This window comes from Leptospira fainei serovar Hurstbridge str. BUT 6, assembly GCF_000306235.2.
GTDB lineage: Bacteria > Spirochaetota > Leptospiria > Leptospirales > Leptospiraceae > Leptospira_B > Leptospira_B fainei.
This window is the reverse complement of record NZ_AKWZ02000002.1, coordinates 428,811-486,105: the sequence shown is the minus strand read 5'-3', so window position 1 is coordinate 486,105 and position 57,295 is coordinate 428,811. Positions and strand designations below refer to the sequence as shown.

The 57,295-nt window shown below is 43.7% G+C and carries 54 protein-coding genes (2 of these 54 only partly in view); 35 read left to right on the top strand and 19 right to left on the bottom strand.

Annotation, left to right across the window (positions count from 1 at the left end; all coding sequences use genetic code 11):
• Positions 1-1,016 carry the 3' portion of a dolichyl-phosphate-mannose--protein mannosyltransferase gene (locus LEP1GSC058_RS03665; protein ID WP_016547854.1) on the top strand. The gene continues 661 nt to the left of window position 1, outside the view, so the window shows 1,016 of its 1,677 coding nt (coding positions 662-1,677); its start codon lies beyond the left edge, outside the window; it ends in the stop codon at positions 1,014-1,016.
• Here LEP1GSC058_RS03665 and lepB read toward each other — a convergent pair.
• Positions 1,011-1,568: a signal peptidase I gene (gene lepB, locus LEP1GSC058_RS03660; RefSeq protein WP_016548143.1), complete on the bottom strand. Its 558-nt coding sequence runs from the start codon at positions 1,566-1,568 to the stop codon at positions 1,011-1,013. The two genes, LEP1GSC058_RS03665 and lepB, sit on opposite strands and share 6 nt — an antisense overlap.
• Before the next feature lie 110 nt (positions 1,569-1,678).
• Here lepB and LEP1GSC058_RS03655 point away from each other — a divergent pair, with 110 nt between their 5' ends.
• The 5 genes from LEP1GSC058_RS03655 to topA all read left to right on the top strand — a co-directional run bounded on the left by LEP1GSC058_RS03655 (position 1,679) and on the right by topA (position 7,545).
• Positions 1,679-2,248 carry a gamma carbonic anhydrase family protein gene (locus LEP1GSC058_RS03655; protein WP_016547857.1) on the top strand — a complete coding sequence of 190 codons (570 nt, stop codon included), beginning with the start codon at positions 1,679-1,681 and terminating at the stop codon, positions 2,246-2,248.
• Entirely contained in the window at positions 2,241-3,323 is a 1,083-nt protein-coding gene (locus LEP1GSC058_RS03650; protein ID WP_016547819.1) for a hypothetical protein, read from the top strand. The genes LEP1GSC058_RS03655 and LEP1GSC058_RS03650 overlap by 8 nt, the downstream gene beginning before the upstream one ends.
• Positions 3,324-3,549: 226 nt before the next feature.
• On the top strand, positions 3,550-4,479 hold the full coding sequence (gene cysK, locus LEP1GSC058_RS03645; RefSeq protein WP_016548010.1) for a cysteine synthase A: 930 nt from the start codon (positions 3,550-3,552) through the stop codon (positions 4,477-4,479).
• Between the two features lie 334 nt (positions 4,480-4,813).
• Positions 4,814-5,662 (top strand): oxygenase MpaB family protein, encoded by an 849-nt coding sequence (locus LEP1GSC058_RS03640; RefSeq protein WP_016548108.1) that lies wholly within the window; start codon positions 4,814-4,816, stop codon positions 5,660-5,662.
• Positions 5,663-5,700: 38 nt separating this feature from the next.
• Positions 5,701-7,545: a type I DNA topoisomerase gene (gene topA, locus LEP1GSC058_RS03635; RefSeq protein ID WP_016548180.1), complete on the top strand. Its 1,845-nt coding sequence runs from the start codon at positions 5,701-5,703 to the stop codon at positions 7,543-7,545.
• 10 nt (positions 7,546-7,555) lie between these two features.
• Here topA and LEP1GSC058_RS03630 read toward each other — a convergent pair whose 3' ends face one another.
• On the bottom strand, positions 7,556-8,353 hold the full coding sequence (locus LEP1GSC058_RS03630) for an ABC transporter ATP-binding protein (protein ID WP_016548256.1): 798 nt from the start codon (positions 8,351-8,353) through the stop codon (positions 7,556-7,558).
• The gene (locus LEP1GSC058_RS03625) at positions 8,340-9,821 is read right to left on the bottom strand and encodes an HDOD domain-containing protein (RefSeq protein WP_016547804.1); all 1,482 of its coding nucleotides are present in this window, start codon (positions 9,819-9,821) and stop codon (positions 8,340-8,342) included. Before LEP1GSC058_RS03625 ends, LEP1GSC058_RS03630 begins: the two co-directional genes overlap by 14 nt.
• A gap of 117 nt (positions 9,822-9,938) precedes the next feature.
• Between LEP1GSC058_RS03625 and LEP1GSC058_RS03620 the strand changes: the two genes are divergently transcribed.
• Positions 9,939-10,232: a hypothetical protein gene (locus tag LEP1GSC058_RS03620; RefSeq protein WP_016547878.1), complete on the top strand. Its 294-nt coding sequence runs from the start codon at positions 9,939-9,941 to the stop codon at positions 10,230-10,232.
• 94 nt (positions 10,233-10,326) lie between these two features.
• Complete coding sequence (locus tag LEP1GSC058_RS03615; RefSeq protein ID WP_010569410.1) at positions 10,327-10,572, top strand: hypothetical protein; 246 nt, start codon at positions 10,327-10,329, stop codon at positions 10,570-10,572.
• A 101-nt stretch (positions 10,573-10,673) separates the two neighbouring features.
• Here LEP1GSC058_RS03615 and LEP1GSC058_RS03610 read toward each other — a convergent pair whose 3' ends face one another.
• The 3 genes from LEP1GSC058_RS03610 to LEP1GSC058_RS03600 form a co-directional block, all read right to left on the bottom strand.
• Entirely contained in the window at positions 10,674-11,525 is an 852-nt protein-coding gene (locus tag LEP1GSC058_RS03610) for a hypothetical protein (RefSeq protein WP_016548030.1), read from the bottom strand.
• A 188-nt stretch (positions 11,526-11,713) separates the two neighbouring features.
• Complete coding sequence (gene panD, locus LEP1GSC058_RS03605; protein ID WP_010569412.1) at positions 11,714-12,070, bottom strand: aspartate 1-decarboxylase; 357 nt, start codon at positions 12,068-12,070, stop codon at positions 11,714-11,716.
• Between the two features lie 14 nt (positions 12,071-12,084).
• Positions 12,085-12,618: a type II toxin-antitoxin system antitoxin SocA domain-containing protein gene (locus LEP1GSC058_RS03600; protein WP_016548182.1), complete on the bottom strand. Its 534-nt coding sequence runs from the start codon at positions 12,616-12,618 to the stop codon at positions 12,085-12,087.
• A gap of 12 nt (positions 12,619-12,630) precedes the next feature.
• On the opposite strand from LEP1GSC058_RS03600, the gene lipB reads away from it, so the two are divergent.
• The 6 genes from lipB to LEP1GSC058_RS03570 all read left to right on the top strand — a co-directional run bounded on the left by lipB (position 12,631) and on the right by LEP1GSC058_RS03570 (position 22,034).
• On the top strand, positions 12,631-13,284 hold the full coding sequence (lipB, locus tag LEP1GSC058_RS03595; protein ID WP_016547827.1) for a lipoyl(octanoyl) transferase LipB: 654 nt from the start codon (positions 12,631-12,633) through the stop codon (positions 13,282-13,284).
• 107 nt (positions 13,285-13,391) lie between these two features.
• On the top strand, positions 13,392-14,417 hold the full coding sequence (locus tag LEP1GSC058_RS03590; protein WP_016547978.1) for an LIC_12071 family protein: 1,026 nt from the start codon (positions 13,392-13,394) through the stop codon (positions 14,415-14,417).
• A 6-nt stretch (positions 14,418-14,423) separates the two neighbouring features.
• Entirely contained in the window at positions 14,424-15,245 is an 822-nt protein-coding gene (locus LEP1GSC058_RS03585; protein WP_016548197.1) for an STAS domain-containing protein, read from the top strand.
• Positions 15,223-16,812, top strand: a complete 1,590-nt coding sequence (gene murJ, locus LEP1GSC058_RS03580) for a murein biosynthesis integral membrane protein MurJ (protein WP_016547886.1) — start codon at positions 15,223-15,225, stop codon at positions 16,810-16,812. The genes LEP1GSC058_RS03585 and murJ overlap by 23 nt, the downstream gene beginning before the upstream one ends.
• Positions 16,813-16,836: 24 nt before the next feature.
• Complete coding sequence (locus tag LEP1GSC058_RS03575) at positions 16,837-17,061, top strand: DUF167 domain-containing protein (protein WP_016548088.1); 225 nt, start codon at positions 16,837-16,839, stop codon at positions 17,059-17,061.
• Between the two features lie 5 nt (positions 17,062-17,066).
• Positions 17,067-22,034: an LA_1737 family protein gene (locus LEP1GSC058_RS03570; RefSeq protein WP_016548136.1), complete on the top strand. Its 4,968-nt coding sequence runs from the start codon at positions 17,067-17,069 to the stop codon at positions 22,032-22,034.
• A gap of 72 nt (positions 22,035-22,106) precedes the next feature.
• Here LEP1GSC058_RS03570 and groL read toward each other — a convergent pair whose 3' ends face one another.
• From groL to LEP1GSC058_RS20260, 3 genes are all read right to left on the bottom strand, one after another.
• Positions 22,107-23,747, bottom strand: coding sequence for a chaperonin GroEL (gene groL / locus LEP1GSC058_RS03565; RefSeq protein ID WP_016548075.1), 1,641 nt, complete (start codon positions 23,745-23,747; stop codon positions 22,107-22,109).
• Between the two features lie 20 nt (positions 23,748-23,767).
• The gene (gene groES / locus LEP1GSC058_RS03560) at positions 23,768-24,055 is read right to left on the bottom strand and encodes a co-chaperone GroES (RefSeq protein WP_010418648.1); all 288 of its coding nucleotides are present in this window, start codon (positions 24,053-24,055) and stop codon (positions 23,768-23,770) included.
• Between the two features lie 539 nt (positions 24,056-24,594).
• Entirely contained in the window at positions 24,595-24,753 is a 159-nt protein-coding gene (locus LEP1GSC058_RS20260) for a hypothetical protein (RefSeq protein ID WP_198014374.1), read from the bottom strand.
• Between the two features lie 105 nt (positions 24,754-24,858).
• Between LEP1GSC058_RS20260 and LEP1GSC058_RS03550 the strand changes: the two genes are divergently transcribed.
• Both LEP1GSC058_RS03550 and LEP1GSC058_RS03545 read left to right on the top strand, forming a co-directional pair.
• The gene (locus LEP1GSC058_RS03550; protein ID WP_016547801.1) at positions 24,859-25,194 is read left to right on the top strand and encodes a DUF962 domain-containing protein; all 336 of its coding nucleotides are present in this window, start codon (positions 24,859-24,861) and stop codon (positions 25,192-25,194) included.
• Positions 25,195-25,485: 291 nt separating this feature from the next.
• Positions 25,486-26,988: a transposase gene (locus LEP1GSC058_RS03545; protein ID WP_016548074.1), complete on the top strand. Its 1,503-nt coding sequence runs from the start codon at positions 25,486-25,488 to the stop codon at positions 26,986-26,988.
• Positions 26,989-27,193: 205 nt separating this feature from the next.
• Here LEP1GSC058_RS03545 and LEP1GSC058_RS03535 read toward each other — a convergent pair whose 3' ends face one another.
• A complete protein-coding gene (locus tag LEP1GSC058_RS03535; RefSeq protein WP_016548202.1) occupies positions 27,194-27,607 on the bottom strand; it encodes a DUF5360 family protein in 414 nt (137 codons plus the stop codon).
• Between the two features lie 3 nt (positions 27,608-27,610).
• Positions 27,611-28,888 carry an adenylate/guanylate cyclase domain-containing protein gene (locus tag LEP1GSC058_RS03530; protein ID WP_016548176.1) on the bottom strand — a complete coding sequence of 426 codons (1,278 nt, stop codon included), beginning with the start codon at positions 28,886-28,888 and terminating at the stop codon, positions 27,611-27,613.
• Between the two features lie 279 nt (positions 28,889-29,167).
• Here LEP1GSC058_RS03530 and LEP1GSC058_RS03525 point away from each other — a divergent pair, with 279 nt between their 5' ends.
• Positions 29,168-29,869, top strand: coding sequence for an oxidoreductase (locus LEP1GSC058_RS03525; RefSeq protein WP_016547903.1), 702 nt, complete (start codon positions 29,168-29,170; stop codon positions 29,867-29,869).
• Positions 29,870-30,081: 212 nt separating this feature from the next.
• Here the strand turns inward: LEP1GSC058_RS03525 and LEP1GSC058_RS03520 are convergent, their stop codons facing one another.
• The 3 genes from LEP1GSC058_RS03520 to LEP1GSC058_RS03510 form a co-directional block, all read right to left on the bottom strand.
• Positions 30,082-31,824 (bottom strand): acyl-CoA dehydrogenase family protein, encoded by a 1,743-nt coding sequence (locus LEP1GSC058_RS03520; RefSeq protein ID WP_016547983.1) that lies wholly within the window; start codon positions 31,822-31,824, stop codon positions 30,082-30,084.
• Between the two features lie 498 nt (positions 31,825-32,322).
• Complete coding sequence (lipL32, locus tag LEP1GSC058_RS03515; RefSeq protein WP_016548168.1) at positions 32,323-33,141, bottom strand: major surface lipoprotein LipL32; 819 nt, start codon at positions 33,139-33,141, stop codon at positions 32,323-32,325.
• A gap of 292 nt (positions 33,142-33,433) precedes the next feature.
• The gene (locus LEP1GSC058_RS03510; RefSeq protein ID WP_016548262.1) at positions 33,434-33,832 is read right to left on the bottom strand and encodes a ParB N-terminal domain-containing protein; all 399 of its coding nucleotides are present in this window, start codon (positions 33,830-33,832) and stop codon (positions 33,434-33,436) included.
• A gap of 194 nt (positions 33,833-34,026) precedes the next feature.
• Here LEP1GSC058_RS03510 and metK point away from each other — a divergent pair, with 194 nt between their 5' ends.
• The 3 genes from metK to LEP1GSC058_RS03495 all read left to right on the top strand — a co-directional run bounded on the left by metK (position 34,027) and on the right by LEP1GSC058_RS03495 (position 36,527).
• A complete protein-coding gene (gene metK / locus LEP1GSC058_RS03505; protein WP_016548091.1) occupies positions 34,027-35,187 on the top strand; it encodes a methionine adenosyltransferase in 1,161 nt (386 codons plus the stop codon).
• Positions 35,187-36,146, top strand: coding sequence for a transketolase family protein (locus LEP1GSC058_RS03500; protein ID WP_016547911.1), 960 nt, complete (start codon positions 35,187-35,189; stop codon positions 36,144-36,146). Before metK ends, LEP1GSC058_RS03500 begins: the two co-directional genes overlap by 1 nt.
• A 63-nt stretch (positions 36,147-36,209) precedes the next feature.
• Entirely contained in the window at positions 36,210-36,527 is a 318-nt protein-coding gene (locus LEP1GSC058_RS03495; RefSeq protein ID WP_010418671.1) for an ATP-dependent Clp protease adaptor ClpS, read from the top strand.
• Between the two features lie 160 nt (positions 36,528-36,687).
• Here LEP1GSC058_RS03495 and LEP1GSC058_RS03490 read toward each other — a convergent pair whose 3' ends face one another.
• On the bottom strand, positions 36,688-37,866 hold the full coding sequence (locus LEP1GSC058_RS03490; protein WP_016547902.1) for a MaoC family dehydratase: 1,179 nt from the start codon (positions 37,864-37,866) through the stop codon (positions 36,688-36,690).
• A 66-nt stretch (positions 37,867-37,932) separates the two neighbouring features.
• Positions 37,933-38,541, bottom strand: coding sequence for a surface adhesion protein Lsa23 (gene lsa23 / locus LEP1GSC058_RS03485; RefSeq protein ID WP_016547975.1), 609 nt, complete (start codon positions 38,539-38,541; stop codon positions 37,933-37,935).
• A gap of 103 nt (positions 38,542-38,644) precedes the next feature.
• Here lsa23 and LEP1GSC058_RS03480 point away from each other — a divergent pair, with 103 nt between their 5' ends.
• On the top strand, positions 38,645-40,609 hold the full coding sequence (locus tag LEP1GSC058_RS03480) for a M3 family metallopeptidase (RefSeq protein WP_051133758.1): 1,965 nt from the start codon (positions 38,645-38,647) through the stop codon (positions 40,607-40,609).
• An 89-nt stretch (positions 40,610-40,698) separates the two neighbouring features.
• On the opposite strand, the gene LEP1GSC058_RS03475 is transcribed toward LEP1GSC058_RS03480, so the two are convergent.
• Both LEP1GSC058_RS03475 and LEP1GSC058_RS03470 read right to left on the bottom strand, forming a co-directional pair.
• Complete coding sequence (locus tag LEP1GSC058_RS03475; RefSeq protein WP_016548133.1) at positions 40,699-40,935, bottom strand: hypothetical protein; 237 nt, start codon at positions 40,933-40,935, stop codon at positions 40,699-40,701.
• A gap of 160 nt (positions 40,936-41,095) precedes the next feature.
• Positions 41,096-41,749: a glutathione S-transferase family protein gene (locus LEP1GSC058_RS03470; RefSeq protein WP_016548199.1), complete on the bottom strand. Its 654-nt coding sequence runs from the start codon at positions 41,747-41,749 to the stop codon at positions 41,096-41,098.
• Positions 41,750-41,916: 167 nt separating this feature from the next.
• Here LEP1GSC058_RS03470 and LEP1GSC058_RS03465 point away from each other — a divergent pair, with 167 nt between their 5' ends.
• The 5 genes from LEP1GSC058_RS03465 to LEP1GSC058_RS03445 all read left to right on the top strand — a co-directional run bounded on the left by LEP1GSC058_RS03465 (position 41,917) and on the right by LEP1GSC058_RS03445 (position 48,279).
• A complete protein-coding gene (locus tag LEP1GSC058_RS03465; protein WP_016548287.1) occupies positions 41,917-42,699 on the top strand; it encodes an SDR family NAD(P)-dependent oxidoreductase in 783 nt (260 codons plus the stop codon).
• A gap of 24 nt (positions 42,700-42,723) precedes the next feature.
• Positions 42,724-43,923 (top strand): sterol desaturase family protein, encoded by a 1,200-nt coding sequence (locus tag LEP1GSC058_RS03460; protein ID WP_016547820.1) that lies wholly within the window; start codon positions 42,724-42,726, stop codon positions 43,921-43,923.
• 167 nt (positions 43,924-44,090) lie between these two features.
• On the top strand, positions 44,091-45,272 hold the full coding sequence (locus tag LEP1GSC058_RS03455; RefSeq protein WP_016547873.1) for an acyl-CoA dehydrogenase family protein: 1,182 nt from the start codon (positions 44,091-44,093) through the stop codon (positions 45,270-45,272).
• Positions 45,273-45,367: 95 nt separating this feature from the next.
• Positions 45,368-47,515: a 7TM diverse intracellular signaling domain-containing protein gene (locus LEP1GSC058_RS03450; RefSeq protein WP_016547956.1), complete on the top strand. Its 2,148-nt coding sequence runs from the start codon at positions 45,368-45,370 to the stop codon at positions 47,513-47,515.
• Positions 47,516-47,631: 116 nt separating this feature from the next.
• The gene (locus LEP1GSC058_RS03445; RefSeq protein ID WP_016547945.1) at positions 47,632-48,279 is read left to right on the top strand and encodes an START domain-containing protein; all 648 of its coding nucleotides are present in this window, start codon (positions 47,632-47,634) and stop codon (positions 48,277-48,279) included.
• A 7-nt stretch (positions 48,280-48,286) separates the two neighbouring features.
• Here the strand turns inward: LEP1GSC058_RS03445 and LEP1GSC058_RS03440 are convergent, their stop codons facing one another.
• Complete coding sequence (locus LEP1GSC058_RS03440; RefSeq protein WP_016548006.1) at positions 48,287-49,213, bottom strand: LIC_11366 family protein; 927 nt, start codon at positions 49,211-49,213, stop codon at positions 48,287-48,289.
• A gap of 65 nt (positions 49,214-49,278) precedes the next feature.
• On the opposite strand from LEP1GSC058_RS03440, the gene asd reads away from it, so the two are divergent.
• The 9 genes from asd to LEP1GSC058_RS03395 all read left to right on the top strand — a co-directional run.
• On the top strand, positions 49,279-51,501 hold the full coding sequence (asd, locus tag LEP1GSC058_RS03435) for an archaetidylserine decarboxylase (protein WP_016547818.1): 2,223 nt from the start codon (positions 49,279-49,281) through the stop codon (positions 51,499-51,501).
• A gap of 5 nt (positions 51,502-51,506) precedes the next feature.
• Positions 51,507-51,836 carry a DUF971 domain-containing protein gene (locus tag LEP1GSC058_RS03430; protein ID WP_016547888.1) on the top strand — a complete coding sequence of 110 codons (330 nt, stop codon included), beginning with the start codon at positions 51,507-51,509 and terminating at the stop codon, positions 51,834-51,836.
• Positions 51,837-52,217: 381 nt separating this feature from the next.
• On the top strand, positions 52,218-53,288 hold the full coding sequence (gene fliN, locus LEP1GSC058_RS03425; RefSeq protein ID WP_016547789.1) for a flagellar motor switch protein FliN: 1,071 nt from the start codon (positions 52,218-52,220) through the stop codon (positions 53,286-53,288).
• Positions 53,285-54,073, top strand: coding sequence for a FliO/MopB family protein (locus LEP1GSC058_RS03420; protein ID WP_016547862.1), 789 nt, complete (start codon positions 53,285-53,287; stop codon positions 54,071-54,073). The genes fliN and LEP1GSC058_RS03420 overlap by 4 nt, the downstream gene beginning before the upstream one ends.
• A gap of 74 nt (positions 54,074-54,147) precedes the next feature.
• Positions 54,148-54,924: a flagellar type III secretion system pore protein FliP gene (fliP, locus tag LEP1GSC058_RS03415; protein ID WP_039947995.1), complete on the top strand. Its 777-nt coding sequence runs from the start codon at positions 54,148-54,150 to the stop codon at positions 54,922-54,924.
• Positions 54,921-55,184 carry a flagellar biosynthesis protein FliQ gene (gene fliQ, locus LEP1GSC058_RS03410; protein ID WP_010569447.1) on the top strand — a complete coding sequence of 88 codons (264 nt, stop codon included), beginning with the start codon at positions 54,921-54,923 and terminating at the stop codon, positions 55,182-55,184. The genes fliP and fliQ overlap by 4 nt, the downstream gene beginning before the upstream one ends.
• A gap of 9 nt (positions 55,185-55,193) precedes the next feature.
• On the top strand, positions 55,194-55,976 hold the full coding sequence (gene fliR, locus LEP1GSC058_RS03405) for a flagellar biosynthetic protein FliR (RefSeq protein ID WP_016547993.1): 783 nt from the start codon (positions 55,194-55,196) through the stop codon (positions 55,974-55,976).
• Positions 55,973-57,163, top strand: a complete 1,191-nt coding sequence (flhB, locus tag LEP1GSC058_RS03400; RefSeq protein WP_016548138.1) for a flagellar biosynthesis protein FlhB — start codon at positions 55,973-55,975, stop codon at positions 57,161-57,163. Before fliR ends, flhB begins: the two co-directional genes overlap by 4 nt.
• A 17-nt stretch (positions 57,164-57,180) precedes the next feature.
• A protein-coding gene (locus LEP1GSC058_RS03395) for a flagellar biosynthesis protein FlhA (RefSeq protein ID WP_016547951.1) crosses the window boundary here: on the top strand, positions 57,181-57,295 show its beginning. Its footprint extends 2,003 nt past the window's final position; the window shows 115 of its 2,118 coding nt (coding positions 1-115); the start codon lies at positions 57,181-57,183; the stop codon falls past the right edge of the window.

Genomic DNA, 57,295 nt, shown 5'->3' with positions numbered 1-57,295 from the left:
TTTCCAGAAAGGAACATCTATCCATCGTAATCGCCTGTGTCGTCGGTGTATCGGTCCTCCTATTTCTTTTCTGGCCTATTTTGGCATCTGGAAAAACGACTTTGATTTTTGATGCGCTGGCTTCCAATATTCGATCTCACAATCAGCTGCTCCCGATGCCGTCTTGGGAATCCTCGGTTCTCTCCTTATTTTCGTTCTCAGGATCCGATTTTCTAATTCCACTTAGTAACGCGAGGAGCGGTAAGTTCGGCGGATATTTCCTGATCGTATTTTTTTTATTTATTTTTACGAAAAAATACCGAGATTCTCATTTACTCCTGCCTTCCTTGTTTGCGGGGCTTTTGACCTACTGGATTCAAATTCGGGGATTTCATTATTATCTGATTCCTACTTGGGTGATTTTGCAATGTATGGCGGCCGTTCTCGTTGGATCGGCATATTCCACTTTTATTAAATATCTTTCGGATAAGGAATCGACGCGGACTACGAATGCTTTTTTTTCGATTTTCTTATTCGGCGGAATTCTTTTCTGCAATTTCAAAAAACAAAATCTTTCGCTGCAGTTGTATAAGGGAAACGGTCTCGTCGGTCCTCGTCTTGCCCAAGGATGGCAGCCGTTTCGATTGTACGAAGAGTTGGATCGAATCGTTCCCGAATTACGAAGTGAAACGAAAAGGATCTCTTATGTTGCGCTGGATAGCGCAACGTTTTCCTTGGCTGCAATATTACGATATAACTTGGAGTTCGATTCCTATTTTACTTTGGATTACGGTCTTTGGGCGGACTCGTCTCAAAAGGAGGAGTTTCGTAAAAAATTTCTCTCGGAGATGGATCGGTTTCAGTTCGATCTTATAGTGATAGCGGAGGATCCGATCAATAAAAGAGACCTGGTTAAGAAAGACAGGTGGCCGGAATTCTCCGATCGTTTGAAATTAAATTACGATTCAATCTCCGCCTTTTCGGATGTCACGGGAGTCGCGTTCGAAATTTTCCGAAAGAAAAGAAAGGTCCTATAATACTTTACCGATGAGTTTTTCGAAAGGAATTGGGCCGAAATCTCTGGAATCCAGGCAATCGTCCCGATTATCGCAAAGTAGAAAGAAATTTCGATCCTCGACGAGGAGAGCCGAAAAATTGTCCCGATTCGAATGTAGCGATGGAAATGGATTTCTACCGTCTTGATGAGAAATCTTGTAGGGTAAACTGACTTCCGTTTCGGGTATGCTATTCCTAAATAGAACTTTTTCCTTCATGGAAAGAGTGTCACCCGGCTTACCCACGATTCTTCCTAAAACTACACTCCCGGCTTGAGTCGGATGTTCCGCTAAAACAATATCCCCTAAAAATAGCGAAGAGGGTTGAATCCAACGATAAATATAGATTCTTTTTCCTTTTGGAATCGCAGGATTCATTTCCGAGGTATTCGAAGTGAACGGAAAAAAAATCCAGGATCTGATAAGCAAGGCAGAGAGTAGACCGATCGTTAATGAGAATCCGAGCAACTTTGCGAATCGTTTTTTATCGAACTTCTTTTCCTTTTCTCCGAATCCTTTGCGAGGCGTAAACATTCATCCCATCCTTTGTCGTAGCGCCTACTCGGTCAAAAGGAATTTCGACTTGTGGATGAACTTAACGGGCCGGAAAATGGAACGGAAATGATCGGGGGAAGTTCTTCATTATGAGCGATGCGCGCGGGTACGGAATGGTTTTGGAATATTGGGGAAAGCGCCCGAATATCCATGATAGCGTTTTTTTGGCTCCCGGTTCTCAGGTAGTCGGAGACGTAACGATCGGAAAAAATTCATCCATTTGGTTCCAAACGCTCGTAAGAGGGGACGTAAATTATATTCGCATAGGAGAGAATGTGAATATCCAAGATATGACGGTCATACATGTCGCGAGAGACGTATATCCCGTCGAAATCGGCGATAATGTTTCCATCGGCCATCGAGCTACAATTCACGGATGTATTTTAAAGAACTTTTCCTTCGTCGGAATGGGGGCAACCGTTATGGACGGAGTCGAGTTGGGCGAATATTCGTTTGTCGCAGCAGGCGCATTGGTCACGCCCGGGAAAATTATTCCGCCTGGCGTGATGGTCATGGGATCTCCGGCTAAGATCATAAGAGATATTACGGAAAAGGAGCGCGAGATCATCACAAGAACAACGGGGAATTACGTGAAATACAAAACGAATTATATGAACGATCCTTATTATTCCCGGCCGAGTTTTTTCAAAAATGACTGATTCTTACGGAAGTGCGAGAAGTCTCGGAGTCTACCTGCGCGGTACCGGTGTGATCGGTTGGCCGTTGGCCTCGATTTTATTGCTGATAAAGGCTAAGTTCGGAGGATTTCGGGTCTTCGTAGAGCCTTATCAACTTAGGAAAGCCGAGATTCCTCAAATTCTTTCTCTTTTAGAAAAGGGAGCCGAGTTAGTCGACGACGGGGAAAATCATGTTAGAGATTTTTTTCCTCAATGGATACCGAAACAGGAAGCGCTCCAAAATTCTTGCGTCTTGTGCGATTCTTCTCCTCCTGGAATTGCCGAGAAGAGAATTCCTGAATATGAGTCCGCATCGTATAACGGGATCAGATTATTCGTTGCGCAGGGAAGTGAACACAAATTCGGCCCGCAGTTTCTTTATCCTGAGAATGCGGTTATTCTTGAAAAAGAAATTCCTAGGTTCGTACACGTCTCCACCTGCAATACTCATACGTTAGCCGGAATACTCCGTCCGCTTTACGAGGAAAAAGCGACCGAACTTCCTGCTGTTTTGGAAGACGCGGATTTCTTCGTGATTCGACGTGACGCGGATATGGCTAAAAATGATCCTCACGTGACCGGGCCTCTATTAGTCTTGCCTGAATCGGAAACAGGGACTCATCATGGGCGACTTCTCAACGAAGTTTATGCTACTCTCGGTTTCAAAATCAGTTTGAGTTCTTCTTCGATTACGATTAATTCTCCGTACATGCATTTGATTCGGTTTAGGCTCAAGTTGAAGCGAGAGGTGAAAATGGAGGAGGTCATGGATAAAATTCAGACCGATCCTTTTCTTTCCGTAACCGAGTTGATATCAACGAACTCGATTTTTTCATCCGGAAGGGATCGCGGATTGTACGGCAGAATTTTTTCCCACGCGGTTTTCCCTCTAGCGTCATTGGAAGTCAGAGGGAAAGAGATACGAGGATATGCTGCAACGCCCGGAGATTCTAACGTTCATATTTCCACTTTATATGCCGTTTTCAAAGGTTTAGGATTAGAATGGGGACCTAAGGTGGAAGCATTTTTGGCTGGAATTGTGCTGAAGACCGTTTAATCCTATGCGTTACTCGCAGTGAATTCTTGCAAATATTTTGGAACTGTATCGGCTAAACTCGATTTCTTTTGAGCTTAGCGAGGAAGTGTATTTTGTATTTCGGGCCTAGAGTCGAAAAATAGCCTTGCAAGCCCTTTTTTTTATTGAAATATTTGATATATTGAAAACTGTTTCCAATATAGTAGCAAATTGCCGGAATCAAAGTTAGAAAAGGTAGGAACAAGCAATGAAAGCAAATAATATCTTAGAGACTATAGGAAATACTCCTCATGTAAAGATCAATCGTCTCTTCGATTCCAAACACACTGTTTACGCTAAACTTGAGCGATCTAACCCCGGTGGTTCTATCAAAGATCGTATTGCTCTTTCTATGATTGAAGATGCGGAAAAAAGCGGAAAATTAACCAAAAATACAGTGATTATCGAACCTACTTCCGGAAACACAGGAATAGGACTGGCGCTGGTTGCGGCCGTGAAAGGTTATCGATTAATTCTCGTTATGCCTGAATCAATGAGTGTCGAGAGACGAAGAATCATGGCAGCCTATGGGGCCGAATTTGATCTTACTCCTCGCGAAAAAGGAATGCCCGGCGCAATAGAGCGTGCGAAGCAGCTTGTATCCGAAAATCAAAATTCTTGGATGCCGCAACAGTTTGAAAACGAATCGAATATTAAAGTTCATATCGAAACGACTGCCGCCGAAATCTTAAAAGATTTTCCGAACGGTGTAGATGTATTGATTACCGGAGTCGGAACAGGCGGTCACATTACCGGTGTTGCAAAAGTCCTCAAAGAGAAATTTCCAAAAACAAAAGTCTATGCGGTAGAACCGGAGGCTTCTCCAGTTATTTCCGGAGGAAAGCCGGGGCCCCACCCGATCCAAGGAATCGGCGCCGGATTTATTCCCAAAAACTTGCATGTGGATCTGTTAGACGGAGTTATCCAAGTATCCAAAGACGAAGCCTTTGCATATGCGTTACGCGCTGCGCGTGAAGAGGGAATCTTCTTGGGTGTTTCTTCCGGCGCTTCGTTAGCCGCAGTCGCTAAAAAACTGCCGGATATTCCCGAAGGATCTACGATTCTAACTTTCAATTATGATACCGGAGAGAGATATCTTTCTATTGAAGGTCTATTCCCCGTTCCTCTTAACGGTTGAGCTTAAGTTTGCCGCGATAAATAAGTCGGCGACGAGTTGCCCTAAAAAAGCCCTACGAAATCCCGGCATTAGCCGGGTTTTTTTTATATTCTTATATCTATGTCGGATGAGTAGGGCGCTTTTTGCGAAAAGTGAGAGCCCACCCTTCCTGGGTGGGGACAGAAAACTCCCGCTCATTACTTTTATATAAAAGCAATTATTTCCCAGCAAGATTCTGGTTTGTTATCCAACCTATCGCGTGCCATTAGAAAAAATCTTGTGCAATCAGTGTTCTATGTAGGATTAGCTTTTTGTAAATGAGTTCTCACCGTGATGAGAAGAGACAGGAATATATATGTTTGATAGATTACGAATTTTACGAGAAATTGAAAAGCTGGATCCCGAAAAAGATGCGCATAGAATCGCATTCCTTTCCGGCAGTTACGATTTCCCGCAGGACGTGGAAATTTCCTTAGCGTTGGCGTTTTTCCGGACATATGCCATTCCTTCTATCGCGAAGATCCTAGATGAAACCAAGCAATTCGAAAATTTCGGCCAAAAGAGATACGATGATACCACTCTTGTCTTAGGGGAATTTCTGGAAAACGGATTAGACAGTGAGAACGGTCGAAGAGCGATTCGACGAATGAATCAAATTCATAAACAATATAAGATTAAGAATGAAGACTTTCTCTATACACTTACTACTTTTATCTTCGAACCTTCTCGCTGGAATGCCAGGTTCGGTTGGAGAAAAAGTTCATCTCGGGAAAAATTAGCTAATTTCCATTTGTGGAGACGAATCGGTGAAATGATGAATATCAAAAATTTACCGAAGACATACGAACAGATGGAAGATTTCAATCTGACTTTCGAATCCAAAAATTTTAAACAAACTCCGGAAGGAATCAGATTGGGAGCGGCAACTTTGCGGATTGCAATAGGGAGATTGCCTAAAATTCCAGGACTTTCCTTTTTAGTCTCTCAGGCTCTTTTTTCCTTAATGGATACTCAATTGAGAAATGCAATGGGATTTCCTAATCCTAATTTTCTTATTAGAGGTGTAACGGTCGCAGCTTTTAAGTTAAGAGCTTTTGTCCTGAGATATTTTTGGCCGCCACGAAGGAAACCGTTCTTCGTTACGAAAAGAAAGAACCCGACATATCCGGACGGATATTTGATTGAAAGCTTAGGTCCCTTCTAAAAAGTACAGGCGGGTCGCCCTTTTCGACACGCCTTACGATGCCTCAACTTTTACTCGTCGAATCTCCCACGAAAGTTCGGACTTTATCCTCCTACTTGGGTAGTGATTTTCAAATTCTAGCGACTTTCGGCCATCTTGTGGATCTACCGTCTGATAGATTAGGCGTCGATATCTCTCAAGATTTTTTACCGGAGTACGAACTCTTACCCGGCAAGAAAAAAGTTTTGGCTCAGATCTTGAAAGCGGCGAAGAGCGCCGATCGGATTTTAATCGCTACCGATCCGGATCGAGAAGGAGAATTTATCGGATCCATCTTGTCTGACAGAATCGGCAAGCGCGCGTTAGTCAAGAGAGTCAAATTCAGGGAGATCAGTAAAGCTGCGGTTTTGGAAGCGATATCGCATCCGATCGAGATCGATCACCGCATGGTGGAATCTCAAGTCACTCGGAGGATACTTGATCGACTGATCGGATACAAAATTAGCCCTTTTTTATGGAAGGGGATCGCCTCCGGGTTGTCAGCGGGAAGGGTTCAGTCCGTCGCTTTGAAATGGATTTGCGAGCGTGAGACTGAGATCAGGACGTTTCTTCCTGAAGACTCCTGGGAAGTAATTGCAACGGTTCATTTTTCGCCGGAGAAGGAAGATTTTATTTTATTTCGCCGGAAGAACGGAGCCTTTGAAACTGAACAAGAAGGCATCGCCGTTCTACGGAATCTCATAAAGCAAAATGCAAATTTAACGATTATTGATCGTTCCGAAAGAAAAGGAAAAACTCTACCGCCTGCACCCTTTACGACGGCAAGTCTTCAACAAGAAGCGTTCCGTTTTTTTAAATTTCCCGCATCTAAAACGTTGAAACTGGCACAATCTCTATACGAAGGGATCGATTTAGGACAAGGAAAGCGTCAAGGTTTAATTACCTATATGAGAACCGATTCGGTTCGAATCTCCGCGCAAGCCCGATTTGAACTCAAAAAGGAGGCAATACATTCCTTCGGCGCGGAATTCGTATCGGCGGAAGACTTTTCTTACAGGGAAAAAAAAGGGAAAGGAAAGACTCAAGACGCTCATGAAGCCATACGTCCCGTCGATCCCACTTTAACTCCTAAAGATATCCAAGATATTAATGAACGATCTTTGAATAAAGACGCAAAGAAATTATATGAATTGATTTGGAAACGATCTATTGCCTCTCAAATGAAACCGGAAACCTGGATTAGAATCCGGTTTCAGGCCGAAGCGGGCTCCGAAGCATGGATTGGAGAAACTAAACGGACTGAATTTCCGGGATACAGAGTCGTTTACGGAGATGTTCAGGAATTCCGACCGCCTTGGAAGGTCGGAGAAATACTATCTCCTACAAAATGGGAGATACAAAAAAGAACTACCGAACCTCCTCCTCGCTATTCCGAAGCGACTTTAGTTGCCAAGATGGAAAAGGAAGGAATTGGCCGACCCTCCACTTACGCGAATATATTAGAAACTCTTTATAAACGAAACTACGCGATTCGGGATAAGATCGGGATTTTAGCGACCAACCTCGGGGAAAAAGTGAATTCGTTCCTGCAAAAAGCGTTTCCGGATTTATTTCGAGACGGGTTTACGGCTGATATGGAGATGAAATTAGATCAAATTGCGGAAGGATCGGTTTCTCGATCTCTTTTACTGACCGATTTTTACTCGAAATTAGAGACGGTTCTGAAGAATGCCGATGTAAAATCCGCCTCCTCGGAATGGAAAAAAACATCCAAGGCCGTTCTCGGCTACGGCATCTGTCCGGTATGCGGGAAAGGACAAAGAATTCGAAAGAGATCCTCCAAAAAAAAGGAATACTTTATTTGTTCGAGGTTTCCTGAATGCGATTATGCGGAATATCTATGATTAAATTCTCTTAAGATCGATCGGCAATGGTTACCCAAGTTCCGTTTCGATTTTCCGCAAGCACTTTGCGATCGTAGAGATTCGTTAATCTTTCCGAGGTGAAAGCGTCGCCTATCATGCCGGAATACAAAATTTTGCCGGATTTTAATAGCGCCGCGTGCTCGTAAAACGGAGGAATTTCGTCCAACCGATGCGTAATATAGATTGAAGTGAAATTTCGGTTCTTCTTATAACCGTCCAAAAAATCGATGAACTCTTCTCTCGCCGTTAAATCCAATCCCGAGCAAGGCTCGTCTAGTATGACGAAATCCGGAGATGTCGACATCGCTCTCAAAAACAGTACTTTCTTTTTCTCACCGGATGAAAGAGTTCGGAATAGTTGTTTGCGTTTTGCTCCCATTCCATGTTCTTCTAAAATACGATCGGCTTCCTTTTCTTCCCAAGCATCCGGGTCTCGATAATATCCGATCGTATGGAAGAAACCGGTAAGAAGTACGTCGAATACGGTTAAGCTTCTTTGCAGAGCGCTTTCTTGTTGGGATGAATCTAAAATGCCGATTTTGTTCCTCAATTCTTGAATGGGAACTTCTCCGAATGCCTCTCCGAATAGTTCGATCCGTCCGGCTGTCGGCCAGTCCGTTCCATAGATCAAATTTACAAGAGTCGTTTTACCGGCGCCGTTTCTACCTAATAAAACCCAATGTTCATTAGCGTTGATTCTTAGATCGATTCCTTCTAAAATCGGCGTTCCGGAACGAAAGAAACGAATTCCTTTCAGATTTAAGAGTGATTGCTCAGTTTTCTTCATTCGCGATCTCGTAAGCCTTAGTCAATCTTTCGCAAGTCTCTTCGAACTTCTGTTTATCGTCCAGTTCGAACTTACGTAGGATATTAGAGTCGACGGCATAATAAGTGACTTTCCTTTCCACAAAGTCGCTCATCATATTTGCAAGATATACTGTTTCCACTAGGTCGGCGTAAATCGTTCCGTAAGCCATGAAAGGGCGGTGATGGAACTCTATCATATTGACGAGGTCCGGTGGAAAATCCCATTTTCGAGCTAACATTCCTCCGAGCGTGGGATGAGATATCCCGATCGAGATTTCTTCAAAAATCGTGGAATTGTTTAAGTCTCGATGTTTTTGGAAGGCGCTTAGTTTTCTGAATAGATTCGGATCAAGGGCAAGTAAGACAAACTTTCCTAAATCATGCAGCAAGGCTCCTGCAGCGGCTATATCCGCGAGCTTAACTAGGCCGGCTCTTTGCGAAACTTGTCGAGCTAAAAAGCTGGTTAAATTGGAATGATTCCAAACCTCTTGAAGCTTGGTATAACGACCTTCCATAATTTTTCGGACGCCTGAAACATAGAGAAGATTCCTTACGTTTTTGAGCCCTACGACTTTGACAGCTTGAACGATCGTATTTACTTTGTTTCGGCTAGCAAACCCTGCGGAGTTTGAAAGTTTCAGAAGATCGGCGCTGAGCGCGGGATTTCTTTCTATTTCGCTTGCAATCACTCCCATATCCGAGTCGGCGTTATTGCATAGGCTGATGATTTTCGTAAGCGTATTGGGTAAAGGAGGAAGGCCTTCGACTTCCGTGAAAATTCGATCTTTCAATTTCGTCGTTACTTCCAACGGAACGATCTGTTTCGGAATTACTAAAGTCGCACGCGTGATTTTTCCGTCGGATTCGATTTTGAACTTATCAATTCCAATTCCGGAATTTTTTAAAAGTAGTTGGATGAGTACGATTCCGAGCCCGGCGCTTTCCTGACTATCGGCCATGGTAAGAAACGCTTCCGATAAATCGTTGAATTTGCTGGCAGATTCCAGCCTAGCTTTAATTCGGTCGGATTCCTGAGGGAGAAGAGGGGAATCATTTTCTATCAGAAAAATCAGATTTTGATTCAGAATTTTAGCGCGCAGACGGACAGAAAAATTAGAACCCTTCAAGACCGGCTCTTGCTCGTCCCATTTGTGAATGATTTCCTCCTGAAATCGCTTCATTCCACGTTGGTATTGAGTTGTATCGGAAATATTCAATCCTTCCGACAAAAAGAAGATTCTCTTTGCATTGGCCTTATTGGCATTCATAAGAAGTTCTTTGAGAATCGTAGAAATTACTTCGGTAAGAAAAAGGCGGTCCAAATGTCCGAGAATTTGCAAAAGAAGCAAGTAAATCTGCTGGTGGTCTTCGTCTGAAATAAATCTATATTCGATATCAATTTCTTTCCCCGAGGAGAGCGAATCCGCATATTCTGAGACGTTTAACATTGACCTCAAATTTAGGTTAGAACCCCGCACTCGCAAGAAAAAAAATGCAATCGCCGGAATCCGATCCGGAACCGTTTGTCCGGGAGAGAGGATATACTTTTTCCCAGAGGAGGTCGAATGGAAATGGATCGAGGCCAGGAAAAAGACGGATCGAAACTTGTAGACGGCATATCTAACCAAGATCTCCAAGAGGAGCTTCAATACTTTCTCGAGAATCGATTGGATGGTCTTCTTGCGGAAGCGGAAAAGCTAAGAGCCGTGAAGGGAAGTAGACCTCCGAGAAATCGACAATTTCGTGCAAAGACACCGCATCCCGACAAAGACCAAAGAAATTTGCCTTTTTTGTGGCCTCTTCCTGATTGTCCAGGCGAGGACATCCAACTTTCAAAAGTTTCGGGGGAGGAGCTTTAATTCGTCCGAAAATTGACCGGTAGGTTGATTTTTTATGTTCTCATTAGGTAAATAAGGATGGACAGAGCCAAGGAAACAGGTAGGGTATAGATGAATGGATAGCAGCTTCTATTACGAAGACGCCCCCCAGGATGAACCGGAAAAACGCGATATTTTGGATATCATGGATTCCTACCGGTACATGAATTCTTCCTATTTCTTTGATTTTCTTTCAGACGGCCGTTGGGATCACGGGAAAGGCTGGGTTGAAAAGCATATCAACCGAGACCAATGGTCCACTCGCTTTGTTCCTGGGAGTATCGATCGATACCGAAAACCTCGGGATTCCTCTAAGCTTTAATTCTGACTCTCGAAAAGAAAGAAGCGGGAGTTTTCGCGCGAACTCAATAAAAAAGGACCTTTCGGTCCTTTTTTTATTTCCAACATCGCCTTCGGTCGCGATCAATTCACTAGCTTTATCCCGTTGATGTCTATAATTTTACGATAGACGAGCTTGTTCTTTTCCTTTTGGGGATTAAAGATCAAGACTGCCACTTTATTGAATGTAAAATAGCCGGGACGGTATTCGGTGTAGTGATGTGAAAAGATCGTAGTCTTGTATTTTGCATTATAGATCGTATAAGTATGTTTGCTTAACGACTCGTGACGCTGCTTTTGGAGGTCTTCCGGAGTTTGTGCCACAAAATTGCTGATCAATACCTTATCTTTCGTCGGACCGGCCTCGCCATAAAGGGTGATCGGCAATGCCGTTTGAGGATTATTGGTTAAGTAGTGGACGAGTTCGTTAAAGGAAGGATTTCCTAGTTTCGCTTTTTCTCCGCGAACCAATTTATCCTCGTATTTTTTCTTGATTTCATTATAACGTTGGTCTCCCCAAACGACTTTATTGTCCAACGGGGTCGGCATTAAATTGTGAAAGTTTACCACTTTTACGTCTTCTTCCACGTCGTAGGTGCGCCATTTTGGAAAAGGGACCAATTCGCGATGGTCGTCCACTTTGGCTGTAGAAGTTTCATTTAGAGCAAGAACATAAATGGAAAAGTTCGCAGGATCGAATTCTCTGTTTTCCAATTCGACCATCACGTCCACGAATTCTCCTTTTCCGTTATCCGAATGTCTTCGGAAAAAGGAAACTTCCTTGACGAGCAATCGATCGTCGTAATAGGCAAGAGGATAGAATTCCACTCCGGAACCGGAATTAGCTGCGGTCGGCTTCTCCGCGTTCTGCCCGGATGCGGCGGTACCTAAGATAAATAATACTAAGGCGAAGGAGAATTTTGCAACGGATTTCATGCGTGTACTGATCCCAATACGGTTCTTCAAATTAAATATCGACCAATAATCCCCGAAACTTAGCGGGAACTTCCGGTTTTTTTAGGAAAAACGCGACCGGCTTGACCTTCTCTTTAAATATTTTTCTATTATAAACCGGATTGGAAAATTCGTCCAGCGCGAATGTTGACTCGATTTAACGGTCTATGTCAGATCTTTTTGATATGATTCTTTTCGTCCACAAGGACGACTTTAGGTTGGTATCCTTTTGGAAGTTCTTTTTCTTCCAAAGAACCGTAAGAGATGATAATTACTTTATCGCCTTTCATACCTAGGCGTGCCGCAGCCCCGTTCAGGCAAATTTCTCCCGAACCGCGTTTGCCTTCTATGAGATATGTCTCGAATCTAGCGCCGTTATTAACGTTAACAACGGATACCTTTTCGTAGGGAAACATTCCGGCCGCATCCACCAAATCCATATCTACGGTTAAGCTTCCCTCGTAATTGAGGTCTGCGTCCGTAACCGTGGCGCGGTGTATTTTGCCTTTACAAACCGTTATAAGCATGCTTCCCGCCTTAACTACTCGCTAAAAAGTACCTTAAATATTTTGCCGGAGATATTCAAAAGCGTTTTTCTCTTAAAGAAATGGATTTTAGTATTCATCGTTTCTTTGTTGAATTTGATTTCCGAGAAGAGTGGAGTGATGACGTAATTTTCATAAAGATTAGGGTAAACTCGATTTTCGTCGTAAACCTTCCCTTTGAAATTCTCCAATACTTTCCTCAAAATCCGTTTTTCCTGGCGATTCAAATCGATTTCCTCCTCGTGAGCAGGATTGACCCAAATCAGCAAATAACCGGAAATCCCCGTTTCGGTCAATTTCGGTTGTACATCTATTAGACGGTTTTCTTTCAAATGAAGCAACGCTTGATTCAATTCCATTGCGTACGGAGAATCTTCCAAGTGAATGTATTTCTGCCCTGTGATGATTTTGGCGTATTTCTGGAAAAAAACTCCGTCCGCTAAATAAATTAATTTTGCCAGCTCCTGGCGATTGCGTCCGGACGGCGATCTTTGTAAGATAAAGGAGATGACTTCGAGTAGCTTTTCCATTGTAATGTTATCGTGGTACAGGCAATTTCCCTTAGGCGCCCGGTCCCCTATGAAAGATATATTCTCTTTCAGGAGAAGGCGAGGGCAAAAAGAAAGGAAAACATTCTATTTTTAGAACACCCTCCCACGATTACCGCCGGGATCAATTATAATATCGGTAACCTTCTTCAGAACCCGGAATTCCTATCTAAAAACGGGATCGCTCTCCATTATATCAAGCGTGGCGGGGATTTTACCGCCCATGAACCGGGACAAATCGTTGCTTATTTTCATATCGATCTGAAAGGGCGAGATCTGACGATTACCGATTTCTTAGATGCTGTGCTTTCTTCCGTCATAGAGTCCGTAAAAATAGTTTGGGATTTGGATCTGATTCGGCGTTCGGATTCGCCGGGGTTGTATCTTGCGACAAATCCTGAAAGGAAAATTCTTTCGATCGGAGTCCTATTCAAATCCTGGTTCACCAGTTATGGAATTGCTCTCAATGTATCTAATGATTTTTCCGCGTTTCGATGCATACATCCTTGCGGTGGGGATTGGAGAAACATGATATCCATAGCTAAACTGGGTTTGGACGCCGGCCTGGAAAAGCGAAGGCAGTGGATTTCAGAATTTCAAAGAATCACTCAAAAGAAGATCCTCCGGGAGAAAACCGTTTGCGGGTGATACACGGTCGGAATCGTATTTTGGGGATAAAGAATAGCGAGTGAACCCCTTTTTCTCCTTTAGAGAATCAGCCGTTACGACCGATTCTTAGGAAGAGAGGTTATCAGGTGCAGACTTTTAAATCCGTTCTATTCTTTATTTTTGCTCTCATCGTTTGCGAAGGAATTGCAATCGGTGCCTCCGCCTGGTCCTTTCTGGAATCCTCTTTGGCTTCCTTTAATCAGCTGAAAATTTCGTCGGACCATCGTGCGAGGGACACAGTCAGTTCCCTTTCCAAATCCACGGAAAGCAAATTGGAAGGCGATAAATTAGCGGATTTGAACTTTACTTTCGCGCGATTAGTTAAAGTAACTTCCGAAGATAAAGACGGATTTCGGATCAAAGAAATTTCTATCGTAAATGATTCCGGAGTCGTTCTGGCATCCTCAAACGAAGACTATGTAGAAGATCCCTTAAAAAAGAGAAAACCGGAAATCAAATTTCTATCTCCCACGTTCACGATTGCACACCGGCTTAGGAAATGGCAGGTGGGAACTCCAGTATTACTCGGAAAAAGAAATGTTCCTTCGGATCAGCCTGTGCTAAAAGCCGTGGCTCCTATTTTTCCGGAAATTCTTGAACCGGAAGTTTTATTGTCCATGGGCGTCTACCATCCTGAGAAATTGGAAAGAGTCGCTTCCTTGTTTATGACTTATGAGCGAGGAAATTTCGGGCAATTCGTCAGCACGCAAACGGATCTTTTTCTTTGGATAGCTCAGAACAATGCATGGATCGCTTTAATCTGCGCCCTAATACTCGGGTTAATGCATATTTTAATCAAAAGCGCCGGATCATCCGCGTTCGCACAGGCGAACACTTCTGCACCATCTGCCGCTCGAACCGTTTCGTCTCCTCCACTTTGGGAAAAAGTGGATTTCGCGCAAACGGAAGGTCCTGTTCGCTGGCAAGCCGGAAGTCAACCTACCGCTTCTCAACAATCTTTGTCGAGTACGCCTATGCCGGCTGCAGAAGTGCAGAGACATGTTCCCGCTAAAACGGATATTTTGGAAAAACCGATGCCGATTTCCAGTCCGGAGATTGTTGCACAACGTTTGGATAAACCGGAAATTCTAGACGCGATTTATTTAGGATAGATTTTCTTGGAACTCAAGACTTCTCGCTTTCAGAAAATTTTGAGGATCGTTCCGAAAGGGACACTGGATTCTCATTCTTCACCCGACCTGATTCGTTTTTTAAAATCGCGTTGGGAAGAGGGTGAACGTCTTTTCTTGATGATCTGTGACTCCGTTCAATACTTAGAAGAGGAAGGCATTTCGTCCTTATCCGAATTGCAGTCCTATCTACAAAAAAACGGCGGGAATATCGCTTTCATCGGCTGGAATGAGGAATGCAAACTGGTACTTGGTCTTTTTGGCTTAGCGACTTCCTTACCGATTTTTCCTACGGAACGAGCTGCGGAAGAATGGCTATCCTCGTTAAAAATCGAAGATCTACGTTCCAAGCGGAGTGTGTCGGAGGATTCCTTCGCATCATTGAGGCAAACAAAACCTCTGCAATTTTATTCCGCTCCGATCGAATCCGTTCTTGCAAAGAATGATGAAGCGGAACATATCCCGGAGATTCGGACGATTCCTATAGCTGAAACCGGGAAGACTGAGGCTATGGCAGATTCTCCCGGTCGAAGTCGAGAATCGATTTCTAGAAAGGATGATTTTGCTTCCGAAGAAAAATTGGAACAATCTCTGGAAAAAATCAAGGGCTCCATATCCGATAAAATCTTATATTGTGAAAGTTGCCATTCCCGTTTGCGAATTCGGCTTTCCGGAAGATACAAATGTCCTGCTTGCGGAATTGAGTTTGACGTGAACAGGTTGGGCGGAGTTCGCTACTTAGAACGGCTTGTAGTCCCGCCGGAAGTTTCCGGTTCAGCAGGTAACCTTGTCCAAAGCAGCCACCCGTAGCTTCGCTCTTTCTTTCTATACTTTACTTTCTCGAATCCTAGGTTTATTCAGAGACCATTTTATGGCTGTGTCGTTCGGGACCGGCATGATTGCCTCGGCATTTTCGGTAGCCTACCGATTGCCCAATATGTTCCGGAATCTTTTAGCCGAAGGAACTCTTTCACAGTCCTTTATGCCTCTTTATTCCGAAGCCGGGAAGGAGGGAGAGGAGGCGGCTCGGAAAATGAGCGGTGCGGTACTGGTCTTTTTGGCGCTGATTCTATTTGCCTTTGTCCTTTTGATATTTTCGATTTCCCCGATCGCCATTCCGTTGTTGGTAGGCGGTTCTAAAGAATATTCGACTCTTGTAATAGAGTTAACCTATATCCTTTTCTTTCTAATCGTTACAGCAAGCTTATCGTCGATCTTTATGGCTATTTCGAACGTTAAGAATAGATTTTTTGTCCCTTCTCTTTCTCCGATTATATTAAATTTAAGTTATCTAGTCGTGTTCCTTTGCGTCTTTCCTTTTTTAGAGTTGGATCTCTTGACGAAGGTTCGAATACTTTGCTTTGCCATCATATTCGGCGGAGTCATCCAGTTATTCGTTCAGGTTTGGTATGTATCTAAAAACGGAGAAGGCCCGATACTATCATGGAACTATAGGCATCCGGCTATAAAAAAGATTTTTAAACTGATGTTGCCTGCCGCTTTGGGTGGCGGTTTTTATCAACTCGGTTTGTTGGTGGATATTTTTCTCGCAAATATGGTTCAAAATGCGAATCCCGGTCTGGGGGCAGTGGTTAGTTTAGACTATTCTCAGAGATTGGTTCAACTTCCGACAGGAATCATCGGCGTTGCTTTAGCGACAACTACTTTGCCCGCATTGCTTTCCGCACTGAAGGAAGACCGACATTCGGAGGTACCGGGAGAAATGCTCGGGGTTTTAGGATTCGCTTCCTTTCTCACAATCCCGGCCGCATTGGGGATGGGTTTTCTAGCCGGGCCGATTCTGGATTCTATTTATTACGGAGGAAGATGGGATCATATTGCGACGGAAACCGCCACGATGCCTCTCATTTTATATTCGGTAGCAGTTCCGTTTTATAGTATGAATAAGGTGCTTATTTCCTCCTTTTATGCGTTTCAGGATACGAAAACTCCGTTGAAAGTTCAGGCTTTGTCTTTAGGGTTGAATTTAATTCTGAATCTTTCTTTGATTTACTATTTGAAACATTCCGCGATTGCATTATCTTCCGCGGTGACTTCGATTTCCACCTGGCTGTTCTTATCCAGAAGTCTTATGAAGCACGGAGTCGCATTCCCATGGGCAGGTTTTATTCGTAAGACGTTCAGCCTTTTGATCCCCTTAATTTTAATGAGCGCTATTCTCATTTTGTACAGATATTTCTTGCATAATTCTCTATTGTCAGTCCTGCAAGCGGAAGGCATCGGATACGCAAATTCTTCCCGAATTTCCGTTTTAATTGCAGTTCTCTTTTCCGGCGGAATTTTTCTCGGGACTAGTCTGCTGTTAGACATAGACGAGATCAGATTAATCGCTGGTAAATTTCGAAAGAAACGTTAGAGTTCGTTTCGGATTTTATCTCCGATGCGTATCGAAGTCAGGGTCAAGCCGAATTCCAAAAAGCCCTTCGTCAAAAAAGGGGAGGGCCAGGCTTGGATCGTTGCCGTTAGGGAACCGGCACTCGAGGGGAAAGCGAACGATGCAGTTCTCTTAGCGATTGCCGAAGAATTCGGGGTCTCTAAAAGGTGTGTTCGATTAGTTCACGGCGAGAAGAGCAAAAAAAAACTCATCGAAATCGTTGAAGATTAACATTTATGAACCTTTTTTTCAATTTTACCTTTCGATTCTGTTTTGTTTTTATTTCTTCCTATCTGTTTTCGGCGACAATTCTCGAAGCTCAACCTAAGGATTTTTTTGACGATCTAACTTCGGAACGGAAACCTATCTACGGGAGTGAAAAGGAGGAAAAGTATCCGGTTCGCGCGATCATCATGAAAGTGGAATCCTGGCAGGATCATTTTTCCTGGGATGTTCTCTTTGCCGTAAGCTATACCAACTATCCTCAATTTAAGGAATATACGGTTTATCCGTTTTATTATTATCTCAAAGATAAGAATTCCACATCTTATCGTTCTTGGTCCTTTCCATTCTATTTCAGCCAAAAAGTGGATCAAAGCCAAATTAAGGAGAGTTATAATTTTTCCCTTTTGCATTATTATTCTTATGAGCAGAATACGAATTATAAAAAGGAAACCTATAGATTTCCGTCGTTTCTTCCCTTAGCGGGCGCGGAGAACCAAGAGTTTGCGAATGGGGGGAAGAATTCCTTTCAATACGTGTTCCCGCTTTTGTTCTTTAGAAATACGACCGAGAATTCGAGTTGGACTCATTTTCTGATTTTTCATAAAGGAAAGGACCAAGACTCGGACTACGGAGCTTTCTTACCCTTATTGTACTGGGGCTCGGGAAAGTCGAAATCTCATTTAACTTTATTGCCCCTGTTTTCCTATAATTCCGAGAAAAACGGAGCGGAGGGGATGTTTTTATCCCCGTTCTACCTACGCACCTGGTCGGAAAATTCCCTTTCGGGGCAGTTCGAAAAAAAGGAAATAACAGGAATTCCTTTATTATTATCATTTAAAGTAACATCCGAACGGAATGGAGAAGTCCTTCAATCAAATTGGTTTACTCCTATTTTCTTTCGAGAGTATACTAAAGCATCGGGAACTCGAACGAATTTGCTTTATCTGAGCGGATGGAATCGAGATTTAAACGGTTCATTGAATGGAGCCTATCTTTTTCCTTTTCTATTTTACGAAAAAGATTCTTATTTCACAGCCTTTCCTTTCTATTTCTCCGGCACTTCTCGCCAAGGATCTTATTGGAATTTTTTAGGAATCGCGGGTCGGGGGGAATACGGGCCTGACAAATATTCTTATGCATTTCCTTTTTTCCTTACGACGGAATCGAATAATGAATCGTACTCGCTATTCGGTCCTGTGGAATTTTCCAAAAGCGGATCGACTTCGTCTTTTAGAATTTATCCGTTTTACTATTCGGGCAATTCTCCGGGAACCTCATACTGGAATGTTGCCGGGTTGTTCGGAAAAGGAGAAGATGGCCCTGATCGGTATGCCTATGCTTTTCCTTTTTTTCTTAAGACGAAATCGGCACAAAGTTCGTACGATCTATACGGACCTGTCGAAACGTCTAGTGCTGGACCGAATTCGACGTTTAGAATTTATCCGATATATTTTTCGGGAACGTCTCCCGCCGGTTCGTACTGGAATTTTCTAGGATTGGCAGGAAGAGGAAAAGCTGGGAACGACAAATATTCTTATTTGTTTCCCTTCTTTCTAGCCTCGGAGTCGGCGGCGGGTTCTTACGATTTGTACGGCCCCGTCGAGTTGGAAAGAAACGGTCTCGAATTCTCCTTTAGAATCTATCCGTTTTTTTATTCGGGCAAATCCCAAATAGGTTCCTATTGGAATTTTGCCGGGCTTTTCGGAAATTGGAAGGAAGGAGACGCCTCCTATTCCTATCTTTTTCCGCTCTTCTTTCGAAATAGAGATTCGAAGGGCTCATATTCTCTATTCGGTCCTTTGGAAATTAGAGATAGTCAAACGGAATCAAGCTTGAGGATCTACCCGATTTTCTTTTCCGGGAATTCCGATTCGGGTTCCTATTGGAATTTTCTCGGTTTAGGCGGCAGAGGTTTTGACGGCGCTGGGAATCAACGCTATGGATATGCTTTTCCTCTCTATTATCATAATAAGAACGTCTTTCGGGTCTTCATTCCTTTCTTTTTCCGATTCGGATACGAAGAGAACGACTACTCTTCTTTCGGTATTTTTCATTATGTTAAGCGATCACCGGAGTTGGACCGAACCTGGACTTTACTCTATTTTTCAAAGGATGATCGTGTTACTAAAGAAAGTTCCCGGTTTCTCTTGCCGATTTATTATTCTTGGGACACTCCTCGAAGTAAAGCCTCCATCTTTCTTCCATTCTATTTAAAATACGAAGAAGCGGATAAATCCCTGGATTTGAATATAGCCGGATTTTCTTCCTCAAAGTCCTTAAATACGTTGCATGGATCCGCGTCCGCCTCGATCGGAACGACCGACAAGGAATTGTATTTGGATACCGACTTCGCTTGGTTCTACAATTTAGTAAGAGTGTCTTATAGAGAATCAATCTCTAAGGATTCGATTTTGTGGTGGAAGAGAAAACAGGAAGTCTCGGTTCCTGAAACTAATAATACGGATTCGAACTTGCAAAACCGGCAACAAATTCCGGTCGTCCAAACTTCGGCCCAGAATCCGGAATCGAAGGAAGACGGACTTAGAAAATATAAAACCCTTTCCCGAGACACGTCTAAATCGTTTTTCGGATTCAGTACCTTATTCGGAATAGTAAGCTATGAGAGGGGAGATGATCGAAGGCATTTTCGGCTTTTGCCTCTTGCCTGGTATTCTTGGTCGGAGGAGACTAAAGACAAGGTTACGATTTGGCTTTTGCCTCCTATCTTCAAAAGTAAAATCGGGGATCAGGAGTATAACGTTTATTTTCCCTTTTACGCGAGACAGGATGATGCCGCCGATTTTCAAGAAGCCTGGATGATTTTCGGGTTTCAGAGAGGAAGGAAAGGGGATACAAGAGATTATTCGGTGCTCTGGCCCTTCTTTAGAGCCTACCATTCGCCCGATACGTGGGGCTTTCGCGCGTTTCCTCTGGTCGTTCACGATTCGTCCCCGAATCTGCAAAGGACCATAAGTATATTATACTATAGTAAAAAAGAAAGGAATCCGGAGGTCGAAACTTACGGCTTTCATTCGATTCTGTTACCCCTTATTCACACCGGAGAAACGAAGACTTCGTTATCTTCGGGAAATCAAGTGAGAGAAGGCTATCAGCTTTTTGCTCCCTTCTTTTACCGAAAATACGATTCGATCGAGGGGGGTGCAGGCGGAAATTATTCTTCTAAGGTTATAACCTTATTGTCTTACTATAGCTCATCGAGTGATATTTCGGGCGGTTCCGATACTAGTTTTCTCTTTCCTTTTTATTATTATAATCGCTCGAAGTCGCCCGGTGAACCGAGTGAAAGGATGACGAAGACCGATTTTGTAATTCCGCTCGGTCTTTATTATAAAAGGAATGGAGATTCGAGTCGATTTTTCTTCCTAGGCTATTATTCGGCTTCTGATCCCGGGGCCACGTATACGAACGTATTGGGATTTTTTTCCTCCTCCACCGTAAAAACCCAATTTACGACAGTTTCCAAGACCGATCTATTCCCGTTTTATTTTTCCGAGGTTGAAAGGGAGAAGGAGACGATCGTTCATAATAAAATCATGGTCCCGATTTTATTTAGATACGATTCAAAACCGGATTCGTACTCGTTGAATATTCTTTTGCTAGGAAATAGAATAAAATCGCCGTCGGAATCCTCCTTTGCATTGTATCCGTTTTATTCCGATAATGAAACGAATACTGCCGGAATAAAGAGCCGAACGATTTGGGGAGTTCCGTATTATTTTGAAAGAAACGATCAAGCTTCGGGATCGTGGGATTCTTTTTCGGTGAGTCCGATCGGCATTTTTTCAGCTACGGGAAAGGGAGGCGATTTACGAGAGGAAAGCACGGCTAATTTCTTTTTGCTACCTTTTCCGACATTGTATACTTCCACATCTGAAAAGGAATCCACCGCCTTTTGGTTCGGGTTCTATTATAACCGATTTGCTGCCAATGCCGATGCCGAATCCAAAGAATTCAGTTTTTTAAAATTAATTTCTTATAATACTTATAGAAATAAGAGCGAAAATTCTACGAGTGCTTCTATTTTTCCGTTAATCTCTTTCGCCGGGGAAGAATCGATTAGCGAAAAAGGAAAAAGGGATTCTACGAAGAATTATATGTTTCCTTTATTTTATTATAATCGAGAGTCTAAGCCGACCGGAAATTCCTTCCATTTCAATCTGGCGGTGATTTTCGATCTCGCCAGAGATTCCGAATCGGGTCGTTCGCGATTTATTTTCGGGCCTATCTATTCCATCAACGGTTCCAATTCGAATTCTTGGGGAATATTTCCGTTATTGCTTCGCAATCGCAAAGCTGATTCAAGTTTCTGGTTCGCATTAGGATCCTATTCGTACGTGGATAAGGAAAGCGATCGTTGGGGATTTGCGGGAATACTGGACGTGAATCGTGAATTGGCGCTTCAAAGAAGAAATGTAAACGTTTTCTTAGGATTATTCCACGGAGAATATGATGCAAATCGGACGCGTTGGGCGGTTCTAGGTAGATTGATCGCGGGGTATGAATCCCGCCAGGATTACTCGGATGCGAATTTCCTTTGGCTTCGTCTAAAGCGTTCGGAAAGCGAAAGTATCGCGAATTTCCTTCCCGCATATTATTACCATCGGGATGGAAGCGAGGTTTCTACTTATGTACCTCCAGTACTCGGATATTTTTCTTCGGGAAAAAACGGTCGATACGATATGGCGGGATTCGGTCTTCTTTATTATAGGAATGAATCGATTTCAACCGGTGAAGATACGATGGTCATAGGTCCCGGCTTATATTATTATCGAGCCAGACCGGAGAGAGGATATCGTTCGATGGGAATTTTGGCATTTCCCGGGATCGGGGGGCTACTTTGGGATTGGGAATACGAATTACAGACGGATTATAGTAAATATTCCATTCTACAAATCTTATATAGTAATACGACGAATGCGGGGAAGAATTACAGTAGAATTTTCGGGATTCGATTTTAGAAGTATTTAGAAAAAGAAAAGCCGGAGAATTTCTTCCCCGGCTTTTTCGATTTTTCGAAAGAATCGGTCGGCTTACATCATGCCGCCCATTCCTCCCATACCGCCCATTCCACCCATTGATGGAGCGCCGCCGCCGTCTTTCTCCGGTTTGTCGGTGATCGTAACTTCGGTAGTTAGGATCATAGAACCGATAGATGCAGCATTTTGCAGGGCAAAACGAACTACTTTCGCGGGATCAACGACTCCGGCTTGGAGTAAATCTTCCCAAACCATAGTTAGAGCGTTGAAGCCTTCATTTCCTTTTTTAGTCTTAGCTTGTTCAACGATGACCGATCCTTCCAAACCTGCGTTAGAAGTGATCATTCTGATCGGCTCTTCCAAAGCACGGAAGATGATTTTTGCGCCGGTCGCTTCGTCACCTTCAAGTTTGAGTAAGGCTACCGCTTCTTGAGCTTTCAGAAGAGTCAAACCGCCGCCTGGAACGATACCTTCTTCCACTGCTGCACGAGTAGCGGAAAGAGCGTCCTCGACGCGATGTTTCTTCTCTTTCATTTCTACTTCGGTAGCGGCACCTACGTGAATGACCGCAACCCCTCCGGCGAGTTTTGCGAGACGCTCTTGAAGTTTTTCGCGATCATACTCGGAAGTAGTGTCTTCGATTTGTTTTTTGATTTGTCCTACGCGACCTTGAATGTCTTTAGAAGCGCCCTGGCCTTCGATAATAGTGGTATTTTCCTTATCGACGATGACTTTTTTAGCGCGTCCAAGTTGCTGAACGGTAGCGTTTTCCAATTTCATTCCGAGGTCTTCGGAAATCACTTGTCCGCCGGTCAGGATGGCGATATCTTCCAGCATTGATTTACGGCGATCACCGAATCCAGGCGCTTTCACTGCAACGCAGGAAATCGTTTTACGGAGAGTATTCACCACGATCGTAGCAAGAGCTTCTCCTTCGACTTCTTCCGAAATGATTACAAGAGGACGTCCTGCTTGAGCTACTTTTTCCAGAACCGGAAGAAGGTCTCTCATTGACGCGATCTTTTTATCGTAAATAAGGATATAAGGATCGTTCAGAGTCGCAATCATCGCCTCGGGATCGGTCACCATGTACGGAGAAATATATCCGCGATCGAATTGCATACCTTCGACTACGTCTAGAGTCGTTTCGATGGATTTTGCTTCCTCTACGGTGATGACTCCGTCTTTGCCGACTTTGTCCATTGCATCTGCGATTAGATTTCCGATTTCCTTATCGTTGTTTGCGGAAATGGTAGCAACGTTAGCGATATCTTTCTTATTTTCGATTTTTACGGAACGCTTTTTGATGCTTTCGACGGCAGCAGCAACTGCTTTATCGATTCCGTGCTTGAGAGCCATCGGGTTTGCGCCTGCGGTTACGTTCTTCAATCCTTCGTTGATGATGGATTGTGCGAGAATCGTAGCAGTCGTAGTTCCGTCTCCGGCGACATCGTTGGTTTTGGTAGAAACTTCCTTAACCATTTGGGCGCCCATGTTCTCGATCGAATCTTCCAATTCGATTTCTTTCGCAACGGTAACACCGTCTTTCGTGATGGTTGGTGAGCCGAATTTTTTGTCGATGACTACGTTGCGGCCTTTCGGTCCGAGGGTCACTTTCACTGCATTCGCTAATTTATTGACTCCTTCTAGGAGTTTGCGTCTCGCTGTTTCGTCGTATTCGATAACTTTAGCCATTTTAATTTCCTCCTAAGGATTTACTTCTTCACGACTGCAAGAATATCGCTTTCACGAATGATAAGGTATTCTTTGCCTTCGGATTTAATCTCGGTTCCGGAGTACTTTCCATAAAGAACTACGTCTCCGGATTTAACTTCAAGAGGTACGAGCTTGCCGTCTTCGTAACGACCGCTTCCAACCTCGATTACTTTTCCTTCTTGGGGCTTTTCTTTCGCAGTGTCGGGAACGAAGATGCTACCGATTTTTTCTTCGGCTTCTTGTTTCGGTTCGACTAACACGCGGTCGCCTAGTGGTTTAATCGCCATAGACTTTTCTCCTTTGAGATTTAAAATAATTCCTTAGCACTTTGATTAATAGAGTGCTTGGCCTTCCTTTTAGGAAAAACTAGGATGCCGGAAAGCGTCAAGCACTTTCGGATAGAGAGTGCTAATTTTGGTCTTAAAAAGACCGTAAAGGCCTAAATTCCTAATCCTAACGGCTTTCTCTCATTGACTAAAATCAGGATTTTCCGGCGAAATTGAACGAACCAGTCGTCCGAATATTTGGTTTTTATGTCTTATTTTGACTTTTGAGTCGTTCTTTTTTAAATAGAAATCCGCTAAAGAAATGAGGAAACAAGCCTTATCTTTCGGAAAAATCGAATTATCGAAAAAGATGCAAATCAAAAATCGATCGATCGGAAGTGGAAAAACTTAATTGGAGCCATTTACGATTCGTCCTGTCTGGAATCAGGAATCGGATAGGTCTATCTTGCAAAGAAATTCCTGGATAACCGTAAATCTATTAGAATCCCAACTTTGAACTTTTTAGAATACGTTAAGAACAATCGCTTCGTCATTCTGTTTCAATCGTAAATTCCTATCGAAAGAATCAGGAAACTTCCGAGCCTTTGAGTGAGCTGAGGATCCGAACGGGACAGTCTTGGCATATCCTCGGATTCTGCTCGGAAGTAGCTTAATTTAGAGTCGCACATAGAATACGCTGATTCTTTAGATTCGATCATTTTCCAATTACCTTTCTATAACGTATGATATATATTGTAAATTCGAGATCGATTTAAGGTTGCGAAAAGATCTAAACAAGAGTATTATACGAACTGGAGTATTTCATGTCTCAAGAAACTAACTATACGACGCTCGGAGAATTTTGGCCGTTCTATTTGAGAGAGCATTCCAATAAATTGAATCGCATTTTGCACTTTATCGGTACCTCGATCGCTCTAGGCTGGATAATATCCGCGGTAGTGTTTTTAAATCCTTGGTATTTATTCGGAGCGTTATTTAGCGGTTATTTATTTGCGTGGATCGGACATTTCTTTATTGAGAAGAATCGTCCGGCTACATTTACGTATCCCGTAAAATCCTTTTTAAGTGATTGGCGTATGTTCTTCTACACCATTACCGGCCAATTGGGGAAGGAATTACAAAAGGCCGGAGTGAAGTAGGTACCTTCGAAAGTTCCATCTTTCGGAATCTGCGAAGCCTTTCACTCCCAGCGCCGCCTATTCTTCTTGGCGGCGCCTTTGTTTCTTTTAAGTCAGCCGCATTCCTTGCTTGTTTACCTATCTTCCGTTAGTTGAATTTGTGGGAACTCCCGCACAAACTTTCAGGAATAAATAGATTGTAAAAAGATCAATTTTGTGAAATATGGTTTTCTCCGTGCGGGTACCACCGACCGGCCCCCGGAGCCTGTTGAAAAAGGGATGCAATTTTAGGGAACTTGCTAGATTTACGGAATGGCAAAGTTCAAGAATACGGATCCGAATCAGCTTAGAATGTACGTTTTAGACTTCAAGGAATTGTTCGGGGAAGAACATCCGATTCACGGTTTTAAGAAAGTCATTGATCGGTTAGATTTCGAAGATTTCGAAAAGAATTACCAGAATGATGAGACTGGAAGACCTGCAATTTCACCGAAGAAAGTTATTTCGGCTCTTTTTTATTCCATTTTAATCGGCAATATCTCGATGCGGGAACTCTGTAGGTTATCCAAACTCAGAGCTGAATTGATCTATCTTCTGGATGGAGAAGAGCTGGATCATAGTTTTATCTCAAAGTTCAGAAAGACTCACAGAACTGAAATCGAAGATCTATTTTCTCAAACGGTATTTCTCGGTTACGAAAGCGGTTATATAGATTTTGAAACCGTTTCCATAGATGGCACTAAGATAAAGGCGAATGCGAATCCCGATGATATAGGGGACCTGGAAAAATTCGAGCTTAGACTTGAACAAATCGAAAAGGTAAGTAAGGTCAAATTTCAAGAATGGGAAAAGTCTGCCGATATGGATCGTTCTCAAATTCGAGACAAAAGAAAAGAATTAGAACTAAAGGCGGAAAAGCTTCAGGACGCGGTAAAATTCCTAAAAAAGCACAAAGACCGTCGTAGAGTCCATCTCTATGAGAGAGATTGCGATCTACAGAAAAAAGGAAACGTATTCCTGGTAGGTTACAATGCTCAAGCGGCGGTCGATTGCAAATCCAACATGATCATTTCTCACAGTGTGGAAACGGAACAATCCGATACTAAGTTTGCGGAGAAAATGATTCGAAAAGTCGAATCTTGCTACGAATTCTTAAGATTGGAAAAACAAGATTTAAATAGAATTCAATATGTCTTAGATGCCGGTTATGCAAGCGAAAGTAATTTCCAGAGATTAAAAGACTTCGATCTTTATTGTCCCGATCAAAAAGTAACAAGGTTATTCCAAGCAGGGAAGATCCCAAAAGTTACCGATTTCTCCAAACGAAGGCCTCCGTTCATCAAATTTATCTATGAAAAGAAAGCCAACAACTTCGTCTGTCCATCGGGCAGAACACTTAAATTCCGATCCGAAAAGTATCTTCATGGACAATACAGTTATTCGGATTACAGATCGACGGGTTGCAACGGCTGTAAGTTGAAACATTTCTGCACAAAAGGTCGATCTAAACCCATTTTGGTGAATTCTAATAACTTGAGAAGAAACTACATTCATTTAAGTCCAAGTAAAAACTACCATCCGAGCGAGCTGAATAATTTCTACACGATGGAAATGCGCAAAAAGTTACAAAACCCGAAATCGAGAAAGATTTATGCCAAACGGTTTTCTTCGATTGAAGGCGTCTTTGGTGCAATGAAAGGATCTCGTGCAGGAAATAGATTCATGACAAAAGGATTGGAAAAAGTTTCTCTTGAATGGTCCGAAAGATGCTCCGCTCACAACATAGGAAAAATTTGCGGATTTCGGTATATTTAAACGATCTGCTACGGCAGTCCCTTCTTCTTTTTGCCATTCGCTTTAAAGAGGAAGAAGAATTTTCAGACAAACCAGGCCTCTTTTTCAACAGGCCCCCCGCCCAAGACGGGTGGGGATTTTCAATATCGAACCACCTGAAAAGTAAGTCATGGAAACGCAAAAATTACTTTTGGAATTCCGGTTCCAAAAGAGTCCTGGCCGAAATTCAATTTTTTAAGAGGAATCGAACGTAGAGCAATGGATAAAGAATTAAATATAAATTGGGCGCCCACCACAGAAGCGAAACATCTCCACGGATAACCCAAAACGAAATGGCCTGGACCCCGGACGCGATCGTGAACCCTAAGGATAGGATCGCAAGATTTTTCCAAGCTGAAATTCGTTTATTAAATAAGTATAAACTTCCTAATCCTGTAAACGAGATGAAAAGATCCAAGGGTAGGAAGGACCAATTCCATGCGTTTAAAATCGGATCGTTATAATCTTTAAATAAAAATTCGTCAGGGATGATTTTTATAGAGGTGATTCCCCAATATAAAATAAATCCTATATCCGTAACGAGGAAGAACTCGTTAAGCCCTTTAGGTTTCCGGAACTGAATTTCGTCGGGGGACGACATCCATCATATTCCTACGGCGATGACGGTGACCATTTTTTCTTTTCCCTTCACTTGAACTGGAGGAAGCGTTTCCCCGTTAAAATTCGCTCCTGCGAGTCTCCAAGTTTCCTCCGACACCAAGAATTCTTTCCCAAAATTCTTGGTTAACGATTCGATTCGTGAGGCGGTATTCACGGCGTCTCCGATAACCGTAAATTCGGCTCTTTGGCTTGTTTCTATATTTCCCGAAAATACTTCACCCGTATGAATTCCGATACCAATGCTGACCGGCGGATGCCCGTTTGCCATTCGTTTAACATTAAAATCGCCCAAACGTTCTAACATTCGTTTCCCGCAACTAAGAGCCTTGATTGCATCCGCAGCCGGATCATCGGAAGGATATGGGGTTCCGAACGTCGCCATCACTGCATCTCCTATGTATTTGTCTAAGGTACCTCCGAATTCAAAAACGCATTCCGTTAATGTCTCGCGGATAGATGAAAGAAATTTACCAAGCTCTACGGGATCCATATTTTCCGAAAGAGCCGTGAAGTTTCGGATATCGGTAAATAAAATAGTAGCGGTTTGTCTCCTACCTGTGAGTACTGCAGGATTAGCCATCATCTCCGTAACCATTCCTGGCGAAAAATAGCGGGAAAGCAAACTTCTCTGAGCTTCCGCCTCTCCAATCCTTCGAATCATAATCAGCGTTCTTAATATCCCAAAACAAAAGAAAAACGCTAGGATTAGATACACTAATGGACGACCGGCGAAAGCATCTGCCAGTAGGAAATTCGGTCCCATTACATAATCTTTCCAGTCGGTTGCGTAAGTGATTTTACCGGCGTACTCCGCATAAGCGAAAAGGCCGAAATAGAACGTATAATAGAGTATAACGCTTAGGAGAACCAAGCGTAAACGAAATTGTACGAGAGAAAACGCCAAGGGAAAAAAGAAGAAACTTTGAATCGGATTCTTTAAAGCGAAACCTAAATTCTCCGGACTCGTCAAGAATGTGTATGAAATCAATACGCCGGATATAATCGCAAAATCTGACACAAGGGCAATGTATGAGTAAACGGAAATCGCCCAACGAGGGCAGGTTCGAATGATGACACTATGCCCGACGGTTATGACGGCAAATAGACTGATACCGATACCGTTAATCCAAGAGTTACCCGTGTGCAAATTCGCCAAGAGTTGAAATGCAAAGAATACGAGTAAAATATATCTAAACCCGTTGGATACGTACGCCCCGATTTTTTCCTCATTTTCGACCACCTTTCTCGAGGAATCGTCCATCTTACTTCGGTCAGTCGTTTCAAGGATTTTACAAAGGAATTTAGGTAGATAATCTGGATACGGCATGATCGGAGCATAAAGATATGCAACGAAGACATCAATTCTTTATCGAGTTTCTCGGTGAAAGAATCTGAAGAAAGAAATTGGCCTGCTTCGTTTTTGGAAGAAGAAAAAAGACACTTGAGAGATTTTGCCGGGTCTAACCGGTTTTTGAAATGATGTAAATGTCTGGACGATAAAGACTCCGACGGAGCATCTTCTTATACATCGGGGTGGAATATGAAAAATCGAATCGCGGTCGTTGCAGGCGGAACCGGCTTGGTCGGAAGCCAATTAGTAAGAGAGCTTTTGCTTGATGCCGATTGGGACAAGGTTTACATGATAGTTCGTAGACCTTTATCTTGGTCTCATCCGAAGCTGGAGCCGATACTTGTGGATTGGAATCATTTTCCCGATCTTCCGAAAGGTGTTACCGATGCATTTTCCGCTTTGGGTACGACCATTAAACAAGCTGGATCTCGAGAGGATTTTCGAAAGGTGGACTTTGATTATGCGATTACTTTTGCTAAGGCCGCTAAATCGATAGGTGCAAAGGGATTTTCCTTAGTTAGCGCCTTAGGAGCCGATCCGGAATCAATCGTATTTTATAATAAAGTAAAAGGCGAATTGGAACGGGAAATTTCTCGATTAGGATTCGAATATCTGGGCATTTTCAGACCTTCTCTTTTGGAAGGCGATCGAAAGGAATTCAGAATAGGCGAGAAGATAGGCGCGATACTCGCTATATTCTTAAATCCGATTTTGATCGGACCGTTAAAAAAATACCGTTCTATTGAGGGAACGGTGGTCGCTAAAGCGATGTTAAACGTCGCCTGGGCTGATCTAAGAGGCAATATTATAATCGATTCCGATAAAATTCAAGAGTTAGGTTCCTCTAACGTTCGGGCTAAAATATCCGAAATATTGAAAAAAGAAATTTAGACCTTACAGTCGGAAACACGAACTGGACTTATATCAATTCCCGGAGATTATATTTTAGGAGATTGCCGTCCAAAATGAATCTTCCATCGTGCTCCTTGCTCAATGTTTCCCGCCGAATGTAACTCGATAATTTCCGCTTTTTTAATGGGAATATATCGAGTTACGGATCCGAATCACTCGGCATCGGCGAAGAGTCGAATAAACGCGGATGCTTATCGGACCTTATTTTGAATTCGGATCCGGTGACTTTCCAGAATTGCCATGCTGTCGAGATTGTAATCGGCTGCTAAAGCGAGGCGAGTTTCCTTTCGTTTTCCGGAAAGTTTATTCGCCCCTCTTTCAAGCAGAAGTCCGTTAATGGTTCTGGCAGCAGATTCGACTAACTCGAATGCCACTTCATCTTTATCCTCTCCGTTTTCGAGCGATGTGTAGATACCATAATTTATTTCTAATTTCTCTTTTACTTTAGAAAGCAATGGGCTACTTGGGAAGTTTGCGATTTCCTCGTCCAAATATTGCCTTAAATGCCCTTTGAGACTTAAACCCGAAACAACACCGCCGATTGCGGCGACTATCTGTAATTGAGTTGTCCCTTCATAAATGTTGGTGATTCGCACGTCCCGGACGATTCGAGAAATATCGTAATCATACGTATATCCGGCGCCCCCGTGAATTTGCAATCCATCATACGCGATTTTGTTCGCTTGTTCGGTGATATAGTATTTAGAGAGCGGGGTGAAGAGGTTTGCCAGCTTTTCCCATTTGCGAATGGTTTCGTCCTTCTTAATTTCTCTTTCATCGACACCGGCTTCTTTGAGATGCTCGGATTTCCAATGATATAGATCGATAGATCGGGAGGCTTCTTGCAGAATGGCTCGCATCGCGGCGATTTCTCTATCCATCGATTCCAGCATTTTTCTGACGGCGGGAATGTTCTGAATTTTCTTTCCGAACTGTTCACGCTCTTCGGCATATTTTTTTGCTTCGTAGTAGGCCGCAGTTCCAATCCCTAGGGCTTGAGCTGCGATCGAAAGTCTGGCTCCATTCATCATCGCCATCGAGTATCGTACTAAACCGTAACCTTCCTCTCCTATGAGAATTCCCGATGAATTCTCATAGACCACCTCGCATGTCGGCGAACAATGAAGTCCCATTTTCTTCTCTATCCCGGCGATTTGAACATCGCCGCTTTTTACTAGAAAAAAAGAAAGTCCCCTTGCTCCGCTCGTCGGACTGCCGGTCCTAGCAAGAGTTAGAATGACCGAAGGAATATTCCCGAACCCGCAACCGTGAGTAATGAATCGTTTCGCTCCGGTGATTTTCCATGTTCCGGAAGAGTCTTTGATTGCCTTAGTTTGTAGATTCGGAAGATCGGAGCCATAGTTAGGTTCGGTTAAGGCCATTGCGCCGCAGAGGTCGCCGGTCGCCATTTTAGGAACATATTCCCGGATCATTTCTTCCGATCCAAAGCGTTCAATCGTCTCCGCTAGATTCATACAACCGATTGCGATCGCAAATGCCCCGTCCGCCCGGGAAAAAATTTCCATAAGCATCGCTTGAATCGTGGCCGGAATTCCTAACCCTCCGAATTTGCGTCCGATGGAGTAGGGTAAAATACCTGCCTCCTTCACTTTTGTTAAGCCTTCTATCATGGCTCGAGGAAAGATGACTTTACCGTCAGAATACTTTAAACCTTCCGCATCCATTTCTTTCGCTTTCGGTGCAATTTCAAGTCCCGCAATTTCACCTGCGGACTCTAATATGGATTTATAATATTCTACCGCTTCTTGGACGGAACTCGGGGCCATTGCCAATTCCTCCGCACCTGTGCGCTCGAATTCTTTATGGTCTTTGAATCCTTGCTCGAAAGACTCTACTATTTCTTTCCAGTCTATAATCGACTGGACTTGTTGCGATAAATCTTCGTTTTCTATGAAGTAATTGTTTTCGATCATTTGCGCGCCCCCGTTCGTTTAAAATTGAACGTACGAATTTACTTGATACTTCAATAAAACTTGGTTATGCTACTTCTAATTTAGGCAAAAGTAAATTCCCTGTTTTTCTTTTTTTATTCGAATTTTTCAATCGTATGAAAAGAAAGAACGATGTTTGTTAAAGGATAGGGCATTATTCGTGTGGGAGCTCACACATAGCTTTTGCAGGAAAAAAATGTTGCCGTAAGCCCAGTTATGTGATCAGGAGCCGGAACTAGTGACTTTGCGGGGTACCGCCGATCCGGCCCCCCTCCCAGGCGGGTGTACGTCCTGGAACATAGGTAACACTTTAGACCGGAGACATGGGTTACACTTTCAAAGTCCTAGATATTTTCTTTGTGTTCTCATTCAAATAACCTATTTTCACAAACAGGAATTTTAAAATAGCATGGCCGAGCATAAAAAAAGCCGCCTTTCGGCGGCTTTCCGGGTATTTCCCGATGGATTTGAATAACTATCTTATTTAGATCCAGAAAGAGCTTTCTTAAGAGCTTCTTCTGCAGCAATAGCTTGTTTTTCTAATTCAACAGGATTGGAATGAACGATCGGAGAAAGTCCAGGAGTTCCAGGAACGCCTAAAACGCCGACAGTAGCAACGAACGATCCTTTCACTTCACCTGGTTTGTAGGTAGTGAAAGAAATTCTGTATAAACCGCGAACTAAAAGTTTTTTGGTGTCGATGTTTTTCAACTCTTCCAAGCTTTTGGGAATGCTCGGAATGGTGATCCGAGTAAGAGAGTTGTATTTTGCGTGACGCTCTTCATGGTAAGTGTCATCGCCGTCATCATCATCTTTCAGTTTTTGAACGGCCGGTTTTTTAGAAGCTGCTTCGATTTGGTCTGGCATTATTGCTGCCATACGCTCAACACGGATCCAAGTATCGAACCAGTTCGGCATACTTTTTTCTTCCGGAGTTGCAGCTTTGAAGCTATCACTCACGATGTCGGAAGAACTTGGTTCACCGATTTCGCCGGTAGGGGAAATCATACGAACACCGATTTCAGCAACTGCAGCAGGAACCCAAACATATAGATAATATGCTTTTTTATTTCCGTCTACAATTCCGTCACTTTTTTGACCAGGCTTGATGAATCCCCAGTAGTTAACAGTTTCAGAATAACCTAACATCGGTTTTGGAGCTGCAACGCCCGGAACTGACGGAGCACTAAATCCGGTGTCTGGGAGTGGCATGGAGCTTTTAAGAGATGGTAATCCGCCATGGCAAGCAGTAAAGCTGGCAAGAATTGCAGAAACCATAAGAATCAAAGACTTTTTCATTCGGGAGACTCTCCTTGGTATGGATTGCTCACACTAAGGAACCGTTTTGTTTTTGTAAATCGAATTAATAATTTTTTGTTTCTACGGTTTTTGGCGGCGCAAAAAGATAAAATATGTTCGCGGATTTTTAAACAATAAAAAATTGAATGAACGATGTAAAAGTCAGGAGGCTTTAACGAGTAGTTAGGTGAAATTGAATTATAGGATTACCGACCGCGAAGGTTTCGAAATAAGAAAAGATTTCGCAAAAAGGGCCGGGAAACTTCTTGCGTGATGAGGTTAATAGAGCGTATTATTTCCTGGAAATCCAGTCAATAAACCAGTCCCAAAGATCCAATAACCAGGCCCAAAGTCGTCCTAAAAAGCCGGTATAAGAATATCGTTGCAAGAGTTTTCGAACTCTATCCTGTTCTTCGGAGGAGAAAGGTAAGCGGACATTATTTTCTTCCGCCTCAATCATGATTCGTTCCTTTTTGCTTTGAACGTCAACGATTCTCACATCCACATATTCCCAACCGAGAGACTTAACGCACTCAAGCCGTCTTTCCCCGGAAACCAGTTTATTGTCTAAATCGATTATGATCGGATGTAAGAGACCTAAAGTTTGAATAGAAGTGCGAAGGCTTTGGAGGTCACCTAAATCCTTGCGAATTCGATTTTTGACCTTGATATCGGAAACCCGAATTTTCATCTCAGAAAAGGTTTTTCTTCCTTGGGAAATCCTACAAATCAATTTCAGAACGATCGCTTTAAATTTGCCTCATGGGCGGAAAGACTCGAAACTTCGGGATCGGATTCACTTGACACCGTCAGGTTCCGGAGGTTTTTAGTTTTATGGCGGGATTGTGAATTCCGCCCAGATAGAATTAGTAGGAATTAAGCCTAATGTCCCTGAAAGACTTTATCTTCACTTCGGAATCGGTCTCGGAAGGCCACCCCGACAAGGTCTGCGATCAAATTTCAGACGCTATTCTCGACGCGTATCTCGCACAGGATCCGAAATCAAGGGTTGCCTGTGAATCTTTGGTGACGACCAACCTCGTCGTAGTTGCCGGCGAAGTGACTAGCAAAGGAAAGGTGGACGCCGCCGAAATCGCCAGGGACGTGATCCGTGATATAGGGTATACCGATATAACTATGGGATTCGATGCCGATTTCGCAGTCGTCTCGACTCATATACACGCACAAAGTCCTGATATTTCTCAGGGTGTTACTGAAGGGGAAGGGCTCTTTAAAGAGCAAGGCGCTGGTGATCAGGGGCTGATGTTCGGTTTCGCGATCAACGAAACTCCTGAACTTATGCCGATGCCTATTTACTATTCTCACGAACTAGTCAAATATCTTGCGCAGATTAGACATGCAAAGAGATTCGCTTGGCTTCGTCCTGATGTGAAATCTCAAGTTACCGTCGAATACAAGGACGGAAAACCGGTTCGCGTGGATACGGTCGTTATTTCGACTCAACATACGCCCGATGTAAATCACAAGACGATCGAAGAAACCGTGATTGAGGAATGTATTAAGAAAGTAATTCCCGCAAACTTTTTGAAAGACACGAAATTCTTTATTAATCCAACCGGTCAATTCATCATAGGCGGACCTCATGGAGATACCGGTTTGACCGGTCGTAAAATTATCGTGGATACTTACGGCGGTTACGGCCGTCACGGCGGGGGAGCTTTCTCCGGAAAAGATCCTTCCAAAGTGGATCGTTCCGCAGCCTACATGGGCCGTTATATTGCTAAGAATGTTGTAGCTGCCGGACTAGCTTCGCAGTGCGAGGTTCAATTAGCGTATGCCATCGGAGTCGCCGAGCCGGTTTCCGTTCACGTTGATACGTTCGGTACTGGAACGCTTCCCGAGGCGGAGATCGTAAAACGGATTCGCGCCAATTTTAAACTCACTCCTCGTGGAATTACCGAATCGCTCAAACTTCTGGAAAAAGGAAGAAAATACCGCGAAACGGCTGCTTACGGTCATTTTGGTCGCAGCGGAGAAACGTTTACCTGGGAAAAAACCGACAAAGCAGAGGCTTTGAAAGGCTGATGGGCGCTCCTTCCGTTTCCACTTCCGACCAAAAGGCTACCCGAGACGGGTACGGAGACGCTCTGCACGAATTGGGAGCGGAACGAAAGGACATTGTCGTCTTGGATGCGGACCTTTCCGGTTCGACCAAGACGAATAAATTTGCCAAAGCTTATCCGGATCGATTTTTCAATATCGGAGTCGCGGAGCAAAATTTAGTGGGGCATGCGGCCGGTCTTGCTTTGGCCGGCTACGTACCGTTTGCCTCTTCCTTTGCGATGTTTTTATCCGGAAGAGCTTGGGAAGTCGTTCGTAATAGCGTAGTTTACCCATTTTTGAACGTTAAACTAGTCGCTTCTCACGGAGGGATTACCGTCGGGGAAGACGGTGCATCTCACCAATGTATCGAAGATTTTGGAACCATGAGAGTCATTCCGGAAATGGTCGTGATTTGCCCGTCGGACTATAACGAGACTAAGCAAGTAATTCACGCGATCGCAGATTATAAAGGCCCCGTTTATGTAAGAGTTGGACGTCCTAACGTGCCTCTAATTGAACGGGAAAATTATAAATTTGAAATCGGTAAAGCGGAGGTAATCCGCGAAGGTAAGGACGTCCTAATTATCGCCAACGGGGTTCTCGTAAACGAAGCGATGATCGCCGTGAAAGAATTGGAATCATTAGGCGTACAGGCGACTCTATTGAATATGGCGACGATTAAACCGATCGACAAGGACGCTATTTTAAAATATGCGAAACTTTGCGGTGTTGTCATTACTTGCGAAGAGCATAATGTGGTGGGCGGACTCGGATCTGCAGTTAGCGAATTTCTATCCGAAGAATATCCGGTTAGAATCCTAAAATTAGGAATGAAAGATACCTTCGGAAAATCGGGAACCTGGTCGGGATTGCTCGACTATTTTGGTCTAAGAGCCAAGAATATAGTGGAATTAGCCCGGAAGGCGATTCAATTAAAATAGCCCGCATTTCTTCTGAAGTAAAACGCTAATCGACCCGAGGAAAACTTCGGGTAAGAGTTAAAAATGTCCCAGACACCCGTCATTGAAGAGACTACAGTGGAGGACCCGGCTAAAACAGGCGGTCCGTGGAAAGTAGTACTCTGGGACGACGACGAACATACCTATGACTATGTGATCGAAATGCTAATGGAAGTCTGCACGATGACTATGGAGCAAGCGTTTCGTCACGCAGTAGAAGTGGATACCCAAAAGAAGACGGTCGTTTTTGCGGGAGAATTCGAACACGCTGAACATGTTCAGGAACTTATTTTGACTTACGGACCCGACCCAAGAATGGCCGTCTCAAAAGGTTCCATGAGTGCAACATTAGAGAAATCTTAATTCTTTCTAGTCTTCGGCGATTCAGAGCAATTTTTCATAAAAATCCCATTCATCTCCCGCGATGTAGGTTGTAGGTGGATTAAATTAAAGCTGCGGCTTTTTCTCGATTGTGACTTTAGGAAAAACGACGGAATTAGATAATTCCGTCGTTTGAAGCAATTTACCACTTTTTCTTAACGAGAATTTTTCTTTCGATTTCGAAAATCTTTTCCGGAAGTTTTTCTTTTCCGAGTTTCTTCTTATCGTTTTCCTTTAAGAAAAGTTCTTGGCCAAATTTTTCAAAGGCTTCGTTTGCTTTGATATTTTTCAAGCCGATGAACTGAATATGAACTTCTCCCGCGGAAATTCCGAATTCGTTTCCTCTATCTTTCACAGCGAGGATTCTTGAGATTGCTGTAACGGTATCGCCGCTGATCGAAGGTTGTGTATGATATCCTTCCGTAAATCCCAAATCCCAAAGAACATTTTCCGTAGTGTCCCGTGATGCCAATCCGCATAACCAGGCGAACACAAGTCCGCCGTAAACAACAGGATCGCCGCCCATCGGTCCGGAAATTCCGGCGGAATACAGCCTATCATAATGCAATGGGTGAGTGTTTCCCACTCGATAGGTCCAAGGGAAGTGCTCGTCGGTAATGGTTCTTCCATTTTGGTGAATATAAATTTGTCCTGCTTCGAAATTTTCGAAGTAAGTATCCGACCAAGTAGCCGTCTCGAAACCTTTCGGGAGTTTTAAATTCGGTAATTCGATTTCAGGATGATTTGTTTCTGGAAAGAATGCTTCTTTTACGACAGGCTTTGGAGTTCCTTTCGGTTTTCCATTGGAATGATAGATCATGATCTTTCGTTCGTACTGTAGGACTAATTCCCTATTTTGGTTCAAGCAAATCGTACGTACATGAACGATTCCCGGTTTATCCGGACCTTTATCGTCCACTTTCAATACTTTAGTTTTTGCGGATAGAGTATCGCCCGGATAGACCGGTTTTAGAAATTGAACGTCGTAATAACCTAAATTCGCGAGAGCTTTTTCGGAATCATTTTGTACGCCCAGCGAAAGAGCGAGGTTGAAAACCATTAACGGAGAAATTAATAAATCTTTAAATCCGTGCGCTTGAGCATAAGGTGCGGAAAGAAAAAGCGGATTTGCTTCCATAAACGTGGTTGCGAATTCCTGAGCAAACGCCCTATCGATGGTGAGTTCCCGGGGATGTTCAAAGATCGCGCCTTCGGTAAATTCTTCAAGATAACGTCCGTAGATTCCCCTTTTGACCTTACCGGTATCCACCGGAGTTTTAGGTGCCAGTTCCGCGAAGGGGGTGGTTGGAATTTTTGCCATGGAGCTCCTGCCTTTTTCTTTAATTTTTCCTAGGATTTCCGCATTGGGTCCCCCGAAAAGGCTTTTTCACAACCTTCCTTTGAAATAGCTTTCGAGTAATTCCCTTGATCCGTATCTTAATTCTCCTCCGAGAATTTCCATTTTAGGAAGATCCGGATTCGTATCCTTTTCCCCGAACATGTGGTTCCAGGTATTTACGAATAGAACCGGTCGCAAATTTCGAAATTCTATTTGGGTCGGTTTTAGAATGGAATCGTAATGTTCTACCGGATCTTGTAAAAAAATCTGACCCGCCGAATAAACGTTGGTAAGATCGATTTCGGAAAGGTTTCCATCCGGATTCAATTTTACGCGAATCGATTCTATATCGGCAGTGCGCCCATACTTGAATCTTCTATAAATTCTGTATATTACGTCCTTCAAAGTGTGCGGGTGAACTTCATCTTGGAATACATACGTAATTCTTAATTCTACTCCCGATGGAGTAATTTCGCTTTTGCAATACGTCGTCAGTAATCCGTTTCCGGCGAGGATATCTTTTTCGGGTTGAACTAGGATTGGAAGATTTTCCCCATTGCAAGGGCCGTCCGCAAGAGGGAACTTCGGCAAACTCGGACCGGAACATTCGAGTAGCAATCCTATGCACAATAAAATAAGAATGCTCGGATTATTCATAATGAGGACTCTCGACGGAATTGGAATCGATGATTCAAGCTTTGTCAAGATGATACCGCAAAAAAGGATGCGGCTTTTCGAGGTTTTATGGATTCTGTTCTTGATGGACAAAACTCTCCCTTTTCGTGAATTCCCGAATGTGCCTTTGGAAAATCTAAAAGATTCGATTCGTGCAAGAATTTCCTCTTCTAAAGAACTGTTATCACGATTGTTACTTCAGGATTCGCCTACCTACGATTCCTTAATAAGACCGTTAAACGACTCTCTTCAGGATCTTCATTTGGATTTTACAGTATTGTCTCATCTGAATAGCGTTAAGAATAACGAAGAGTCTAAGAGCAATTATACGGAGATTCTACCCGAAATAACCGAATTTTATTCCGATCTCGGTCAGAATGAGCAACTCTTTCACGCATATACTGCGATTTTGAACCGTGAGAAAGATACATTGAACCAACCTCAAAAGAAGGTACTGGAAGATGGGATATTACAGTTTAAATTAGGCGGAGTGGGGCTGCCGCCGGAACGTAAGAAGCGTTTGCAAGAGATCCAACTTCGTCTTTCCGATGTGGACAATCAATTTTCTCAGAACCTTCTGGATGCTACTAATGCCTACGAAATGAGAATCCAATCGGAAGAAGACGTTAAAGAAATCCCGGAATCGGATAAAGCTTTATACAGGAATGCGGACGGATCTTACTCGTTCACGCTACAATACCCTAGTTATATTTCCTATATGACGTACGGTACGAATCGAAATAAGCGGGAGGAATTGTATAAAGCGTATGTTACGAAGGCGCCTCAGAACGGTAAACTGATAGAGGAGATTTTGGCTTTAAGAGACGAAGAAGCCCTCCTGCTCGGCTATTCCAACTATGCGGAACTTTCCCTGGCGACGAAAGTCGCGGATTCTCCAAAGACGGTGTTGAATTTTTTAGAGGAATTAGGAAAGAAGGCGAAGCCGTTTGCGGAAAGAGAATTTAAGGAGTTATCGGGGTTCGCAAAGACGCTGGGAATCGACGATCTGCAAGCTTTCGATACTTCTTACGTGTCCGAGAAGTTAAAGAAGCAGTCGTATGATTTTGACGAAGAGGAGACTCGGCCATATTTCGAAAAAAATTCGGTCGTGAAAGGCGCTTTCGAATTCTTTAGAAAGTTACTCGGTCTCGAGTTAGTAAAAATCGACGCTCCAACTTGGGATCCGAAAGTGGAAGTCTATCAGTTGAAAAGCGGGTCCCAAGTTCGCGCACAGTTATACTTGGATCTTGAATCTAGAAAAGATAAACAAAGCGGCGCCTGGATGAATAATTGGGCTTCCCGGAACAGATTGCCGCAAGGAATCGCGCTGCCAACAGCATTCGTTGTCTGTAATTTTCCACCCTCTAAGGAAGGATCTCCTTCTTTATTGAAGCATAGCGATGTTGTGACTCTATTCCATGAAATGGGTCATACCCTGCATCATATTTGCACGAAGGTGGAGGAACCTCCCGTTAGCGGCATCAACGGGGTCGAGTGGGACGCGGTGGAATTTCCATCGCAATTTTTGGAGAATTTTGCGTACGAACCTCAGGTTCTGCAATTCTTTGCGTTTCATTATCAAACGAAAGTTCCCATGCCGCAGGACTTAGTCCATAAATTGAAAACGACTAAAAATTTTCTGGCCGGGTTAGGAGTGTTGCGTCAGCTAGAATTCGGAATTTTTGATATGCGAATTCATATCGGAAAACATACGGAAGATGAAGTGCAGAAAATACTCGACGAAGTACGCAAAGAGGTCGGTATTTTGCAGCCGCCTTCTTATAATAAATTCCAAAACGGATTCTCACACATTTTTTCGGGAGGTTACGCTGCGGGATATTATAGTTACAAATGGGCCGAACTTCTGGCAGCCGACGCATTCTTCGCGTTCTTAGAAAAAGGAATTTTTGACGCCGGACTCGCGGAAAGTTATAAAAGTAATATTTTAGAAAAGGGCGGTTCCGAAAACGCCATGAGTTTATTCCGAAAATTCCTGGGTCGAGATCCTAAGCCGGAGGCTCTACTGCGGCTATACGATTTAGTCGCTTAATACAAGTGTTATAGCTTTTAATCGGGAATTTTCGACGGCAAAAACTCCCCTATGAAAAAGAATGCGTCGATCGTCCGATGCTTGGGAATTTAGGAAAGATTCTTGCGGAAATTCTGAAGCAGTTGCTCAGTTCCCGAAAGCAGAAGCTCGATCTGATCCGAATCGATATTATAGACGACGCTGGTCTTTAAAGAGTCCTTAAAGGCCCCCGCGTCGATTTTTTTTTGGTCATAGCTGTCCTTAAGGAAGTTATACCAACCTGCGAGGATTACTTTCAGGTGAGGAAGTTCTTTGATGGGGACGGAAATGACTTTCTCTGCTTCCATAAGGCCACTCGAAGGTTAATTTCAGAACGGCGCGAGTCAACCAGATTTTTTGAAATCGAATACAACTTGAGTTTTATACGAATTCAAACCTGAGATTTTGAAAATCAGATCGCGTCGCACAATAAATTACGGGTGACCCGTAATTTGCGAAAGGGTTCCCTTATTTTCTACTTCTGCGTAAAGCTTTCATAATCGTCGCCCTAGCTTTTTCCACCTTAGCAGGCCCAGGGAGAGAATTCATCATCTCTAAATAAGCCTTTAAACCGGGTAATTCTTCTACGGGACAGGGGGAGATCCATTCGCTTAAATTATCGATGACGAGGGGGAGTGTAGCGAATGCGGCGGAGTCCGCGGCGGTAAATTCTGATCCCGCGATAAAAGGAGAGAATTTTACCACTCTGGCTAATGCCGATGTGGCTCTTTGCAGTGCACTTCGGACCTCCTTGATTGCATCGGTAGGAATGGATTCTTGCTTTAAACCGGGCGTATAAACTCTTCTTGCGGGGGTATCGATATAATTTTCTATTATCGTAATTATGGATCTGACTAAAGCCGCTTCTATCGGATCTATCGGAAATAGTTTCTTCGAATCCGGGAAGTTCGCCTCGATGAATTCGATGATCGCCTGAGATTCGAAAAGATAGTTTCCGTTAATTTCAATATATGGAATCTTTCCCATCGGGCTTCTCTTTAAAAATTCTTCGTCCTGGGAATAAGGAGTTCTTATTTCTTCGAATTCGATGTTCTTTTCCAATAAGAAGAGTTTTACTTTATTGGAGTAGTTGCTGATAGGATATCCGTATAAACGTATCATAGGTTATCGGATCCTTTAAGGAGAAATCGGATCGTAAAGCTTTTTTCTTCAGTTGGCTGGACCAACTAATCGATAAGTCGAATTTTTATTCTTTCCCCGCTTTCTAATTTCGCATATTATTGCCTTCACGCCTGGAATTGTAAGGCGGCTTTAGGAGAACTTATTCGATGAAAAAAACGGCCATAATAACCGGAGCAAGTACCGGGATCGGTTATGAAATAGCGAAATTGGCGGCGTCCGACGGATACGATTTGATACTCGTAGCCAGAAATGCGAAAACGTTGGCAAAAGTGAAAAAGGAAACTGAATCTTTGGGTGCAAAAACGGATTTTCTTGCACTCGACTTATCGGATCCAAAAAGCCCGAAGAAGATCTACGATTTTGCGAAAAAGAAAAAAGCGATAGTGGACCTTCTCGTAAACAATGCCGGATTCGGCACGAACGGTCGTTTCGATACGTTGGATTTAACTCAGGAATTATCCTTGATCCAAGTGAACGTGACGTCCCTCGTCGCACTGACTCATTTGTTTTTGAAGGACATGGTCGATAGGCATTCCGGAAAAATACTAAACGTGGCTTCGACCGCCGCATTTCAACCGGGTCCGTTGATGACGAACTATTATGCGAGTAAGGCGTATGTGCTTTTTTTCTCGGAAGGAATTTCCGAAGAATTGAAGAAGGTGGGAGTCACGGTAACCTGTCTCTGTCCGGGACCGACGAACACTGAATTTTTTAAAAGAGCGGAGATGGATAATTCTGCGCTCTTAAATAGTCCTATGGTTCCTAAAGCAACTCCTCATGATGTCGCAAAACTGGGATACGAGGCGGTAAAGAACGGGCGGGCAGTCGTTATTTCAGGTTTTGCTAATAAAGTTTTGGCACAATCCGTAAGGATTACTCCGCGTTTTTTGATCCGGAAAATTGCGAAGATTTTCAATACCGTAGGATAATTTAAGTTTCGGCGAGGTTTGATAATGGGAGAGTCGATTATAGATTTAGCGGTTCCGTTCTTTTTGATTCTTATATTGGTCGAAGCTTATATCGGAAGAAAGAAAAACGTTTATCGTTGGAACGATACGATCACCGATTTAGGTACCGGCATACTCTTCTCTCTTACGGGAGTTTTTGTGACTCTTGGATCGCTTTGGATCTACGAACAAGTTCGAGTTCATTTTTCGATTCAGCATCTTTGGGGTTTTTCGGAGCTTCCCGTAGGATCTCCCATAATTCGAGGAGTGGACGGCTGGGAATTTCGGTGGGCTGAGACGATATCCTGGTTACTGATTCTCTTGGCCGTCGATTTTATCTACTACTGGTTTCATAGAGCAACGCACGAAGTTCATTTTCTTTGGGCTTGCCACGTTACCCACCATTCCAGCGAGGAATTCAATTTATCGGTGGCATTGAGACAATCCAGCTTTCAAAGAATTTTCGAATATGCGTTTAATCTTCCGCTTGCAATAGCGGGAGTTCCTTGGTGGTCGCTTTTACTTTGTCAGGGGATTCTCAAGATATATCAATTTTGGGTTCACACACGGCTGATTGGAAAGCTAGGTTGGGTGGAGCAGATCTTTCTAACGCCTTCGCACCATAGAGTGCACCATGGAAGAGATCCGAAGTATTTGGACAAAAACCACGGTGGAATATTAATCCTTTGGGATAAATGGTTCGGAACGTATGCGGAAGAAACGTCCGAGCCGGTATACGGTCTAACTACTCAGTTAGGGACCTTCAATCCATTGACTGCGAATTTGCACATTTATCGAGATTTGTGGAATTTGATACGTCTTGCCCCGAATTGGAAAGATAAGTTTCTTCTTCTTGTTCAAAAACCGGATTGGAGACCGTCCTCATTGGGGGGAACAAAGGAGATTCCTCCGATCAGTCGGGAATTATTGCAAGTTTACGATCCGCAAATTTCAAGAGAGAGAAAAGTATATGCGATCGCGCAATTTTTTATTTTGGCGATCCTTACTTTATCGGCTCTAAGGTTTTTTAAGAAAGGAATTCTCGGTATTGAAATTTTCCTGCTCGCTTCGCTCTGGATTACTTTCTCTTTCTATACAATAGGCATTCTGCTGGAAGGGAGAAAGAAAGCGATCGTATGGGAATCGATTCGTCTTGCGAGTCTTCCGATCCTTGTCGGTTACGCGTGGATTAAATTCGGTATTTGATTTTCTCGTTTTGTTCGTATATAAAACTAAATGATTCGCGCTCATATCAATCAAACTTAACGGTTCATTTTTGAACCGCAACGACTTGCTATCTAGAGGGGGACGGAAAAAACTAGGCCAAGCGTAGGATAATCCCTATAGCGAAATAGCCGAAGGAGAAACACCTCTTGCAATCAACCCTACAATTTGATCTTCCGGAAGAGCTCTTACAATTACGCGATTTAGTTCGCGATGTCGTGCGAAAGGAAGTCGTTCCTAACCGTATGCACTACGACGAAAATAACGAATACCCGAAAGCCATTCTGCAAAAATTTAAGGAAGCCGGTTTATACCAAGCTTTGTTCGATGAGGAACATGGCGGATTAGGATACGGTATGATGGGCGGAATCATCCTAGCCGAGGAAGTCTCTTGGGGATGTTTAGGTGTGAACACTGCATTTACTTCCACGAAGCTAGGCGCGCTTCCGATCGACGTAGGAGGAACAAAAGCCCAAAAAGATAAATGGTTACCTCTATTAGCTTCCGGTGAGAAGACTGCGGCGTTCGGATTATCGGAACCGAATGCAGGATCCGACGTTCCTTCTATGACGACTGTCGCCGTAAAGAAGGGCGATCGATATGTACTAAACGGAACCAAGCAGTGGATTAGTAGCGCCGGACAAGCCGATATTTATACCGTTTTTGCCATGACGGACAAGGACCGCGGACCTAGAGGAATTTCCTGCTTCATCATCGAAAAGGGAACGAAAGGATTCTCATTCGGAAAAAAAGAAGATAAGCTTGGAATTCGCTGTTCTGAGACTCGACAATTGATCATGGAAGATTGCGAAATCCCGGAGGAAAATCTTTTAGGCGGAAAGGAAAACCAAGGTTTTCTACACGCATTCAAGACTTTGATTCTATCGCGTCCCGCGGTTGCCGCAGGCGCGGTCGGGGTCATGCAAGGAGCATTTGACGCAGCTATCGATTATGCCCGTCAAAGGGAACAATTCGGAACTACGATTGCATCCTTTCAAGCGATCCAACATATGCTTGCAGACATGGCGATTAAGATAGAAGGATCTCGTTTACTTACTTATAAAGCGGGCGTATATGCGGAGTCGATGCATAAGGATGCGGCAAAATTCTCGGCAATGGCAAAATGTTACGCGTCCGATTCCGCTGTACAAGTCGCTTCCGATGCCGTTCAGATTTTCGGAGGATACGGCTATACCAAGGAATATCCGGTGGAAAAATATTATCGTGATGCGAAGATTCTTCAAATTTACGAAGGAACGAGCCAAATCCAAAGGAACGAAATAGCAGCCGGTCTAATCAAGGATGCCGCTTCGAAAACTAAAAAAGGGTAAACTCCGATTTTGACTTGATGCCAATCGGCATCGAGTCAATCTTCTCCCTTCAATTACGAATTTAAGGAGAAAGAGTGGGCATTCTCGAAAGTACAATGGAAATTGGAAAAGGCTCTATCTTTCTTAGAAGCTTTATATTCCTACTATCTTTCCATGCTGTCCCGGTCTTAGCCTTTGATACTTTCAAAATTCCGTCGACCGGGATCCCGCTAAGTAATCACTCGGAAGTTTGGGTCGATTTTAGTCGTTCGACCGAATATCGCCAGGTATTGGAGAACGCCGAATTTCAACCCGTTTTATCTTCCTCCTTCGGCTATAATTCGTCGGCTTACTGGTTCTCGATTCCGATCGAGAACTCGAGTGACGAAACTCTTTCCTGGGTTTTAGAAATTCAGTACGCTTACATCGATAAAATTGACGTATACCAAGCTTCGGGAAATTCCGAACCGATTTATCGTGCCGGAGATTCCATTCCTTTCAAAGAGAGACCGATCTTTTATCGGTATCCGAGTTTTCCCTTCGAAACCCCGCCGCATTCCAAGGATCGCATACTGGTTCGAATTGAAACGACTAGCGCGGTAAATTTCGCCGCCTTTGCATATAAACGTCGGGATTTTTTTTCCAAAGTGAATTCGGAACAAATTCTGGAAGGGCTGTATTTCGGTGCGATCTTGGTTATGGTATTATATAATCTTTTTCTTTTTCTTTCTACAAAGGAAAAGATTTATTTTGCATTTTCCACGTATGTAGGCGCTGGAATTTTCATTCAATGGGTTATGTGCGGCTATGCCTCGCAATTTTTTTGGCCCAACGCCACGACTTGGGCGAGTCAATGTGTTACGTCGTTTATGTTTCTGTCGGTCGCAACAGCAGCGGATTTTATTCGAACCTATTTTGATACGAAGAGACGTCATCCTCGATCCAATATCCTGATTTTAGGCGTCGTTTATGCTTCCGCTTTTTTAACTGTAACGGGATATTTCTTGCCTGTTAGAGTCGGTTTGGCTTTATATTTTCCGATCGCTTTTTTGGGATTGATCGGTCTCTTCTTAGTCGGGTTTCAGAATTTATCCAGAAATTTAAGATATGCTTCCTTCTTTTTAGGAGCTTGGTTTGCGCTTATCATCGGAACATTCTTATACTTATTAAAGTTTTCGGGAATACTTCCGCATACGATCGGAATCGTAAACTGGGGAGTTGAGATCGGCTCCGTATTGCATGTGTTACTGATCGCGATGTCGCTTGCGGATCGAGTAAACGAACTTTCTATAAATCTAACGAACAAGGTCGGAGATCTAAACGAAGCAAAGCACGCGATCGAACAGTCCGAAATGCGTTTTCGAAATTTATTCGAAGGGGCGGAAGAACTTTTACTTACTTTAGATCAGGAGGGAAAGATACAGGATGCCAATCGAACCTTATCGAGATTGACCGGACATCGTCCCGCCGAAGTAAAAGGAAAGAGTCTGCTGGATCTAATATATTCTCCCGAAGGCCCGGAAGGTTCCTTGAATCTGTTCCTGGCGAAGGAAAAATTAGAGGAGCATCTCAAGCTCAAAAAGACGGTCGAGTTTCATTCCGAGTTCAGTCAAAAATATGTTATGGAACCTAAACCGGTAAAAATTCGATTACAATCTTTCGACGCGGAAGGGAAACGAATGGTTTTAGGAAAGGTTTCCGAAATCTCGGAAGATATTCTTTCTAGATTTTTGCAAAGCGAAAGTATGAATTTTACCGTGAACAATTATCTTAGGAACGCCGATATCTTAAGTCGCCAATTAACCGCAAATTTGACGCAATTCGTGGGTTCCGAGGTCGTGACGGCGGTTCGTATTTGTCTACGCGAAGTTCTGATCAATGCGATTGAGCACGGAAATCTCGGTATCAGCTTTGATGAGAAAACGGATGCGATGAAATCCGGAAATTATATGGAGTTCATCCAAAAGAGACAAAAGGAGGTCTTTTACGGGACTAGATCCGTAAAAGTCGCATACTCGCTGAATTCGAAACGAATCGGGTTCGAAATTTATGACGAAGGGGACGGATTTGATTTTAAGAAAATCCTGAATCTGGACGGCGAAAAACTGAACGAGCAAAGTTATACTCATGGTCGCGGAATCATGATGACCCGGAAAGTCTTCGATGTGGTTAAATTCAACGACAAAGGAAATAAAGTGCTTTTGATCAAATATTTGCAGAAACCCTTAAAATATAAAAGGGAACCCTCATCCTTAGATACATAAAAGTTCCCTTTAATTTCAAGAGTCCGAGAAAAATGAGCGATAGGTTCCGTTCGAAAAGGTATTGACGACTTTCTTTTTCGAACGAGAATCCAACTTCGATCGATGGGGCGATATCTATGTTTCATAAAATCATTCTTTTACTGTGTATTTCATTTTTTCCGTTTCAAATTTTCGCATGGGATTTGGCCAAGGAAAAGAATGGGGTGACCGTTCACACGCGAAATGTGGAAGGTTCCGAACTGAAGGAGTTTCGGGGAAAGACGAAAGTGAAGGCTAGTTTGAACTCAATACTCGCTCTTCTAGAAGATAATCCTTCTTACACTACTTGGTTGAAAGATTGTAAGAAGTCGGAAGCGATAAAAGTTTTGAATCAGAAAGAGAAATATATATATATATTAAACGGAGTTCCTTGGCCGTTAGACGATCGTGACTTTATAGTTCATTCCGTCTTTTCTCAGGATAAGACGACCGGAGCCGTAACCTATACGATGAGACCTGCGGATAATTCCGCCGTACCGGAAAAAAAGGGAATCGTTCGCGGCAAGATCAAAGGGTTTTGGAAATTCGTACCAAAGGGCGACGAAGTGGAAGTTACCTATCAAGTACATAGCGAACCGGGCGGCAGTATTCCATCGTCAATAGCTAATTTTGTCGTAGTGGATATTCCCTACGAGACGTTACGCAAAATGAAAGATAAATTGGAGGAATCCAAATATAAGAACGCTCCTCCGTCTCATCTACTTTCGGAATCGTCAGCTCACTAATCGAAAATTACAGCCGGTAATTGACGCCGAAGAAAATTCCGCCGTAGGCTGCCTGCATATCTAATTTGCGGGAGTATTGTTGAGAGAGCAGAATATTTGTTTGGTTGGCGGACTCGGTTAAAGGAGTAACTCGTCCGTCTTGTCGAATATAAATGCTGGATGAACTTCCGTTGAAGGAACCGTCAAATGATGCGATATTAATCCAGGATAGAAATGCGCCTACGCTCAAGGAAATGTGGTTTGTGACGGGAGCGGATAAGGAACCTTCTAAACGAAACTCGATTCCTGTGCCGCTCAAGTTTCCGTCCTGCTGAAAATATTCCTTTCCGTTAGTCGCGTACCCTCTTGAAATCCATAAGGCTTTGGTGTATCCTCCTCCAAAGCCGGCCTCCCAGTTCAGCCATCGGTTCACGCGGCCGTCTTGCCAAACCATCGCTAAAAAATATAAGCTTTCCATCCCGAAGTTTAAACGAGTATAAAAGGGATCGCCGGTAATATTTGTAAGTCCGAAATTTCTAAAGTAATGAAATCCGCCAAGCACGCCCACTTTAAAATTTCCGGAGAATCGGGTTCTAATAAGAACTTCTCCCTGAGTCATCGTACGGTCGTTTCTTTCTCTCGTTTCAGAAGGAACTCGCGGATCTAACGTAGAAGAAAAACCGCTCAGATTATGATCGAATCGATTCAGTCCTCTCATTCCCGCACCGAATCTTGCCCCGAATTCCCAGTTCCCTTCGGGAGGGGCCGGTCTCTCCTCCGGGAGCTCCTTGAATTTTGGAATGGCTGCGTCCTCGCCGTAAAGCAAAGAGGGGAGCGATAAGAAACAGACAAAAAGAAAATAGAAACTGCGTGATGTCGAATTAGATTGCATTTCCGATTTAAAAAGGAGTGGTGATTTGGTTCTATTGGGGAAATCCTTGCAGGAACCCGGCATACTGGCACCGTTTTCCCGGGATCTCTATTCTAAAAGTCTTTATTTGCAAGGAAACGTAAACTGGGATGCTAACTACAAAACTATTTCCTTTTTTGGATTTGGACCTTCTCAAACCGTATTTTTACTTCCTTCTGTTTATAGGGTTGTACCTCACAATACGATTAAGGTTCCCTCAAATTCGCTTCTTATTTTTAGCGGTGAAAATTTTTTCCGGAAATATGGACTATAAAGGCTCTCGAGGAAGATTGATTCATTCCCAAGCTTTCTTTGCCGGAACAGGCTCTTCCTTGCTTCCGGGCGCAGTATTGGGATCCGGTTTAGCTTTAGTTCTGGCCGGTCCCGGCGTCCTGCTCTGGATTTGGATTTCTAGTTTTTTGATCATGCCGCTGCGATTCGTTTCTTCCACCCTGGCGATACGATTTAGAATCAAATTGGAAAGCGGAAGATACTTATCCGGCCCGATGTATTTTATTGAGAAAGCTCTTCGCGCAAGATGGTTGGCAATCGCGTTTTCTCTAGCGGGCTTGCTGACGGTGCTTTCGATGGGTGGAGCTATCCCGATGTTAGGCGTTTCATTCTTTGCGCAACAAGGTTTTGATATCCAAGGGATGACCGTTCCTGTGCTTGTTTCAATTATTGTCGTCTTTGTCGTTTTAGGCGGAATACGAAGAATCGGAAGAGTAGCGGGTTATCTCGCGCCCGTCGGATTGCTTCTTTTCTTTGCCGGTTTTTTTCTACTTTTCGGGAGTCAACTGACAGGCTTCTACTCTTTCCTCGAAGTAGTCGTAAAAGACGCGACCAGTCCGATCACGCTATTATTAGGCGGCGGATTTTCGATTGCCCGGATTTTTAGTACCGGGACCGGTATGTTCTTCTTATCGACCGAGACCGGAATCGGCAAGAGTGCCGGCGTTGCCGGCGTCGTACGTACTGATCATGCCGCTAAGCAAGGGCTCGTCAGTATGTTGGCTACTTTCTTCGAAGGGTTTATCGTCGCTACTTTAGTCATTTATGCTTTGTATTCCTTCGGAGTCAGGAACCTGGACGGGCTTCTTTCTTTCCTAAGAATTTTGGTTAATGGGCCGACGGACTTGGCTCATATCGCATTCTTTGCTTCCTTTCTATTATTTGCCGTCGTTGCGATCGCTGGATGGTTCTACACCGGTGAACAAAATGCTAGGTATATTTTCGGTGAAAAGTTTGCCAACGCCTATCGAATTCTGTTTATCGTCGCGATTTTAGGATCCGCGTACGGTTACTTAAAATTCGGCGAGGAGGTCCTACTTCAGATATTTGGAATCGGTTTTTCCCTGGCGTTAGTAACGGCGGTACCGGTGTTAATCAGTTTAGTGTTGCTCGTAAAAGTAGCCCAAACGGAGTTGAGGAAATTGATCGAGGGTGGGGCGCATTACGAGATTTTCAAAGACTTCTACTTACTTCTCCTTTCGATTCTCCCCAAAAATTTAGTATCCTTACTTTTCGGCTTATTGGCAGCATTGCGCCTTCCTCGGTATATCATGATTCCGATTTTAAAGGCGTTTGCGAAGGCCTATAAGATTAATTTGGACGAAGCCGAGTTGGAGATTCGGGAATACAATTCATTGAATCAATTCTTTACTCGCGCTCTCAAGGCGGGAGCACGTATCATCGATTCGGATGAGAATGCTCTAGTCTCGCCTGTGGATGCGAAAGTAACCGGGTTCGGAGACATTCATGAGGAAGTGATCCTTCAAGCAAAAGGGGTGGATTACAATCTAAAAGAATTGATCGGTGGAGAAAAATATTTATCTAGATTTCAGAACGGAAAATACATCACATTTTATCTTTCTCCCCAGGACTATCATAGGATCCATTCTCCCGCGTACGGGAGAATTTTAGGATATTATTATGAACCGGGAAAATTATTTCCGGTCAACGAATTGGCGGTTTTCGGTATTCGCGGACTCTTTCCTAAAAACGAACGATTAATCACTTTTTTACAGACGGAATACGGGTTGGTAGCTGTCATCAAAGTCGGGGCATCCAATGTAGGAAGGATTCGAGTTACCTACGATAAGAAAATCGTAACAAACACATTAATTCGAACGCCGAAAGAAGAGGATTATAAAGACGTTTCGATCATGATAGATAAGGGCGCCGAGTTGGGAAGATTCGAGATGGGATCCACTGTCATCCTGATATTAGAGCGGGAAACGTTTGATTTTTCCGATATTTCATTAAACGAAAAAATCACGTATGGAACTACCGTCGGTCATTTCCGGAAAAAACTTCTACAATTGCCGAGGTAACGGTTTTGGCACTGAGTTTAAAGGCGACCACCCCCGATACGATAGAATTCGACGAGGATTCATTGCGTATCGCCTGGAAAGACGGAGTTCTTTCGGAATATTCTTTACTGGATCTTCGTAAACGTTGTCCATGCGTCGTCTGCAGAGGAGGGCATGGAGGGAAAGTAGGCGCAACGACCGGAGCGATCCAACAAGCGAAACTACTTTCATTTTCCAAAGTCGGTCGATACGCTATCAACCTGGTTTGGGGAGATTATCATAATACCGGAATTTATAGTTTTGACTCTCTTCGGTTGCTATCGGAGGGGATGGAAGGGGATTTAGGAATTCCTTAAGTGAGGGAATGCTGGAATTGGGAAAGGATTCCCCACCCGTCCTGGGCGGGGGCCGGATCGGAGGTACCCGCCCCGCAAATTCTTTAGCCTCAATATCATAGGTTTGTTCGTTCGGCAATATGTTTTTTTCCCTCCCCATGTTGGAGTTCCTGCAGACGATTTTCCTCTCGAGCATTGAGCCCCGATTTCTTTTCTGAAAGGGAACTCTCGGTTTGTATGCCTCGCTAAAATCGGCTTTTTTCCTTGTTTTTGCAAAGAGCGAGGGTAAAATTCGATAAGACACGCTCAAAACGCCCCGTTTTTCGGCGCAAGAGAAAAAAGGGGTCGACAAAATTCTTTTTATTATGTCTCCTTATCCAAAATTCATAGAGAGTCCTCAATATGGGTGAAGGGTCCCTTTCCCAAGAAGAAATAGATGCACTACTAGCGGGTGCCAATGAAACATTCGATCCAGGTAGTATGGCTGCAGCCGGGGGATCGAAGGAAGTTGCGGGTTTATCGCCCGTCGACAGGGATCTCCTATCGGATTTTCTTTCCCAGTGTTTTCAGACTGCAGGCAGCACGTTAGGCGCGATTCTTTCAAAAACTTCAAGCTTCATGAATCCTACTACGGAAGCGAAGACGCGCAAAGACATCGAGGCCGAGTTAAAATCGAATACGCTTATTTTATATTCGACGTATTCGGGCAATTTAAACGGTCGAGTTGCATTAGCGATGGGAGCCGACAATGCCGCTCGTATCGCAAATATGATGATGGGTGGTTTCGATTCGGGGGGTTTGGACGAGGGACAACTTCAGACTCTTAAGGATAGTTTGACTCCCATTATGGGAGCGCTCCAATCTCAGATTGCCGCAAAGACCGGTGGCGGCGTGAACGGTTCCCCTGCGGAAACAAGACATGTCACTTCCCCGGCGGCACTTGTTTTACCGGAAGGTGATCCGATCGTCAGGACTTTCTTTAACTTAGCGATCGAAGGTTTGCCATCCTTTAGAATCCAATTCTTACTCTCCTTGTCGATGGCTAACGACATTCTCTCTTTATCGAAACGATCGGGTGGAGGTGGAGGCGACTTCGGTGGAGGCAACTTCCAAGGCGGAATGGGGGGAGGCGGTGGCGGAGCACAAGTAGGCATGCGCTCGGTATCTTTCCCAAATTTGGCCACTGCAAGCGGAGCTCAAGGCGCTCCGAACTTAAATCTTCTCATGGACGTGCAGATGTCCGTGACCGTCGAACTCGGAAGAACGAAGATGTACATAAAAGACATCCTCGGATTGGGCGAAGGTTCGATTATAGAGTTGGATAAGCTCGCCGGTGAACCCGTGGATTTGCTTGTTAACGGAAAGCTAATTGCCAAGGGAGAAGTGGTCGTTATCGACGAGAATTTCGGTGTGCGTGTTACTGATATTGTCAGTCCGGCGGATAGGATTAAGCCGGAATCAGGAGGCGGATGAACGGAAAGATTCTTTTTTACAAATCTCTACTTCTTCGCTTCGGCTCCCTCGCTTTTGCGATCGGAGTCTTTTGCATTTTATCGGGATCTTTAAACATTCATGCTCAGGCTACCGATCGGGAAGCAATGGATGAACTCCTGAAAAAAGAACTAAAAGGAGATGTTCCCAAGACGGACAATTCGGAGAAATCCGAGAAGAAGATTCCCGAAGCCGGAAAAGAGACCGGCGCTCAGCCGACGGCGGCCAATCCTGTGGAAGAGCGATACAAACCGGTCTCGGATGGGCCGGGCTTGGGCGGTATTTTATTCAGGATCGTATTGGTTCTAGGAATCTTATGCGGTGGTGTATACTGGATTTTAAAAACGATAGCAGCATCGCGTGACGCAAAATTGCCCGTAAGAGGCGAGATGAATTTACTGAGCAGTCTCTTATTAGGACCGAATAAGCAGCTTCAGATAGTGGAAGTTACGGGGCAGATTTTTGTATTAGGCGTCGCCGATAGTGGGATCAATTTGATTTCGGAAATAACCGATCCGGAAACAAAATCCCGACTGCAACGAATGAAGGATGAATACGAACCTCCGGAAGGCGGTTTCTTAGTTTCTGTCCTGGCTCAATTGAAGGACTTGAATACTAAGATCAGTGGGACTTCCCGCACGGAAGAGACTCTATTAAAGCCGCAACCGGGAGAGAGGAAAGAAAAGCAGAAAAAGCTGAAGCAAAAACTGGATGAGATTAAGCGAGAAAGGAATAACCTTGAAAATGGGTTATTCGATGTGAATTAGGAGGGCATTTGGGCGGTTTCATTGAAAATAGGGCGGGAATTTTGGTTTCTTTACTAAAGAGACATAAAAAAATTATGTGGGTGATAAGCGCTCCCATCTTCGCAATTTCGCTGCTTTTTCTTTTCTCCGGAGGGGAAATATTCGCGCAATCCACCGCGCCTAGGATTCCCATCCCGAATTTAGGTATTAATGTAAACGAAGCAAAAGGGCCGAGAGAGACGAGCCTTTCTCTTATGATCCTTTTCCTGGTGACGATCCTCTCGTTGGCTCCGGCTATCGTGATGTCCCTGACTTCGTTCACTAAAATCGTCATCGTATTAGACTTTGTTAGGCGGGCCCTATCGATCCAAAATCTACCTCCCAACCAAGTGATGGTCGGTTTAGCCTTATTCATGACATTTTTTATTATGGCTCCCACTTTGAATATCGTCTACGAAAAGGCGCTTACGCCGTACATGAACGGAAAGATCGATACGAACGAATTTTTCGATAAATCCATGGTTCCAATGCGTGAATTCATGATTCGTCAGATCGGTCCTAGCGGCGCAAAGGACGTGGCTCTTTTTTTAAAGATCGGAAAGGTGGAAAAGGTGGAATCCTTTGACGATGTTCCGAGTTACGTCTTAATTCCCGCCTTTATGCTTTCCGAAATCAAAAAAGCTTTTTGGATCGGAATCATAATCTTCATTCCGTTTATCGTCGTGGATTTGGTAGTTGCGTCCGCACTACTATCGATGGGTTTAAATATGCTCCCGCCAGTCATGGTGAGTCTTCCTTTTAAACTGATCTTATTCGTCTTAGTTGACGGTTGGAATCTAATCGTCTACGAGCTGGTAAGGAGTTATAAATGACCGAAGTGGACGCGATTACACTGATTCGAGACGCTCTCTTTGTCACGCTGAAGCTATCTTCGCCGATCCTTTTAACCGCGATGATAGTGGGTTTGATTATCGGAATTTTGCAGACAACGACTTCCATCCAGGAACCGACGATCGCCTTCGTCCCGAAGCTCCTGTCCATTTTTGTCGTAATCGTGATTTTTGCCGGATGGATGCTTCAAACCGCGACGGATTATACTAGAGATCTGTTTTTGATGATAGAGAAATTTTAGAGAAACATAATGGAGTATTTCGTAGGTAATTTTCAAGTCTTTCTTCTGATCCTTGCGAGGATCGTCGGATTGCTGTCGGTTGCCCCGGTATTCTCATTCGTGTCCATCACGTTTGCGCAACGAATTTCGTTGGGTTTTCTGATAGCGGTAATTCTCTTTCCCGTTTCCGCAGGCTTCGTTCCGCCCATTCCGGGAAATATGGTGGATTACGGTTTAGTGGCAATCGGCGAAGTTCTAATCGGAATCTTAATGGGTTTTTTGATAAGTCTCGTTTTTGCATCCTTCCAGATGGCCGGGGAATTTTTCAACGTTCAGTTAGGTTTCGGTTATGCGGAAATTTTGGATCCGATTTCCCAGACGAGCCTTCCCGTAATCAGTACATTAAAGAATATGCTCGGGATGTTGCTGTTTTTAACATTAGGAGCTTATCGCTTCCTGTTTGAAAGTCTGGCCTATTCGTTCGAAAAAATTCAGATTCTGAAGCTTGTTCCTGAAATTCAAGACGGTTTATATCGAGCAATGGAAGGCGCCGTCGGGGCAATGTTTCTCGTGGCCTTTAAAATTTCCCTTCCTGTCCTTGGCGTCCTGTTTTTAGTCACAGTTTCCGAAGCTCTGATGGGGAAAGCGGCGCCTCAATTGAATATTTTGCAACTGAGCTTCCCGATCAAGATCGCGATCGGTTTAATCGTACTTATACTGATTGTTCCGTTCATAGTGTCGCAAATGGAATCCGCATTTCAGCTATCCTTTGAAAAAGTGAATTTTTTGCTCAAGGAATGGCCGACTTTATGAAATCATTATGGATGCTACTTATTTTCCGGCTCTTCCCTCGGAGATTTGAGAACGGAGAAATTTCCGATCCATTCTTTGCGACGGAAAACTTTCGAATCGATCTGCAATTGTTTGCAGCAGAAGACGAAGGTCGTACACAACCGGGTAGCGAGAGAAGAAGAAGAGAGGAACGGGAAAAAGGAAACGTTCCGAAAAGTTCAGAAGTCCCGTCCGCCATCGTTCTACTCGCAGGCGTAGTATTGATGTACATTATGGGGGAATACTTTTTCATGAGGTCTTACTATCTCCTTCGGAAGTATTTTTTCGGAATTCGATCTGCGGATTCCGTGAGCCTGGAAGCGGTTTCCACGCTTATGAACAATGCTCTATGGGATATCACTCAATTACTTTTACCGCTAATGGGAATTACGGTCGTGGCGGCTATCGTGGGGAATGTGGTTCAAGTCGGATTCTTATTCGCGCCTAGGGCTTTGGCATTCAATTTCAGTCGGATTCGACCTAATTTTAAGAAGGTTCTTCCGAATCGACAAACCCTCTTTAATTTGGGAAAATCCTTGGCCAAGGTCGCGATCATCGGCTGGGTTTCATACTTCATCATCGAGAAGGATTTCTTTCGAATTCTCATGCTTGGGCATATGGGACTGGAAGAGTCTGTCACTCTGATCACGTTTACCGCATTCAAAATATTTGTCGTGGTAGGGATTCTATTATTGGCGATCAGCGTAGGAGATTATTTCTTCCAACGCTATGAATATGAAGAATCCTTAAAAATGACTCCCTCGGAAGCAAAGCGGGAAATGAAGGAGCAGGATGGGGACCCTTCCTTACAAGCGCGTCGACGTCAGATGGCTCGAGATACGATTAAGAAAAGCCGCATGCTTACCGAAGTCCCGAAGGCCGATGTAGTCATCACCAATCCCACGCACTTTGCAGTCGCGTTGGAATATAAACCCTCCGTTCATAAAGCGCCGATCGTTATTGCTAAAGGCGTCGACGATTTCGCTTTAAGAATCATTCGAGTCGCAAGATCGAACGGAGTTCCCACAGTGGAAGATCGTCCGATGGCCAGAACATTGTACGACGAAGTGGAGATCGGTCAGGAAGTTCCGGCCCGCTTCTATACCGCGCTCAGCGTGATCTTTACAAAACTCGAATCCTTTAGAAAAGCGTTCCGGAACGCATCGTAGACGACTAGGAGAAACGTATGGAAAAGAAATGGTACATGCAATCGGACTTTATCCTAGGCGCCGGCGCAGTTTCGATCGTCGCGATGTTAGTGGTGCCGTTACCCGGAGTGATCCTTGACTTATTGATTTTAT

What these genes read in the sequence shown, in the direction of transcription:
- asd (WP_016547818.1), top strand. Translation starts at nt 49,279, where the DNA reads ATGCTAACTACAAAACTATTTCCTTTTTTGGATTTGGACCTTCTCAAA.
- LEP1GSC058_RS03490 (WP_016547902.1), bottom strand. Translation starts at nt 37,866, where the DNA reads ATGGCAAAAATTCCAACCACCCCCTTCGCGGAACTGGCACCTAAAACT.
- LEP1GSC058_RS03615 (WP_010569410.1), top strand. Translation starts at nt 10,327, where the DNA reads ATGGATAGCAGCTTCTATTACGAAGACGCCCCCCAGGATGAACCGGAA.
- metK (WP_016548091.1), top strand. Translation starts at nt 34,027, where the DNA reads ATGTCCCTGAAAGACTTTATCTTCACTTCGGAATCGGTCTCGGAAGGC.
- fliR (WP_016547993.1), top strand. Translation starts at nt 55,194, where the DNA reads ATGGAGTATTTCGTAGGTAATTTTCAAGTCTTTCTTCTGATCCTTGCG.
- LEP1GSC058_RS03470 (WP_016548199.1), bottom strand. Translation starts at nt 41,749, where the DNA reads ATGATACGTTTATACGGATATCCTATCAGCAACTACTCCAATAAAGTA.
- LEP1GSC058_RS03600 (WP_016548182.1), bottom strand. Translation starts at nt 12,618, where the DNA reads ATGGAAAAGCTACTCGAAGTCATCTCCTTTATCTTACAAAGATCGCCG.
- LEP1GSC058_RS03450 (WP_016547956.1), top strand. Translation starts at nt 45,368, where the DNA reads ATGGAAATTGGAAAAGGCTCTATCTTTCTTAGAAGCTTTATATTCCTA.
- LEP1GSC058_RS03625 (WP_016547804.1), bottom strand. Translation starts at nt 9,821, where the DNA reads ATGTTAAACGTCTCAGAATATGCGGATTCGCTCTCCTCGGGGAAAGAA.
- flhB (WP_016548138.1), top strand. Translation starts at nt 55,973, where the DNA reads ATGAAATCATTATGGATGCTACTTATTTTCCGGCTCTTCCCTCGGAGA.
- panD (WP_010569412.1), bottom strand. Translation starts at nt 12,070, where the DNA reads ATGCTTATAACGGTTTGTAAAGGCAAAATACACCGCGCCACGGTTACG.
- LEP1GSC058_RS03620 (WP_016547878.1), top strand. Translation starts at nt 9,939, where the DNA reads ATGGAAATGGATCGAGGCCAGGAAAAAGACGGATCGAAACTTGTAGAC.
- lepB (WP_016548143.1), bottom strand. Translation starts at nt 1,568, where the DNA reads ATGTTTACGCCTCGCAAAGGATTCGGAGAAAAGGAAAAGAAGTTCGAT.
- fliN (WP_016547789.1), top strand. Translation starts at nt 52,218, where the DNA reads ATGGGTGAAGGGTCCCTTTCCCAAGAAGAAATAGATGCACTACTAGCG.
- LEP1GSC058_RS03445 (WP_016547945.1), top strand. Translation starts at nt 47,632, where the DNA reads ATGTTTCATAAAATCATTCTTTTACTGTGTATTTCATTTTTTCCGTTT.
- LEP1GSC058_RS03530 (WP_016548176.1), bottom strand. Translation starts at nt 28,888, where the DNA reads ATGGACGATTCCTCGAGAAAGGTGGTCGAAAATGAGGAAAAAATCGGG.
- LEP1GSC058_RS03570 (WP_016548136.1), top strand. Translation starts at nt 17,067, where the DNA reads ATGAACCTTTTTTTCAATTTTACCTTTCGATTCTGTTTTGTTTTTATT.
- fliP (WP_039947995.1), top strand. Translation starts at nt 54,148, where the DNA reads ATGTGGGTGATAAGCGCTCCCATCTTCGCAATTTCGCTGCTTTTTCTT.
- fliQ (WP_010569447.1), top strand. Translation starts at nt 54,921, where the DNA reads ATGACCGAAGTGGACGCGATTACACTGATTCGAGACGCTCTCTTTGTC.
- LEP1GSC058_RS03475 (WP_016548133.1), bottom strand. Translation starts at nt 40,935, where the DNA reads ATGGAAGCAGAGAAAGTCATTTCCGTCCCCATCAAAGAACTTCCTCAC.
- LEP1GSC058_RS03550 (WP_016547801.1), top strand. Translation starts at nt 24,859, where the DNA reads ATGTCTCAAGAAACTAACTATACGACGCTCGGAGAATTTTGGCCGTTC.
- LEP1GSC058_RS03520 (WP_016547983.1), bottom strand. Translation starts at nt 31,824, where the DNA reads ATGATCGAAAACAATTACTTCATAGAAAACGAAGATTTATCGCAACAA.
- groES (WP_010418648.1), bottom strand. Translation starts at nt 24,055, where the DNA reads ATGGCGATTAAACCACTAGGCGACCGCGTGTTAGTCGAACCGAAACAA.
- LEP1GSC058_RS03575 (WP_016548088.1), top strand. Translation starts at nt 16,837, where the DNA reads ATGCGTATCGAAGTCAGGGTCAAGCCGAATTCCAAAAAGCCCTTCGTC.
- LEP1GSC058_RS03525 (WP_016547903.1), top strand. Translation starts at nt 29,168, where the DNA reads ATGAAAAATCGAATCGCGGTCGTTGCAGGCGGAACCGGCTTGGTCGGA.
- LEP1GSC058_RS03440 (WP_016548006.1), bottom strand. Translation starts at nt 49,213, where the DNA reads ATGCCGGGTTCCTGCAAGGATTTCCCCAATAGAACCAAATCACCACTC.
- LEP1GSC058_RS03640 (WP_016548108.1), top strand. Translation starts at nt 4,814, where the DNA reads ATGTTTGATAGATTACGAATTTTACGAGAAATTGAAAAGCTGGATCCC.
- topA (WP_016548180.1), top strand. Translation starts at nt 5,701, where the DNA reads ATGCCTCAACTTTTACTCGTCGAATCTCCCACGAAAGTTCGGACTTTA.
- LEP1GSC058_RS03630 (WP_016548256.1), bottom strand. Translation starts at nt 8,353, where the DNA reads ATGAAGAAAACTGAGCAATCACTCTTAAATCTGAAAGGAATTCGTTTC.
- LEP1GSC058_RS03465 (WP_016548287.1), top strand. Translation starts at nt 41,917, where the DNA reads ATGAAAAAAACGGCCATAATAACCGGAGCAAGTACCGGGATCGGTTAT.
- LEP1GSC058_RS03420 (WP_016547862.1), top strand. Translation starts at nt 53,285, where the DNA reads ATGAACGGAAAGATTCTTTTTTACAAATCTCTACTTCTTCGCTTCGGC.
- groL (WP_016548075.1), bottom strand. Translation starts at nt 23,747, where the DNA reads ATGGCTAAAGTTATCGAATACGACGAAACAGCGAGACGCAAACTCCTA.
- lipL32 (WP_016548168.1), bottom strand. Translation starts at nt 33,141, where the DNA reads ATGAAAAAGTCTTTGATTCTTATGGTTTCTGCAATTCTTGCCAGCTTT.
- LEP1GSC058_RS03535 (WP_016548202.1), bottom strand. Translation starts at nt 27,607, where the DNA reads ATGTCGTCCCCCGACGAAATTCAGTTCCGGAAACCTAAAGGGCTTAAC.
- LEP1GSC058_RS03650 (WP_016547819.1), top strand. Translation starts at nt 2,241, where the DNA reads ATGACTGATTCTTACGGAAGTGCGAGAAGTCTCGGAGTCTACCTGCGC.
- LEP1GSC058_RS03500 (WP_016547911.1), top strand. Translation starts at nt 35,187, where the DNA reads ATGGGCGCTCCTTCCGTTTCCACTTCCGACCAAAAGGCTACCCGAGAC.
- LEP1GSC058_RS03655 (WP_016547857.1), top strand. Translation starts at nt 1,679, where the DNA reads ATGAGCGATGCGCGCGGGTACGGAATGGTTTTGGAATATTGGGGAAAG.
- LEP1GSC058_RS03480 (WP_051133758.1), top strand. Translation starts at nt 38,645, where the DNA reads ATGGACAAAACTCTCCCTTTTCGTGAATTCCCGAATGTGCCTTTGGAA.
- lsa23 (WP_016547975.1), bottom strand. Translation starts at nt 38,541, where the DNA reads ATGAATAATCCGAGCATTCTTATTTTATTGTGCATAGGATTGCTACTC.
- LEP1GSC058_RS20260 (WP_198014374.1), bottom strand. Translation starts at nt 24,753, where the DNA reads ATGATCGAATCTAAAGAATCAGCGTATTCTATGTGCGACTCTAAATTA.
- LEP1GSC058_RS03610 (WP_016548030.1), bottom strand. Translation starts at nt 11,525, where the DNA reads ATGAAATCCGTTGCAAAATTCTCCTTCGCCTTAGTATTATTTATCTTA.
- LEP1GSC058_RS03510 (WP_016548262.1), bottom strand. Translation starts at nt 33,832, where the DNA reads ATGAAAATTCGGGTTTCCGATATCAAGGTCAAAAATCGAATTCGCAAG.
- LEP1GSC058_RS03495 (WP_010418671.1), top strand. Translation starts at nt 36,210, where the DNA reads ATGTCCCAGACACCCGTCATTGAAGAGACTACAGTGGAGGACCCGGCT.
- LEP1GSC058_RS03545 (WP_016548074.1), top strand. Translation starts at nt 25,486, where the DNA reads ATGGCAAAGTTCAAGAATACGGATCCGAATCAGCTTAGAATGTACGTT.
- LEP1GSC058_RS03460 (WP_016547820.1), top strand. Translation starts at nt 42,724, where the DNA reads ATGGGAGAGTCGATTATAGATTTAGCGGTTCCGTTCTTTTTGATTCTT.
- cysK (WP_016548010.1), top strand. Translation starts at nt 3,550, where the DNA reads ATGAAAGCAAATAATATCTTAGAGACTATAGGAAATACTCCTCATGTA.